Source organism: Jatrophihabitans lederbergiae, from assembly GCF_031845305.1.
Classification (GTDB): Bacteria; Actinomycetota; Actinomycetes; order Mycobacteriales; family Jatrophihabitantaceae; genus Jatrophihabitans_A; species Jatrophihabitans_A lederbergiae.
In genome coordinates this window covers 1-56,210 of the sequence record NZ_JAVREH010000009.1, presented here as the reverse complement: position 1 = coordinate 56,210, position 56,210 = coordinate 1, and the positions used below count along the sequence as shown (strand labels likewise).

Below are 56,210 nucleotides of genomic sequence, written 5' to 3'. Positions count from 1 at the left end.
ACCCTGCTCAGCTCGCACGGCTGGACGGTGACACCCAACGGCACCTCGGTCTGCGCCAGCCCGGGAACGGGAGCCAACCAGTGCGGGGTGGGCATTGCCGCCGGCACCAAGCTGCAGTTCAACCTCGAATACAGCTCCGGCCTGGTCACCGTCGACCAGGAGATGCAGGCCATGAAGTCGGACTTCTCGGCTGCTGGCATCTCGCTGAACCTCAACCAGGCACCGTTCAACACGGTGCTGGCCGACGCCGCGCCGTGCAAGCCCAATGACAGCAAGTGCAAGTGGCAGATCATCAACTGGGGTGGTGGCTGGATCTATGGCATCAACCCCTACCCGTCCGGTGACCAGCTCTTCGCCACCGGCGCCGGCTCCAACTACGGCGGATACTCCAACTCGAACTCCGACGCGCTCATCGCCGCGGCCGTCCACAAGAACGACCCCAACGCGGTGGTCAACGTGGCGAACGACCTCGCCAGCCAGGTGCCCGTGCTGTGGATGCCGTCCGAGCTGTACCGCATCTCAGCCGTGTCCAACCGGCTCGCCGGCGTCGACATCGGCAAGCAGAGTCCCATCCTCTCGGTGACGCCTGAGGATTGGCAGCTGACGAAATGACCTGTGCATGATTCGCTTTCTGGGCCGCCGAGTACTGCAGGCGATCGTCGTGCTGTTCATCGTCACGATCATCGTGTTCGTCCTGATCCACCTGCTGCCCGGCGGACCGGCGAGAGCGGAGCTCGGCGTGCAGGCGACTCCGACCGCGGTCGAGTCCTTCAACAAGCAGCACGGCTTCGACAAGAGCCTGCCGCAGCAGTACCTCACCTGGCTGGGTGAGCTGTTCCGCGGCGATCTGGGTTACTCCTACAAGGAGAACTCGACGGTGCTGGACCTGCTCAAGGACCGCCTGCCCAAGACGGCGCTGCTGGCCGGCGTCTCGGTCGCCATCGCGGTACTGATCGCGATCCCGCTCGGGACGCTGCAGGCCGTCCGGCGCAATCGACTGACGGACTACCTCGCCACCGCGGTGACGTTCGTGCTGTACTCCACGCCCTCGTTCTGGCTGTCGCTCATCCTGGTGCTGTTCTTCTCGGTGAAGCTCGGCTTCCTACCGGCCCAGGCACCCCAGGGGTCGATCGCCGCCGTGCTTGCGCAGCCGTCCGGCCTGGTCCTTCCCATCGCCACGATCGCGCTCATCTCGGTGGCGCTCTACAGCCGTTACATGCGCTCATCGACCATCGACAACCTGACGCAGGACTACGTCCGTACGGCTCGGGCCAAGGGCGCCTCGACGGCACGGGTGCTGTTCGGTCATGTGCTGCGCAACGCCATCTCACCGATCCTCACGCTGCTCGGCCTGTCGTTGCCGTTCATCCTGTCCGGGACGCTGATCACCGAGCGGGTGTTCAACTTTCCCGGCATGGGCCTGCTCTTCTACAACGCGGCCGTGACCCAGGACTACCCCGTTCTGCTCGCCGTGACTCTGGTCGTCGCGATCGCGACCGTCCTGGGCTCGGTGCTGGCCGACATCGGGTATGCGCTGCTCGATCCGCGAATCCGGCACGCGCATGGCTGAACCCACGCGAAGAGACGATGGTGTCCGATGACCGTTGACCTGCCGGAGCAGACACCGGCCGCGGGGCTGCCAGCCGGGGAGCTGCCGGTCGCGGACACCGATGACCCGAGCCCGTCCGCGCGACCCGCCAGGGTAGTGCTGCGCACGTTCGCCGAGAACAAGCTGGCCGTCCTCGGAATGCTGTTGTTCGTAGGCATGGTTCTCTTCTGCTTCGGCGGCCCGCTGGTGTATCACACCGACCAGGTGCACACCAACCTGACGAACCAGACCCTGCCACCCGGCGCCGGGCATCCGCTGGGCACCGACCAGGTCGGCTACGACGAGCTGGGCCGGCTGATGCTCGGTGGTCAGACCTCGCTGGAGATCGCACTCGGCGCGGCGATCGTGGCGATCGTGGTCGGTGTGCTGTGGGGCACCATCGCCGGCTACTGCGGCGGCCTCGTCGACTCGCTGATGATGCGCATCGTCGACAGCGTGATGTCGATTCCCGCGCTGTTCCTGCTGATGTTCCTCGCGACCGTGTTCCGCCCGAGCGTCACCATGCTGATCCTGGTGCTGGGCCTGCTTGCCTGGCTGGCACCGGCCAGGCTGGTCCGGGGCGAGACGCTCTCACTGCGCACCCGCGACTATATCCAGGCCGTCCGGGTGATGGGTGGGCGCGGGCCGCGGGTCATCTTCCGGCACCTGGTACCCAACGTCATCGGCACCATCGTCGTCAACGCGACGTTCCAGGTGGCCGATGCCATCCTCGCCATCGCCGCGATCTCCTTTCTGGGACTAGGCATTCCACCACCGGCCGCTAACTGGGGCGGCATGCTGTCGGACGGCCTGAACTACACCTACTCGGGCTTCTGGTGGCTGATCTATCCGTCCGGCATCGCCATCATCATCACCGTCCTGTCCTTCAACCTCATCGGTGACGGGCTGCGTGACGCCGTCGGGCTGCGCGCGCAGCGCCGTCTCTGATCATCTGGAGCGCGAAGATGACTGCTGTTCTTGAGATTTCGGATCTGGCGATAGACATCCGGTCCCGGCGTTCGACCGTGCGCCCGGTGGACGGCATCTCCCTGGACATCGCCGCCGGCCGCACGCTGGGCCTGGTGGGGGAGTCGGGCTGCGGTAAGTCCACGACCGGTCTGGCCGTGCTGGGTCTGCTGCCCAGTGGCGGCCAAGTCGTGGCCGGCAGTATCAAGATCGCTGGCCAGGACATCGTCGGCCTGAAAGAGGCCGAGGCTCGCGAGGTGCGCGGCAGGAGCGTCGGAGTGGTGTTCCAGGACCCGATGACCGCGCTGAACCCGACCCAGCGGATCGGTGCGCAGGTCGCCGAACCGTTGCTCATCCACGGCATGGCCAAGCGGCAGACCGCTCGCCGCCGCGCCGAAGAGATGCTGGCCCGGGTCGGCCTGCCCCGCCCCGCTCAGCAGCTGGACCGGTACCCGCACGAACTGTCAGGAGGCATGCGGCAACGCGTCATGATCGCCACCGCCCTGATCTGCGAGCCGAAACTGCTGGTAGCCGACGAACCGACGACCGCGCTGGACGTGACCACGCAAGATCAGATCCTGCGGCTGTTCTCCGAACTGCAGCGCGACATGAACATGTCCGTCCTGCTGATCACCCACGACATGGGCGTGGTCGCCGGCCACACCGACGAGGTCGCCGTCATGTACGCCGGCCGGCTCGCCGAGCTCGCGCCGACAGGGCCACTGTTCGCCAACTACCGACACCGTTACACCGAGGCGCTGCTGACCTCGATACCGACGCTGGAAACCCGCCGCGGGGAGCGGCTGGCCACCATCCAGGGCCTGCCTCCCAATCTGTCGAAGCCGTTGCGGGCTTGCAGGTTCGCCCCTCGGTGCGGCTTCGCCGAAGCGGACTGCTTCGCCCTCGACCCGTCGTGGCGCGGCACCGGTCGGCATCACTTCGGTTGCCACCACCCCGCGAAGCCAGCCGGCGGCACGGCGACCGCCGCATCGATCGGAGCGGCGTCATGACCGCCACGGCGATCGACACGCCGCTGGTCGAGGTGCAGAACGCGGTGATGGAGTACCCGGCTTCGTCCGGCTTCGGCGGCGGCCGTCAAGTCGTGCACGCCGTCTCGGATGTGTCGATGAGCCTGGCTCGCGGCCGCACGGTCGGCCTGGTCGGCGAGTCCGGCTGTGGCAAGACCACCCTGGGACGACTGGTCGTCGGGCTGGAGCGTCCCACCAGTGGCGTGATCAAGTTCGACGGTGTGGATGTCCGGGCCGGCACCAGGGAGCAGCGTCGCCGGGCCCGCCGCGAGCTGCAGCTGATGTTCCAGGACCCGTACGCCTCACTCGACCCCCGGATGAAGGTGGGTGCGATCATCGGCGAGCCGCTGGCCGTACAGCGCCGCGGCACGCGCGCCGAACGCAAGGACCGGGTCGCCCAGCTACTGACGGAGGTGGGCCTGCCGACCAGCATGATCAGCAGGCACCCGCACGAGTTCTCCGGCGGCCAACGCCAGCGTATCGGGCTGGCGCGCGCGCTCGCCCTGAGCCCGCAGGTCATCGTTGCCGACGAGCCGGTGTCGGCCCTGGATGTCTCGGTACGGTCGCAGATTCTCAATCTGATGATGGACCTGCAGCAGGCGCACCAGCTGACATACCTGATCATCTCGCACGACCTGACGACGTTGCGCTACATCGCTGACCAGGTCGGCGTCATGTACCTCGGCCAGCTGGTCGAGTGGGGGCCGTCCGACGTCCTCTTCAAAGAAACGGTTCACCCCTACACCCGCGCGCTGATCGACACCATCCCGACTCCTGATCCGGTACGTGAGCGGGCCAAGACCACGATCCAGGTGCGGGGTGAGCTGCCGTCGGCGATCGACCCGCCCTCAGGTTGCCGTTTCCGTACCCGCTGCCCCCGAGCGCAGCAGTTGTGCGCCGATGTCCAACCGCCGCTGGCGTACTTCGGCCCGGGCCATCAGGCCGCCTGCCACTTTCCGCTTCGCGAACCGGTTCCGACCGCGTTGTCGTTGACCCACGCGAAGGAATAGCACCATGGACCTGTTCGATCCAGCGGACCTGCTCGCTGTCTCGTTGAGCTGCGTCGACCGGGAATTCCCGTACGCGCTCGAGCACGGCATGGACGGTCCCGCGCACTTCCGGGTTCCGGCGGACCTGCATCCGGTCTTCTTCGGCTGCTACGACTGGCATTCCGCCGTGCACAACCACTGGCTGCTGATCCGACTGCGCCACCGGTGGCCGGCCCTGGAGCGGGCGGACGAGGCGCGGCGGGTTCTCGACGAGCACCTCACCGAGGAGCGGCTCGGGCGAGAACTGGCCTATTTCGACACCACACTCCAGGGCACCTTCTCCCGGCCGTACGGCTGGGCCTGGGTACTTCGCCTGCATGCCGAGGCCGCGGCCATCCCCGGGTCGGATGAGCAGCGCTGGGCCGCGGCGCTGACACCGTTGCGTGACGGGTTGTGCAGCCGGCTGGTGCGGTACTTCGGCCAGAGCCTGCAGTTCCCGATCCGTACCGGAGTGCACGGCAATACGGCGTTCAGCCTGACGCTCGGCATCGATTCGGCGCGGCTGACCGGCGACCTCGCGACCGAGCAGGCCTTCACCGACGCGGCGATGCGGATGTTCGGTGCGGACCGCGACTACCCGCTCGGTCTCGAACCGTCCGGCGGTGACTTCCTGTCGCCGGCGCTCACCGAGGCCGGTCTGCTGGCGACCGTGCTGCCCTCGGCCGACTTCGCGGGCTGGCTCGGGGACTTCCTGCCCGGCCTCGAAACGGATGCCCTGCTGCAGCCACCGATGTTCGAGCCCGAGGCCGGTGATCCCGCCACCGTGCACCTGAGCGGGCTGCTACTGAGCAAGGCCTGGTCCCTGCGGCGGATGGCGGTGGCGCTCCCGGCCGGCGACCCGCGGATTCCCGTGCTCGGTCAGTCAGCCGATGCACACCTGCTGGCCGCGAAGGACTGCTTGGCCAATCGGCATTACTACGCCACGCACTGGGTTCCCACGTACCTGGTGATGACCGACGCTGCGGCCGCCGACGCGCGGGTAAGCCTGGCGAGCACTGGTAATACTGGCAGCACTGAAGGGATCGACTGATGGCCAATTTCACCGGAACGGCCGAACACCACCAGCTGGCCGTCGCGCTCACCTTCGACTTCGACGCCGAGTCGCTGTGGCTGGGTGCGCTGAACACCAGCACCCCGTCCGCGCTGTCCCGTGGTGCCTACGCGGCCAACGAGGGCGTGCCCCGAATCCTCAGGCTGCTGAAGGAGTTCGAGCTGCCGGCCACCTTCTTCGTTCCCGGCGACACCGCCGAGCGGCATTCCGGGCTCACCCGGACCATCGCCGGCTCCGGTTACGAGATCGGCCATCATGGTTACCTGCACGAGCCGCCGACGACGCTGACCGAGCCGGAGGAACGCCGGATGATCGAGCGGGGCATCGACGCCCTGGTCACGGTGACCGGCACGGCGCCGACCGGTTATCGCTCACCGTCCTGGGAGCTGTCGGAGTCGACGTACAGCCTGCTGCGGGAGTACGGCATCACCTATGACGCCAGCCAGTTGGGAGCCGACCGGCCGTACTGGGTGAGCGACCAGGGCAAGCGGACCGACATCGTCGAGCTGCCGGGCGCGTGGGAGCTCACCGATTCCGCGCACTTCATGTTCTCCTACTTCCCCACGTACCGGGTCGGGTTGTCGGCCCCGTCCAAGGTGGCCGAGATCTGGCGCGGTGATTTCGACGGGGCGTACGAGGAAGGCGGCGACGGCTGCTACATCCTTACCATGCACCCGGAGATCATCGGCCGGAACCACCGGATGCGGATGCTGCGCGAGCTCGTCGAGTACATGCTGGGCCACGACAACGTCTGGTTCACCACGATGGCCGATCTCGCCGCGGAGTTCCGCACGCGCGAGGCTCTCTGACGGTACCGACGCAACGCCGCGCCGCGATCTTCCTGGACGGTAGCGAGCCGGCAGTGGGCTGTCACACTGAGGCGCATGCAGGTCTCGATCCTCGGCCCAGTCGCCCTGATGCGCGACGGCGTCGTGGTCCCGGTCGGCGGGGCCAGAGTCCGCGCGCTGCTGGCCCGGCTGGCGCTGGCGGCCGGAAGCCCGGTGCCCCCGCATGAGCTGATCGACGCGATCTGGCGGGACGCGCCACCGGCGGACGCGACCAACGCCCTGCAGACGCTGGTGTCCCGGCTACGCCGCGCCGCCGGGGACGCCTGCACCGTCGTGCAGGAGCCCGGTGGCTACCGGCTTCCGCTCAGCGCAGCCGACGTGGACGCCTTCCGGTTCTCCGAGCTCGCCCGGACGGGGCGAGCGCGGCTGCGCGAGGGCCGCCCGGATGCCGCCACACAACAGCTGCGCGAGGCACTGCAACTCTGGCGCGGTCCCGCGCTGCCCGAGCTGGACGATCCGGCTCCGGCGGGCCGCCTCGACGAGCAGCGCCTGGATGCCCTGGAGGACCGGATCGAGGCCGCGATCCAGCTCGACGGCGGTGCTGACGTGGTGGCCGAGTGCGAGGCGCTGGCGGCGGACCACCCGCTGCGGGAGCGCTTCACGTGGCTGCTGATGACGGCGCTGGCCGGCGCCGGCCGCACGAACGAGGCATTGGCCGGGTACGAGCGGCTACGCAGGTACCTGGTTGACCAGTTGGGCACCGACCCGTCCGCGGAGCTGCAGCGGCTGCACCTGACCCTGTTCCGGAGCGAGCCCGAGCGGCCATCGCGGACGGTGACCCGGACCAATCTGCGGACCGGCCGCACCACCTTTCTCGGGCGCGCGGACGAGCTGAACCGGATCGCGGAGCTGCTCGAGAGCGGCCGGCTGGTCACCGTGGTCGGCCCCGGCGGAGCGGGCAAGACCCGGCTGGCCGGAGTCGCCGCGTCCGACTGGGTGGGCCGTCTGGACGACGGGGTGTGGCTGGTCGAGCTCGCGCCGGTGACCGATCCGGTCAACCTGGCGCAGGCGATCCTGGGGTCCCTGGGCTTGCGGGCGAACACCACCGTCGACCGCCGCGCCGAGCAGGCCATGTCCACCGAGGACCGGCTGTTCGACGTACTGGCCGATTCCGATTGCCTGCTGGTACTGGACAATTGCGAACATGTGATCACCGATCTCGCCTCGCTCGCGGACCGGCTGCTCGCCTCGTGCCCGCGGTTGCGCATCCTCGCCACCAGCCGGGAAGCGCTCGCCATCGACGGAGAGGCGCTGTGTCAGCTACCGCCGCTGCGGTTGCCGCCGGTGGGCGCCGACGCCGACGAGGCGCTCGGCCTGCCGTCGGTGCAGCTGTTCACCGACCGGGCCGCTGCGGTGTCGGCGGACTTCCGGGTGGACTCGGACACGGTCGGGGCGGTGGTCGAGATCGTCCGGCGCCTGGACGGCCTGCCGTTGGCCATCGAGCTGGCCGCGGCACGGCTGCGGGTGCTGCCGGTGCACGAGATCGCGGCCCGGCTGTCGGACCGGTTCCGGCTGCTCACCGGCGGGAACCGTGCCGCCATGCCGCGGCACCGCACCCTGCGCGCCGTCGTCGAATGGAGCTGGGACCTGCTCACCCCGACCGAGCGGCTGCTGGCCGAGCGGCTCGCGGTGTTCCCGTCCGGTGCCACCATCGAGAGCGCATCCCGGATCTGCGCCGATCCCGCGCTGCCGGCGGCCCTGCCGTCCGGTGAAGACGATGTGGTCGAGCTACTCAGCCAGCTGGTCGACAAGTCGCTGCTGCAGAGTGGGCTCGGCAGCAACCGCTCGCGCAACAGCCAGTCGCCGTCGCGCTACCGGATGCTGGAGACGCTGCGCGAGTACGGAATCGAGCAGCTCGCCGCGCGCCACGAGGCAGACGGCGTGCGGCTCGTCCATGCCCGCTACTTCGCCGACCTGGTCGCCGAGGCGGAACCGTCCCTCACCAGGGGTGACCAGCTGGTGGCCATCGGGCGGCTGGAGGACGAGCGCGACAACATCCTGGCCGCACTGCGCTACTTCGGCGACTGTGGCCATGCCCGCGCCGCTGTCGAGATGACCCGGGCGCTCGGTTGGTACTGGACCTTGCTCGGCGGCCACAGCGAGGCCACCACCTGGCTGCGGTTCGCCCTGAGCGTGCCGGACCCCGCGGGCACCGTTCCGGCGCGGGACCGGGTCGTGGTCGAGGCACTGCACGCGATCAACACGATGGCCACCACCTTCGGGGACAACGCACCCGAAGATGTCGAGGACGGGGTCGCCCGGCTGGAGGAGCTGAACGTCCGTCTCAACGAGGTGGACGCCGCCGGCGATCCGGTCATCCTGATGCTGCGGCCGATGATGCTGTTCTTCAGCCGCTCCCTCGACCGGGCGTTCGAACTGCTCGACGACGCGGTCCAGGCCAGTGATCCGTGGGTGCGGGCCACCTCGTACATGTTCCGCGCGGCCATCAACGAGAACGAGGGGCGCGTGCCGGCGATGCGCGCGGACGTGGACACCGCGCTGGCGCTGTTCACCGACCTCGGCGACCGGTGGGGGATGGCCTCGACGCTGTCGGCCAGGGGGCAGCTGCACGTGCTGGACGGGCAGCTTCCGGAGGCCATCTCCGCCTATCAGCGAGCGGCGGACAGCATGGCCGAGTTCGGTGCGACGGCTGACGAGATGATGTTCCGGCTGCGGCTGAGCGATCTGCACGCCCGCATCGGGGATTTCGACGGCGCCCGCCGGGAGGCCGCTCTGGTCGGCGGGCTCGACCTGCAGGCCGGCTCGCGGACCCGGCGCCTGCTGGCCGACGGCGTGACCGCGACGATGACGATGCTGCTGGGCGAGCGGGACGAGATGCGCCGGCTTGCCGGCCGGCTGCGCGAGGACGTCCAGCACCTCAACCAGGTGCACCCGATGAACGGCCATGTGCGCGCCTCTACCCTGGCCGTGCTGGGCACCCTGGAAAGCGAGCTCGGCGATCCGGCCCTGGCCGGGGCCACCCTCACGGCGGCCTATGACTGCGCGGTCGGCACCCGGGATATGCCGATTCTCGCCGCCATCGGGCTGGCCGTCGCCGGGTGGGCCGAGGCGAGTGAGCGACCCCAGGACGCCGCCGAGATGCTGGGCGCCACCATCTCACTGCGCGGCGCGGATGACCCGACCGATCCGCTCGCGGTCCGGCTGAGGTCCCGGCTGGACACGGCCCTGGGCAGCGAGCCGCTGGCCGCCGCGGTGGCCTCCGGACGCGCGCTCGGCCGGGCCGACGCCATCGAGCGCATCCGCCCCGGCACCATCCGAGAGACCTGAGGGCTGGGCTACCTCGGGCGCCGCGGCGCGTACCAGCCGTCAGGCCCGGCGGCGGTAGTTGCGCAACGCCAGCGGAAAGAAGACCGCCAGGATGCCGGCCATCCAGGCGAGCGTCCACAGCACCGACGACGCGACCGGGCCGCCCAGCATGAGCCCGCGCACCGCGCTGGTCAGGTGGGTCGCCGGGTTCACCTTCACGAAGGCCTGCAACCAGCCGGGCAGCGTCGACGACTGGACGAACACGTTGCTGCCGAAGGTCAGCGGGAACATGGCGAGGAAGAGAATGCCCTGCACCGCGCCCGGCGTGCGGGCGAACATGCCGATCGTCACCGACACCCAGCACAGGCACAGCGCGAAGCCGATCGCGAGCACGCAGGCGGCCACTGCCTCCGCCAGATCGGTGTGCACCCGGAAGCCCATGAGATAGCCGGTCACCAGCAGCACCACTGTCAGGATCACGTAGCGGATCACGTCGGCCAGCACCGCACCGATGAGCGGGGCCGACCGTGCGATCGGCAGCGAGCGGAACCGGTCGAACACGCCCTTGGTGATGTCGGTGTTCAGGTTGACGCCGATAGCCACGGACCCGAACAGGACGGACTGCACCAGCACGCCGGGCAGCACGTACTGCAGGTAGTCGTGGGTCGAGCCGGTGATCGCGCCGCCGAAGAGGTATACGAACAGCAGCAGGAACATGATCGGCTGCAGGGTCACGTCGAGAAGCGCCTCGGGCGTGCGCCAGGTCTTCAGCAGCCCGCGGCGCGCCAGCGCGATGCTGTGCCGGACGGCCCGCAACGGCGAAGCCGGTCGGAGAGCCGACGCGGCGGCGGACGGCACGCTCAGCGCCGGCTCGATGACCACTGCGCGCCCGGCGTCCGAGCTGGTGTCGGTCTTGTTACTCGTGTCGGTACGGGTGTCGGTCATGCCGCGGTCTCCTCTTTCGACTGGCGTTGCCCGGTGAGGGTGAAGAAGACCTCGTCCAGGCTCGGCAGGTGCAGGGACAGTTCAGTCAGCGCGATGCCGGCCGTGGCCAGCTCGGCGACGGCGGCGGTGAGCGCATCGTCGCCGGCCACCGGCACGCTCACCACGCCGGGACGGACGTTCTCGACGGGGGCGCCGGAGATGGCGGCGATGATCCGGGCCGCCTCGTCCAGGCGGCCGGGGTCGGCTGGACGGACGGTGAGCGTCTGGCCGCCGACGACGTGTTTGAGCTCGTCCGGGGTGCCGTTGGCGATCACCCGGCCGTGGTCGATGACGGTGACGTCGTCGGCCAGTGCGTCGGCCTCCTCCAGATACTGGGTTGTCAACAGCACCGTGGAACCGTCGGTGACGAGGCTGCGGACGACGTCCCACATGTCCTCGCGCTTGGCGGGGTCGAGCCCGGTGGTGGGTTCGTCGAGGAAGATCACGGACGGTCGTCCGACCAGACTGGCGGCCAGGTCCAGCCGCCGGCGCATTCCGCCGGAGTACGTCTTGGCCGGCCGGTCGGCGGCACTGGTCAGCTCGAACCAGGCGAGCAGCTCGGCAGCCCGGGAGCGGGCGGCCGGACGGCGCAGGTCCAGGAGTTCGCCGATGAGCATCAGGTTCTCGGTGCCGGTCAGGTCCTCGTCGACGGAGGCGTACTGGCCGGTGAGCCCGATCGTCTGGCGCACGCGCTGGGCGTCCCGGCGGACGTCGTAGCCTCCGATGGTGGCAGTGCCGGAGTCGGGGGCGGTCAGTGTGGCGAGGATGCGCACGGCCGTGGTCTTGCCCGCGCCGTTCGGGCCGAGCACGCCGAGCACGGTGCCCTGCCGGGCGGTGAGATCGATGCCGGCCAGCGCCTGGGTGTCGCCGAAGCGCTTGGTGAGCGCTCTGGCTTGGATCGCGTGGTGGACGGGGTCTTCCCGCCAGTTATCGGTCATGGCGCTCAGCGTGCTCGCCGGCGCTGACAGCTCACGCACGAACGGCTGGCAGTCCCTGGCAGGCGCTGGCAGCGGCCCCGGCTAGGACGCGGACCCCGGCTAGAACTCCATGCCGGCCAGCCGGGGTTCGGGCAGGAGCCCGATCCCGAATCGCGACTCGACACCGTCGCGCACCGTGCGTGCCAGCCGCAGCAGCTCCGTGGTCCGCGCTCCGCCCCGGTTCGTCAGCGCCAGGCAGTGCTCGGTGGACAGCGACACCGTGCCGGGTGGCTGGTCCAGACCGAAGCCACGCCCGAAGCCGGCGTGCTGGATCAGCCAGGCGGCCGACAGCTCGATCCTGCCGTCGACGGCCCATTGCGGGCAGCCGGCGGGCACCGCTGCCGCGTCGGTGACGGGATTGACGAAGAACGAGCCGACACTCCAGGTATCGGGGTCGGCGTCGTCCAGCACCATGCCCTTTCCGCGACGCAGGCTCAGCATCGTCTCGCGCACGCGGTCGATCGGCGCGCGCTCACCCTGCTCGACACCCAGGCGCCGCGCCAGCTCGGCGTAGCGAATGGGAACGGAGTCCCACGAGTGCCGCAGCCGCAGGGTCACATCCAGGATCACGTAGCCCACACCGGCACCGCCCGGGTTCGCCGGTCCAGCACCGTCAAGGCGGTGAGGACGTCGGCCACCTCGCTGCCGTACGCACCCGCGTTCTGCACCGGCGCGGCGCCGACCAGCCCCGGAATGCCGACCATCGTCTCGAGCCCCGACCAGCCGGCGTCGACGATCAGAAGCGGCCTCGTCGACCTCGCAGACCGCGGCGACCAGTTCGGCAGTCGTGGCGGCGGTACGCAGCCGGGCGATCGGGCCGCCGAGCCGCAGCGTGGTCAGGTCGGACAATCGGGCGGGTGCGGACTCGCTCCGGTCGGGAGATGTCTCGGTCATGGCGCCACAAACCCTGACGTGCGCCCGGAGCGGGCTTCGGGCTCAGGCCCGGCGGCGTTCGCAATCTCACCTCCGGCAATGATCGCCGGGTCGGCGCTAGGAATCGAGCAGCCGGCGGTGGGCCTCCGTCGGAGCCGGCAGCACCCGGCGCTGCCGAATGGCCGCGGGCAGCCGAGTCAGCGCCGCGGTGACACCGTTGATGCCGGACCGGCCACGCCGCAGCTCGGTGGACACCACCGTCGCCACGACCCGCCACGGGCGCCGCAGCACCGCCGTGAGCACCCGGTTGCGGACCGCCAGTGCTGCCCGGCCGGATCGGTCGGCACCGGCCGCCGGATGGTGATGCGCCACCACCGAGTCGACGTAGGCCTGCCCCCAACCCGCGGCGGCCAGGTCCAGGGCCACCCGTTCTTCCTCGCCGAAGAAGAACACCACGTCGTCGAAACCACCGACCGCCAGGAAGGCATCGCGACGCAGCACCGCGCCGCAGGCGAGGAAGCCCAGGACGCTGGGCCCGGGAAGGTCCGGCTCGGTTCCGAGTGGCGAGGCGGCCATCTCCAGGCACGTCGGGTCGAGCCGGTCGCTCTCGCCGACCAGGATCCGGGCCGCGAGCAGGGCCATCCGGGGGTGTGCGTCGAATAACCGGGCAGCCTCGTCCAGGGCGCCCGGCGCCCACCAAGAGTCGTCGTCGGCGAAAGCGACGTAGTCGGTCAACGCACGGGCCACGCCGACGTTGCGGGCGCAGGCGCCGCGGTTGCGGCCCAGCTCGACCACCTGTACCTGCGGAAAGTGCTCGCGCACCAGAGCGGGGGAGCCGTCGCTGGACCCGTTGTCGAGCAGGATCACCGGCCCCTCATGGTGGGGCAGTGAGCGCCGCAGCTGCTGCCACCGGTCGCGGGTCGCGATGATCACCGTCACGTCAACAGCCATGACCCGACGTTACCGGTGCCGCCGTACCGCCGAGAACGCGCTGCCCAACGGGTCAGGCCATGATGATCGTGTTCCGGCCGGCACGCTTCGCGGCGTAGAGAGCACGGTCGGCGCGATCCATCAGCGCCTCAGCGGTCTCGTTGCCGTCGAAGACCACGTAGCCAATGCTGCAGGTCTGGCCGGAACCGGCGACGGTGCGGATGCGGTTGAGGACGGTCCCGGCGTTGCCCGCTGAGCACTGCGGCAGTGCGATGGTGAACTCCTCGCCTCCCCACCTGGCGAACAGATCACCCCCGCGCAGCGCGGCGCGGGCGGCACTGGTGAACTGCCTCAGCAACTCATCGCCCGCGTGGTGACCGTGACTGTCGTTGAAGCTCTTGAAGTGGTCGAGGTCGGCCATGGCAACCGTCAACGGCTCGCCGCTACGCCTCGTCATGGCGAGCAGGTGTCCCAGTTGCTCGTCCCAGCCGCGGCGATTCGGCACGCCGGTCAGCTGATCGGTGTCGGCCAGGCGCTGCAGCTCGCCAAGCAGGGTCGCCTGGCGCAGCGCAACCCCGGCGTGGTCGGCCAGCAAGGTCACCGCGTGCGCCCGACGATCGGCGAGGTCGGGAACCTGCGTTCGCCAGCCGACCACCAGCAGACCGCTGACGCCGTGCTCGTTGGCGATGGGGACGAGGTACATCGAGCGGGAGCGGGTGGCGTGCAGCAGGGCCGGTGAGGCAAGCGGATCCTGTTCCGGCACCGGGAAGAAGGCCGGCTTACCGGTACGGAAGGCGGTGACCGACGCGGAGGTGGCCGACAACGGGACGCTCAATCCGACCAGGGACGGATCGCTGCAGGCGGTGATCCGCAGCGCCGGCGGGTCCGACTGCGGCTCGGCCAGTGCCGCATACGATGCGGCGGCGATGTCGCGGCAGGCCTGCACCACGATGTCCCGGGCGTCGGCCCCGCTGTGGACGCGGCGGATGACGCGGGCCACCGCGGCGAGATCGGCATCCGATTCCGCCGCGGCCTGTTCGGCGGCCTTGCGATCGGTGATGTCCTGGGCGTGGGACACCGTCCACACCTGCCCGTTCGGGCCGGTAGTGTGCGACGCCGTCAGCGACACCCACCGCACCTCGCCGTCCGGGCGCAAGACGCGCTTGTCCAGATGCGCGACGCCGCCTTCGGTCGAGGCGATGATCTCGATGGCCCTGCGATGCATATCCAGATCGTCCGGATGGGTGAACTCCGCGCCGCTGTGGCCCAGCATCTCCGCCTCGGTACGGCCGAACAGCCGGCACATCGCGGGGTTGGCCGTTACCCACAGCCCGCGTTCGTTCGAGAGCGCGATGCCGACCGGCGACGCGGCGAAGATCCGCCGGTACAGATCAGGCGGCAGGCCTCCAGGGAGCGCGCCGTGCTCGTCGGCGAACTCGCGCCGCTCGACCGGGATGCTCCCACCGTCGCCCGTCATCCACCCCCCGATCACCACCGCCGACGTTACGGCCTGGGTGGTCGGTTTTTCAATTCATCCACTCCGACGGCTTGTGCGCCAGCACGCAAGCCTGCCGAAATCGCTCCGTGCCGTCGGGCTCACGCACCAACGGTCCCCGCGTTCATCGCAGGCGACGTGCGGCCTGGACGGAGGATGGCTCCGACCCGGCAGGTTCGGCAAGTACGAACCCGGCGCGGCGCAGCACCGCCTGAGCCGCCAGGTTGGTCGCCGTGGTGTCGGCGACCAGCTCGACGGCGCCGAGGTCCCGGGCGCGGGTGACTCCCAGCAGCAACGCGGCGCGGCCGATGCCGGCACCGCGATGCTGGCGGGACAACCACATGCCCACCTCGAGCACACTGTCGTCGTCGGCACCGTCCGGCCGGAACAGCCGCAGCACTCCGAGCGCCTGGTTGCCTGCTCGCACGGCGTACGTCGCCTCGTGGTGCGGACCGGCCAACCCGGGGCGCCGGCTTCGGTGCAGCTGGCGGAACGCGTCCTCGGCGAACGGTCCCCAGCCGGGGGAGCCCGGCAGCGGGGCCATGACGTCGGCCGGGCTGTCCTCCAGCCTGGCGGCAGCGACGAGCTGCTCGAGAACCTCGTCGTCGATATCAACCAGCTCGACCCCGGTGCGCACCATGGGGCGATCATCACGCATGTGCTTCTCGCTCGCTGAAAGAAGTGTTCGGCGATGCAGTGCCGGACAAAGTGAGCGGCACCGTGTCTTCGGGCGGCGCCGCCGAACAGTTGCTTCGCGCCAGCCGCAACGCCCACCTGCTGGTGGTCGGCAGCGGCACCCGGCAGGAGGACCAGCCCGTGACCCGACCACATGCCACACCAGTGCCGAAGTACCCCATCCGCATCGGCGAGCCGTGCACGCTCTGCGTGCCAGGGGCCAGTGGACCGCAGGATTGCGGCCTCGTCCAGCTGGTGTTCAGCGACCCCGGACCTCAGGGGGAACTGCGCCTGCGGCGACTCGCGCAAGGACCTGACCATTCCCACGAGTAAGCCCTCGACTGAAAGGTGTTTCTTCTAGCGTGCCGTCGCTGACCAGTGGACCGGCCACCAGCTCCGCGACCCGTCTTGCGGAGCTGGTGGCTGCGGTCGTGCCGATCCGGTCGGCCGTGACCCGAAGTGGACAGCCCATGGAAGGCACTGGCAAGGTAGGGGCAACCCGAGCCGGGGACGCGCGGAATCGTGTTGTCGAAGCGAGGTATCACCCGACTCGGAAGGCGGACCGTCCCGTGCAACCCTCGGCTCATGGTCGTGCGGTGCTGGGGGCTCTGGCCGGTGCGCTGATCATCGCGACGTCGGCCATCCTGGTACGGCAGTCAGGAGCGTCGGCCGCTCCGGCGTCGTTCTTCCGCTGCCTCTTCGCGTTGCCCGTGCTGGGTGCCCTCTCGGTGCGGGATCGCCGGCGCCGTCCCGCGCTGCCGGCTCGGGGCCGGTGGACCGCCTGGGCAGCCGGCGTTCTGCTGGCCGTCGACCTGGTGTTGTGGTCGCGAGCGATCGGCTATGTCGGCGCCGGACTCGCCACCGTGCTTGCCAACCTGCAGGTGCTCCTCGTGGCGGGGCTGGCCTGGTGGCTGCTCGACGAGCGCCCCAGCCGATCGCTGCTCGCCGCGGTTCCGGCCATGGTTGTCGGCGTGGCGCTCATCTCCGGAGTGGGCAGCCAGCACACCTACGGCGCCAACCCTGGCCTGGGCGCGCTGTTCGGTGCCGTCGCCTCGGTTGCGTACGCGGCGTTCCTCCTCGTGTTCAGGCACGGAATGCCGGCGCCCGGGCCGGGAAACAACGCTGTTCAACCGCTCTTTCACGCCACCGTGGGGGCCACCGCCGGCTGTGCCGTTCTCGCGCTCGCCACCCGCGACTTCGCCCTCGGGCCGGCCTGGCCGGCGCTCGGCTGGCTCGCCCTTCTCGCCATGTCATCGCAAGTCGTGGCGTGGCTGCTGATCACCAACTCCCTTCCCCGGCTGCCGGCCGCTCTCACCAGCGCCGTGCTCCTGGTACAACCCGTCGGTGCCGTGGCACTCGGTGCGCTGCTGTTCGCCGAACATCCCTCGCCGGGGCAACTGGCGGGGGTGGCGCTGGTACTCGTCGGCGTACTGGTGGCGACGGCTGCTGAACCTCTGCTGGCCAGGTTCCGCCTGCTCAGCCGGTCACGCGCAATGGGCCGTGCGGGCTGACCCGGATCTCCGGTACCACACCACCACTCCACTCGGCGTCCCGGATCGCGGCCTCGGCTGCCGCCCGGTTCTCCGGGTCCAGCCGGTCCACGAAGAGGATGCCGTCCAGGTGGTCCGTCTCGTGCTCGATGATCATGGACAGCCGGCCGGAGCCCTGCAGCCGCAACGGCTCGCCGTGCATGTCGAAGCCGGTGGTGACGACGTACATGTGCCGACGGCAGTCCATGGGTACACCAGGAATGGACAGGCAGCCCTCACGGCCGAACTGCTCCTCATCGCCCACGACCTCCACCACCGGGTTCACCACGTGCCCGATCTGGTCCTCGAAGATGTAGGTGAACACGCGCAGGCCGACGCCGATCTGCGGTGCGGCGATGCCGCCGCCGTTGGCGTCCAGCATGGTGTCGGTCAGGTCGGCTACGAGGCCGCGCAGCTCGGCGTCGAAGTCGACGACGGGCGCGGCCTTCTGGCGCAGCACCGGGTCGCCGAACAGTCGGATCGGGCGGATGGTCATGGTTCTCCTCGATGATGGAAGGTGAGGTTGGAGGTCAGCAGGTCAGGCGACGGGACGGGCAGGATTTGCCTTGGTCGGCAGGTGTTCTGCCCACCAGCCCAGCACGTGGTCGAAGCGCTGGCGGCGGTGCCGCGGCTGGCCGGTGCGGGTCAGCCCGTGGCTCTCGCCGGGAAAGACGAGAAACTGGGACGGCACGCCACGGCGTTGCAGGCCGGCGAAGTAGCGCTGGCTCTGCTCCAGCGGGCAGCGGTAGTCCTGCTCGGAGTGGATGACCAGCGTGGGCGTGCGCACCTGGTCGATCACCGCCATCGGCGACTGGGACCGCACCTGCTCGGCGTCGGTGCCGACCAGCGCATCGCCGAAGAACCAGCCGATGTCCGACGTTCCGGCGAAGGATGCCGGGTCCAGGAAGCCGCGCTCGACGATCGCCGCCGCGAAGCGGTCCGCCGAGCGCGGGTGGGCGATCAGCCACGCGGTCATGTACCCGCCGTAGGAGCCGCCCATCACCCCGAGCTGGGTGGGGTCCAGCTCGAGCGCCGGATCGGCCAGCACGCCGTCGAGGTAGTCGAGCAGGTCGGCCGCGTCGCGCTGCCCCAGGGCGCCGGCGACGCAGCTGCCGTGCCGCTGGCCGTAGCCGGCCGACCCTCGTGGATTGGCGAGCACCACGGCGTACCCGGCCTCGGCCAGTACCTGAGCCTCGTCGTAGATGTGCCAGCCGTACTGGGTGAACGGGCCGCCGTGGATGTCCAGCAGCACCGGGTGCGGACCGGGGCCGTCGGGCAGGACGACCCAGCCGTGCACCGGGTAGCCGTCGTCCGCGGCAACCGTGACCTCTCGCGGCGGCCGCAGCCCTGGGCCGGACCGGACGGCGGCGGCGAAGTCGGTGAGCCGGCGCTCGGGTCCGGGGGCGATCAGGACGAGCTCGCCGGGGGAGTCCGGCGCCGTGACGGTGGCGATCACAACCGCGTCGGCGCCGCTGCCGAGAGCATCGTGTCCCGTCACCCAGCGCTCACCGGACAGCAGCACCGCCGGCTCCGCATCGGGCCGGATCCGCAGCAGCTCCACCGCGCCCCGGGTGCGGTTGTGCACCAGCACGCCGTCGCCGGTCACCGTCAGCTGCGAGCCGACCTCGCCGAGGTCGACGGTCTCCGCCGGGGTGTGCCGGACGGGCGCCGTGGACCCGTCCGCGGGCACCGAGAACAGGCCGGTGTGCCGGGCGATGAACTCCACGCCGCTCGGGCCCGGGTCGCTGGCAAGGAACCACAGCGTGGCGCCGTCGGGTGACCACGCGACCTGCTCCGCGGCCAGGCTGGTCGGCGTCACCCGTACGAGGTCGCTCCCGTCCGGCGCGCACGTCCACACGTCTGACCGCAGGTCCCGCTCGCGGTCGGAGTGGCGCGCGCTCACGAATGCCAACTGGCTGCCGTCGGGGCTCCAGGCAACGCCGGTGGACTCGTACGGCCCGTCGGTTACCTGCCATGGTCGCGCCGCGGGCTCGTCCGACGGTTCGTCGCGCGGGTCCGGCACCTCGACGACGAAGAGCTGGTTTCGCCGGTCGGCCACATATCCGACGCCGTCCTCGAGATAGCGCAGGTCGGTGATCAGTCGCGGCGGCTCGGCGTCCGCGCTCACCTCGTCGTCGGTGCCGTACCGGCCGGGCTCGGGACAGCGGGCGGTATAGGCCAGCTGGCGGCTGTCGGGCGACCAGACCGACGCCGCCACTCCGAGCGGGGCGTCGGTGAGCCGCACCGGCTCGCCGCCGTCGGCTGCCACGACGTACAGCTGGGCCTTCGCGTCCTTGGTGTCGGCGCGTAGAAACGTGAGCAGTCGCCCGTCCGGGGAGTACCGCGGGGACGTGTCACGGTAGCCACGGGTGAGCCTGGTCGGTGCCCCGCCGGCCAGTGGGACGATCCAGAGCTGGCCGATGTAGGAGTTCGTGGCGACGTCCGGGCGGACCACGGAGACGACGGCACGGTCACCGTCGGGATGCAGCGAGGGAGCGGACAGGGTGGGCAGTAGGTCGATCTGCTCAGGGCGCAAGAGAGAACCAGCCGATCCGGAAGCGGACAGATTGTATACAGCAGACTGCCTAGTCCGTCCGCTGTCTGTCAAGGCCGTCGGGGAGCTGTCTCGGACGCTAGCTCGCGGTGCAGGTGGCCGTCGGAGTCGTGGAATTTCCCGTGGCCTGAAACCCGAAGGTCGTGGTTGCCGCCGCGGCTAGCGCACCGTTGTAGCCGGCGTCCGTCGCGAGCTGGGTGCTGCCGCTGGTCGTGCCGTTGGCGTTCCAGATGTTGATGGCCGCTTGCCCGCTCGGCCACGTCCAGGACACTCGCCAGGCGCGGGTGGCGACGGTCCCGGTGTTGCGCACCGTCATGTCAGCGGTGAATCCGCCGTTCCAGGCCTGGGTCACCCGCAGACGGGCTGTACACGAAGCCGCGCGGATAGGCCGTGCGATCGTAGGCGGTGCAGTCGTGGGCGATGCGGTCTTCGGCGGTGGTGTGCGACCGGTGGTGACCGCAAAGTTGGTCACCGCCAGGCCGGTTCCGCCTGACCACGGTTCAAACCCGGCCTGGATGCTGGTGAGGTACCACGAGTTCGAGGCGTAACCCCTGCCTATCGCGTCCTTGTAGAAGGTGCTCACCGGAAAGCTCATCGATCCGGTTCCAGCCGTGCGGACATAGGAGACGACGTTCCAGCCGATGTTGCCCTCCCACACGTCCCAGGTGCCGCCCGCGAGGGAGACCGTGCCGACCCGCGACCCGACCGGCTGTGGCAGTCCGGAGTGGTTGAGCCAGACCATGATCTCCGCACCGGTGTTCTGCCCGTTCGTGCGTGCCGTGGGGTCGAACCAGATGTCGTAGGAGGCATCCCAGTTGCCGCCCGCCGGGTACCTCATCGACACGCTGGTGCCGATGCCTGCGAACTTGGCGGAGTTGGCGGCGACCGGGCTGAACCCGGCAGTGCAGTTGCCGTAGTGGCAGCCCCGGTAGACCGATGGGTACCCGGTCGGGGCACCGTTCGTCGCGGCTACGCCGTCCTCCTGGACGATGCGAAAACCCGTCGACGACACGCCGATGCACTGCGTCGCACTCGTACCCCAGCGGTTGTTCTGCACGATGTACGCGCCGCTCTGAATGGCCGTCGATCCGTACTGATCGCAGAGGGTCGTGTCGGCCGCGGCAGGTATTGCCGTCACCGCTCCGATCTCGACCGCGCCCAGGATGAGTGCCAGCCCGGCGGCTAGCAGCGACAAGCGCCTCATGATGCTCCTCGATGTCATTGCTAATCACCAGGGACGCTCTCTGGTGAGGGTGATCCCAGCAACAACATCGACCGTTTCCCCCATTGTCCAAGAGAAAACGCTTCACCGACGTGAGGCCCACAGGCTTGCCGCACGCGGCTGTCAGCGTTCCAGCAGCCTCCGCGGTCACGGTCTTTTGGTGAACCACAGCGCTTCTTGGTGAACCACAGCGCCCAATGCGCTGGCCGCGACGACGGCACCGGCCGCAGACGCCGGCTGGCTGCCGCGTAACACGACGTAGACCGCCACCGCCAAAGCCACCCCGGACTCGAGCCGGAAGAGGTTTCCTCTGAATTCACTAGCCGAGGCCAAGGAATCTAGAATCTGGGCCCCAACCTGACAACAATGATCAGTCGCCGATGTGAACACGGGCGAGTTTTTAAGTGTCGGCCTTCCTCTCCTGCTGTCTTATGGATTCTGTCTTATGGATTGCGCTGGCGGTGCAAACACGGTGGCTCGCCGATTGGGCGGAGACTGCCAACTGTAACTACGTGGCTTATCCACGATGCCGGAGTCGCGGACTTGCTTACTCGGTGGCACGGTCTCAGACAAATCCAGTCGAGGCCACGTGCTTGGTCGAGGACGTCATCCATGCGGCGCATGTCGTCATACGTCGCCCCGAGGCCGCGATCCACGACGGGCATGCTCAGGTTGCGCTCGAAGGAAGCGGCGTCGTATCGCGGGACTGGTCTGCGCCGGCGGTCGCCGCGGGGCCGTTATTGGTGCGCGGGACGCAGCCCGGTAGTGACCCGCGGCGACCGGTGAGGCCGAGCTCTGTGGCGAGGACGCCCGCCTGGAACCGGGACGTCGCACCGAGGCTGCGCATGATGACGGCGACGTAGCGGCGGTAGGTGCGTACCGAGATCGCCATCTCGCGCGCAGCCATCTCGTCGATGCGCCCTTCCACGAGATGGCTGATGATCTCGAGCACCGCGTCGTGCGCGACCGGGGAGTCCACCACGGCGACGTCGTTGAGCAGCGGCACTCCGTGGTGCCACCCACCGACGAACATCATGTGGACGGCGTTGATGATCGCGTTGTCGCGAACCATGGACGCCTGCCACGCGCCGTCGGGTCGCGCGACGCGCACCATGGCACACCTGAGATCCACGACGACCGTGCTGGGGAAGCGCGACTCGGTCAGACGCACGTCAAGCCAGTGTTTGCCTGCCGCGTAGGCCAGCATCCGTTCCCGGGAGCCTGACCCGCTTCCGGCGAGCATGCGGACCCGGATGCCGGACGACCAGTTCACGGCACTCCGCTCCAGGCCCTCCATGACGACCTCCGCGGGGCGAGGAGCGTCCGGCAGGATGACCGAGACTGCCGACGTGGCCTGCTTGAGTGCGGTGGCCAGGGTGTTGCGCGCGCACGTCGGGTCGGTGGTCGTCACGAGCGCGTGGTCGTCCGCCCGCAGAGCGCTGTGCCGCAGGACGGCATCCTGTAGTAGCGATTGCATCGCTACTACAGGGTGCCCCTGAGCTCCTCGTCGGCCCTGCCCGGGCGCGCCGACCCGGACAGTGTGACGACCTCGGTCGACCACGGGTCATCCGCGGCCGGAACCCTGGAGGGGTTGACGACATCCCCCGTATGCTTGGTTTCCACTACCTGCCCGCCTCCTGACTGCACCGTCGCGCCACGGCGACGTACTGGATGGCGTCACTCACAAGTATCAAAACGTCGACTCCGGTCCGTCGGTCCGGCTACGCGGATCGAATGGGTCATCGCTTGTCATCGACCGGTCGGCCATCTCACGTCGCAACATCGCCTCGGCGCACCCGGGCGCGGATTCCGTTACCGGTGCCCGCGTGCCGAAGATTCGGCCCCGCAGGTCTGGACGGGCCGAGACAGGATCGAAGCAGTTAACCCGAAATTTAATTGCAAGCAGTAATAATGAGCGCTCAACATTCACGCTGCCACATCTTCGGAGCCCCACTCCCGTTAGTCACAGTGCGAAAGCATAGTGCGCGGAACGTTAGTCGGGGCCGAACGCGTATTTATGGGCCGGGCGTTACGAAGCGCCCAGCGCGGTTGGTCCACGTTCACCGGATGGCAATACGCTGGTCAGCCGATGGTCACGGCGTGGTCCCCGGACGCCGACTCGCCCACGCTGGCGCCGCCGTGAAGGGCGCGGAGAAGTTGGCGACATCGCTGGTCGACACGGCGTGCTGCCCGTCGCTGCTGGGGTTGCCTGTAGGGCCCTCGGGTCAGCGCACCGACGCCAGCAACTCACGGGCGGCGGGCAGGTCATCAGGACTCTTGATCGCGAGCAGGTCGACCCCTGGCAGCGCCCGCCGAGCGATCCCGGTGAGGATGCCACCCGGCGCGAGTTCGATCGCCACCCGCACGCCGAGGTCACGGCAGGTGTCCAGGCACAGATCCCAGCGCACCGGCGAGGTCACCTGCCGCACGATCCGTTGCACGACCTCGGCCCCGGTCGGAACGGCCGTACCGTCGGCGTTGGACAGCAGCGTCGATTTCGGCGCCGAGGGTGTCAACTCGTGGGCGTAGGAACGTAGCTGCCACTCCGCCGGTGCCATGTGCTCGGTATGGAACGCGCCGGCGACGCCGAGCGGGACGATCCGGAGGCCGCGCGGCGGTGCCGCGGCCAGCGTCTTGAGGTCGGCCGAGGAGCCCGCCGCGACGATCTGCCCGGCACCGTTGTAATTGGCCGCGGTCAGGCCGGCGGTGGCCAGGCACGCCAACGCGTCGTCGATCGAGCCGCCGACCACGGCGGCCATGCCCGTCGGGGTCCGCGCGCAGGCAGCCGCCATCGCGGCTCCACGGTGCGCGGCGAGTTCGACGGCTGCGTCCGGCGTCAGGACCCCGGCGACGGCCGCCGCGGTCAGCTCCCCGACGCTGTGCCCAGTTACGACGTGCGCAGCAGCGCCGATGAGACCGAGGTGAGCGGCGACCGTCACGCCGAGCGCGACGATCAGCGGCTGCGCGACCGCAGTGTCCTTGATCTGCTCCGCGCTCGCGGTGGTGCCGAGGCCGACGAGATCCATCCCGCTGACCTCACAGAGCCGCGCGAACTCGTCGGCGATTCCGGGGACGTCGAGCCACGGCAGCAACATGCCCGGCTTCTGCGCCCCCTGCCCGGGGGCGAATATCGCTATCACGGCGTCTGCGCGGACGGGCATCTTGTCATCATCCGAATCCCGGTATCGACTCGGCGCTCGCGCGGGCGGAGAACGGGGCCGAGATGAGCGCGGGGATGACCAGCTTGTGAAAGGGCTTCACCAGCGTGAAGTACGCACGGCCGACCGCGTCGACGAACTGCACCTCGGTGGTGAAGCTGCCCCGCTGCCCCACCGAGTCGATCTCGAACGTCGCCCGGAACGCCAGGTGCTTGTCGGCGTCACCGCAGACAACCCGCTCCGGCGACACCGACTGGACGACCAGCGGCCCGAACTTGCCGCCGGGCGCCAGGTCGACCAGCTTGCCGTAGTTGCGCTCCTGAGTGTTGAAACCGACTCTGCCGGCAACTGAGTCCCGCATCGACAGCACCAGGTCGAGCCATCGGGGCGCGGCCTCCAGGATCAGCGAGCAGAAGCGGGGCGCGTCCATCCGCTCTGGAAGGTCGACGGCGTACTTGTCGGCGTAGTCGACGCGTCTGAGGTTCTTCGTCATGGTCGAGTGATCCTCCGTGCTGCGGTCAGCGTGCGGCCGCGATGATGGATTCGACGACCGCGATCACCCTACCGTTGCAAAGCGTCCGACTCGACATGAATGCCGTCGGGCCGACATTGCGCTCGAGCCGGACCTCATGTACGAGACAGTCGTCGGGGAAGACATCGCCAAGGAACGTGACACCCTCCGCCTTGGCGAAGTAGAGCACCCCGACGGAATCCGCGTCCTCGCCCGACGCCGCCGCACGTTGCAGCCACAGCGCGGCCGCCGCCTGACCGAGCGACTCGACGACGAGCGCCCGCGGGTACGCCGACGAACCGGTCAGCTCGGTCTGGAGGTAACACGGCTCGTCCGGCCTGATCACCTTGAACCCGATGGCGCTGCGCCGATCGCCGGCGACGTCGAGCCGGTCGACCATCAGGATCGGCGGTCGATGCGGCAGCACGGTCATCAGCGCGGCTGTGTCGAGTGACATCGTGGTCATGCGTAGGACATCCTCACCGTGAACAACTTCTGCTGGTCCTCGACGGTGGAGCGGCCCAGGAATGCGGCGCCGATGACCGTCCCCGCTGCCGAGCGGCGCAGCGTCAACTCGATGCGGACGCGGTCCCCGGGCAACGCCGGCGCGAAGAACCGCAGCGAATCCAACCGGTCGAACGGCCGCGGGATCGCCGGGCATGAGCTGGCGAGCTTCTCGCACAGGTCGAACAGGAACACGCCCGGGTAGATGGGGTTGCCCGGGTAGTGCCCGGACAGGTAAGGCTCCTCCCGACCGATGGTCTTGAGCGCCGTCCCACCGTCGTCGGTGACGTCGACGGCCTCCAGCTCGGTGGTGCTGGAGGCCCGTGGGTGGCTCACAGCTGTGTCCCGCCGTCGACCACGATCGTCTGACCGGTGAGGTAGGAGGCGTCGTCACTGTGCAGGAAGCCGACGAGACCCGCGACGTCCTCGGGGCGCTCGATCCGGCGGAGCGAGACCTTGCGAACCATCGCCTTGATCTGGTCCTGGGTGAAGCTGGCCGTCATGTCGGACTCGATGAATCCCGGTGCCACGGAGTTGACGCGGATGCCGGAGCGCCCGAGTTCCTTGGCCAGCGTCCGTGTCATCGCGTCGATGCCTCCTTTGGTCGCGGAGTAGTTCGCCTGCCCGGCGTTTCCGTACACCCCCGCGACGCTGGAGATGTTGGTGACCACACCGAACCCCGCGCGCATCGCAGGCATGACGAAGGCCCGGGTGACATTGAATGTGCCGGTCAGGTTGGTCTCGAGAACCCGATCCCACGCGTCGTCGGACATCAGCGCGATCGCGCGGTCGTCGGTGATCCCTGCACAGTTGACCAGGTCGGTGATGACGCACTTGTCCGCCGCGAATCCCGCGAACAACTCGGCCACCGCGGACCGGTCTGCGGTGTCACAGATCCGCATCAGGCTGCCGGGGGAGACGGTGTCGATGCTCTTGTGGATCTGGTCGGCGCGCTCGCTCGGCGCGCGGTGGATGCCGATGACGCGCATCCCGGCCGCAGCCAGGCGCAGGGCGATGGCGGCGCCGATGCCGCGCGATGCGCCGGATACGAGTGCCGTCCGCGGGAGGTTCTTCGCCGTCATGCGGTTCGCGCCTCCCTCTCCTCGGCGGCGGGGGCAACCGAGTTGGCAATCGAGTTCAGGTACTGGTGAGCCGGGTGCCGCTCGTCGGGCCGGTCGGAGCCGGTGAACCGAGCGCGCAGGGTGCTCGGGTCCGCGTTCTCGGTATCGCGTGCGAGGCCGCGGCGCCGCAGCTCCGGCATGACGGAGTCGGCGAAAGACAGGTACGAACCGGGGATCGTGTAGTTGATGACGTTGATCCCGTCGATCCCGGCGTCGGCCCACTGCTGGATGCCGTCCGCGATCTCCTCCGCCGTGCCGACGAGGCGACCGGCGCTGCGGTGGATCCGTGCGATGTCGCGGACGGTCGGCTCGCGGTCGGGAATCGCCTGCCGGAGCCAGGCGACGACGGATTCGGTGCCGCGCTGCCGCAAATCCCCGATGGGCTGGTCGAGGTCTGCGAAGCCGAGGTCGACGCCCATCACGCCGCCGGCGAACGCCACGTAGGCAGCGTCGTCGAGCGTCGCGTCGATGCGGGCCGCCTCCGCCTCGGCGGCGGCGTGGGTGTCCCCGACCACGAAGGTCATACCTTGCATGATCTTGATGTCGCGGGGGTCGCGGCCGAACTCGGCGCAGCGCCGCCGAATGTCCGCGGCATCGCGGCCCGCGCTGGCGGGCGTCGGCGAGAGCAGGAATACCACCTCGGCGTGCTTGGCCGCGAAATCCCGCCCGCGGGAGGACGCACCCGCCTGAAACAGGAACGGAACGCGCTGAGGGCTCGGTGAGACCAGATGCGGGCCCTGTACGGAGTACCGCTGCCCCTTGTGGTCGATGCGGTGGACGTGCCGCGGATCGGCGACGATGCCGGCATTCTTGTCGAGCACCAGCGCCTCGTCGTCCCAGGACGCCTGCCACAGCTTGTAGACGACCTCCATGTACTCCTCGGCCCATTCGTAGCGCTCGTCATGGTCGACGAGTTCCTCGAGGCCGAAGTTGCGGGCGGCGTTGTCAGACATCCCGGTGACGACGTTCCACCCGATCCGGCCGCGCGTGGCGTGGTCGAGCGTCGACATCTTGCGGGCGAACTCGAACGGGTGCAGCTGGAGCACCGAGCTCGTGAACGCGACACCGAGCCGGCGGGTGGCGGCGCAGATGGCCGAGACGATCACCATCGGGTCGTTGCAGGGAATGTGCAGGCCGCTGGCGACGAACTTCTCGATGCCGCCGGAGAACTCGTGCACCAGGCCGGTCATGTCGGCGAAGAACATCATGTCGAAGCCGCCGTCTTCCAGAGACCGCGCGAGGTTCACCCAAAGGTCGAGATCGTTCATCCGGTCCTGCTCGGCCTCGGGCAGCTGCCAGGCCCCGTGCTGCAGGTGGGAGACGGTGTTCTGGAGGAACGCCGAGTAGAACAACGGGGCCGCGGCCCTGCCGTCGAGGTCTGTCATCGGGATTGCCCTTCTGAAGAGGAGGCCACCGGGCGGCGCTTACCGGTGAGCAGGTTGAATACGCCGGCGAGTGCGGCCAGCGCTGCGCTGGCCAGGCCGATCCAGCGCAGACCCTCACGCACGCCGCCTGGGTTGAGACCGTGGCCGGCGTAGTGCGTCATGATCAGTCCGAGGACGCCGATGCCGATCGAGTTGCCGAGCTGCCGCGTCATCGTCAGCACGCTGGCAGCGGTGCCGTAATCACTGCCGGACGAGTGCGCGAAGGCCTGGGCCGAGGTCGCCGGAAACGACAGGCCCACGCCGACGCCGATCACCATCGTCGGCAGCACCGTGCTCAACGTCGAGGGGTGCTGGTGGTTCAGAGTCACCCACAGCAGGGCCAGCCCGGCACTGCAGATGAGCATGCCGACGCCGATCGTGTTCGACAGGCCGAGGCGGGCCGATACCTTCCGCCCGGCGCCTGCGAAGAGCACGAGCATTGCGCTCATCGGCAGGAACCGCAGACCGGTAGCCGTGGGGCCGAGGCCCGCGCCGTACTGCAGGTAGTAGGACAGGAAGAAGAAGAGCGAGAATGCGGAGAGGCCGGTGGCGAAGCCGGTGAGCAGGCTGGAGCGGAACTCCCGTTCCCGTCGCAGGGACGTCGGCACCAGCGGTCGCGACGAGCGGCTCTCCAGAACGACGAAGGTCGCGCCGAGCACGACCGAGAGGACGAACATCGCGATCACGGTCGTGCTGCCCCAGCCCCAGCTCGGACCCTGGATGACGGCGAGCGTGAGGGCGAACGTGGCGGCCGCGAAGGCGCCCGTCGAAGCCAGGTGCGGTATCCGGTCACGCCGTTGCACTGCGGGCGCCGGCGTGCGCACGAGCAGGACCACCTCGACCGCGACGATCGGCAGATTGAGCAGGAAGATCCACTTCCAGCCGAGGTGTTGCACGACGAGGCCACCCACCAGCGGTCCCACCGCGGTCGACAGGCCGCTGATGGCGCTCCAGAGCGCGATCAACTTGACCGTGGCGCCTGGCACCGCGTAGACGAAGATCATCGCCAGCGACAGGGGGAGCGTCAGGGCGGCGCCGACGCCTTGCACGACGCGCCCGACGAAGATCACCCCCACCGCGTTGCTCCAGCCGTTGCCGGCCAGGGCGCAGACGAGGGAGCCGGCACCGAACACCAGCGCCCCGGCGCCGAACAGCAGCCGGATATCGTGCAGATCGCCGAGGATTCCGGCGGGCACGATCAGCGCGGCCAGCGCGAGCACGTACAGGCTGACGATCCACTGCGAGTCGCTGAGCCCGCCGCCCAGGGAGCGCTGGATGTCGGGCAGTGCGACGTTGACGATGTTGGTGTCGAGCAGGCAGATGAACACGCCCAGCATCGAGGCCGCGATCGCCGGCTTGGACGTCTGGCCGCGGCCGGTCGCGGACGCCGACGCGGTGACCGACATGGCGCTCATCCGCATCCCCCCGCTTGGTCGGCGTCGTAGGGCTCGGTCAGCTCATCGAGCATCGGCACGGCTACCGCAGCGTCCGGCTGGGTGAACTTGCCGGTGTCGCGCCACTGGTCGTGGCAGGCGAGGAACCAGCCGACCCGATCGAGACCCCAGAAGCGCTGGTTGCCGCACTTGAAGTACGGGATGCCGAAAACGTCGTCACGGTAGGCGCGCAGCAGCACCTCGGCACCCCGGGCGACAACGGACTCGTCCTTGTGCGCCTGAGCCAGCGCCGCGTCCAATCCGGCGCTGGAGAGGAGGCCCGCGAGGACGTCCTCGTCACAGATGTTGTCGCCGCGTCCCCACCTGGCGTCCATGAAGGCGCGGTAGGCAGTAGGGCGGTCCTCGGGGCGCGCGGCCAGCCAGGCCAGATGTGGGATCTCCCAGCGCGGTGCCCGGTCGATCGGCCACGTCATGGTGAGGCCGAGCCGCCGGGTGATCCGCTTGGTGTCCTGGAGGATGTACAGGTGCTTCGCCTTGCTCATCTGGGTGTAGTGGTAGTCCCCGCCGAGCGCGTGCAGCGCGTCGAGGGTTTCCGGTGCCGGGTCCCAGAACGGCAGCAGCTCGCTGGTCTCGAGAACGTCGGGCCGGGTGGCCTCGATCGCCTTCAGGCTTATCCAGCTGAAGGGACTGCGCATCGAGAAGTAGATCCGCGCGGTGGCGGGCGCCCTGGTCACTGGTCATTACCCCCGGTCAGTGCCTTGATGGTCGGTCCGTCCAGCTGAGCGAGCGATCCGGCCGTGTCGCCGCGGCTGATGGCGTAACCGTGCTGGATCTCGCCGCGGGCGGTGCACACCCAGCCGTCGGGCTCCTCGGTGAACGTCGCCATGCTGCCGTTGAACACGACATCGCCCACGATGTCATCGACGGTGAAGTACGTGCGGACGCGCGAACCCATTCGCGCCGGTGCCAGCACCTCGATCGAGTATTTGGACACGACCGGGATCCAGGCCCGATCAGCGAGCAATTCCGGAATGGCGAGGCCCACGCTGCGCAGGTACTCGTCGACGACCGTCTCGACCGCCCGCACGTAGCCGCGGTAGGACAGCACCTCCGAGCGCTCGCAGTAGTAGTACGGAACGACCCACTCGTCCGCGAACGCGGCGGGCAGGTCGCCCTCGGCCAGGTGGCCATCGCGCGACAGCGAGCCGCCGCGCGGCCTGGCCGCTGTCGGGAGCGGTCCCTCGGGCACGCTGTCCAGGACGGCGGCGAGCCGCTGCTGGTCCTCGGCCGGCGGACGGAGAACGATCTGGTACCGGCCCTTGAGCGAGGTCTGGTCGCTGCGCATGTTCTGGATCTCGATGGTTGCGCAGAGCCGGTCGACCGCCACTCGTGTCACGTCGAGGATGCGCACGGCGAGGCGGTCACCGAGTTCGATGACGCTGGTGAGCGAGACTCGGGACGCGACGATCTCGAACCGGCCGCCGTCGATGATCAGCTGACGGACGTCCACGCCCGAGGCGACTAGATACTCGAGTACGGCGTCGCCGACGACGTACTCGAAGTGCTTGAAGCCGATCCAGGTGCGGATGTTCGCACCCTCTCCGGAGACTGTCGTTTCGTGCTCGAAGATCATTCGTGATTGCCCTTTACAAGTAGGGACTGGATGGTCTCGGTGATGGTCTCGGCGACGATCTTCGGCGCCGTGTAGTGCAGGAAGTGGTCGCGGCCCGGCAGCAGCGTCAGCTCGAGACCGAGCCGGGCGCCGAACTCCCGGGCGCGGCTACCGGCGAAGCCGGGATCGCCTTCGGAGCCGATCAGCCGACCGGGGATCGCCAGATCCTCGAGCGGCCGGCGGCGCATCAGCGAGAAGTGTCCGAACAGCTCGGTGAAGGCCAGCGGGTTGATCCCGCTCAGAACCTTCGTGACCATGATCTCGATGATGTCTTCCGAGATCTTCCGACCGGCGCGCTGCGTGCGCGTCACGATCGAGTCGCGCATGAGACGGGTGAACTCGGTGCGGGTGCGGTCGAGCAGCAGCCAGTCGAGCCGTTCGTTCTCGCTCAGGTAGAACGGCGCGATCAGCACCAGGGCGCGCGGTCGCACGGCGTCCGGGGCGTGGAGCAACGCTTCGATGAGCGCCAGCGCCCCGAAGGAGTGGGCCACGCAGAGGTCGGGACGCACGCGCTCCAGCTCGGCCGCCACCGCCGCGTCCGGCGCCTGCTCGCGCAACCAGCTGAAGTCGGTGAACATCCGCCACGGAAAGTCGGGGGTCACGCACTCGATGCCGTCCAGTGCCGCGCAGGTGTCCTCCCACGACGAGCCTTGGTCCTCGATGCCGTGGATGAACAACGCCTTCATGCCCCGACCCGACCCATCTCGGCGGCCGCATCGGCTGTCGGCCAGAGGGCCGCGAGCATCGACGCCGTGCCGGACCGGAAGTCGGCGGCGACGTCCGCCAGGTCGTCCGGCACCGCGTACGGCGTTGCCGGTGAGACCGCGGCGGACACGACCGCGGCGACCGCTGCCGGGAGCGGCCCGTCGAGCGTCGGGTCCTCGATGATCTCGACCAGAAATACGCTGGGACAACGGGTCGCCGCGAGCATGACCGTCGTCAGCCGCCACGCGCCGCGCAGTCCACCCGTGCGGCTGTCGACCGTGAACGCGGGGCCTTGGGCACCGAGCCGGAGGCTCGACGCGGCGGACACCACGTTGGGCGACACGTTCGGGGCGTCCAGAATCGACACGCTGCGGTAGCGACCCTCCACCGCGAGCGCGTTGACCTCGCGCACTGCGTCGCGGGAGGCCTGCGGCGCCAGCGCAACGATCCCGCACGCCGCTGAGGCACCGGCGTCCCCGGCGAAAATGTGGGTACGGGCCAGGTCAGCAGCCGCGACGGCGACGAGCGACTGACCGCGGTGGCCGAGCAGGCCCTTGCGGCCGATCGCCCCGATGATGTCCTGCTTGGTGTTGGCCACCCAGAGCGCCCCCGGCACCAGGGATGGCCCTATCACGATCGGCTTCGACACGTACGTCATGCGGCGATCACCCCCACCGCGTTGGCGCCGCCGAATCCGTACGCGCACACCAGCCCGTGCTCGGCGACCCAGGACAGGTCCGGCTGCCACCGCAGCGCCGCGGCACCGCCGATCGGCCGGTCGGGGACGTACGCCGGCGGCGGCGTCCCCCGACACACCGCCATCGCGGTGAGGAGCGACATCAGGAACGATGCTCCCGACGTGTGCCCGATGCCCCCCTTGAGCGGCAGGAAGCAGGCGCTGCTCGTGAGCTCGGGCATAGCGGCGTACACCGACACCTCGCACTCGTCGTTGAGCGTCGTGCCGGTGCCATGCGGAACGACGAAGTCGAGGTCGCCGGCCGTCAGGCCGGCCCGGGAGATCGCGCGGCGCACCGTTTCCCCGATGGTCTGCGGGTGGGGCGCCGTGGGGTGGCTGGCGTCGCTGGAGCACTCGACGGAAAGGACGGTGCCGAATCGCTCCCGACCGCACCACGAGTCCTCGCGCGACAGCAGGCAGGCGGCGGCACCCTCACCGAGTACGGCGCCCGTGTGCTTCTCGTCGAACGGCGAGCAGTGGGTGGCCGGCTCCGACGCCACCTTGCCGATCATCGTCAGCATCGCCCGGGTCATGCTGTCGGCCGCGGCCAGCAGCACCTGGTCGTACGTCCCCGTCAGCAGCAGGTCCGACGCCAGCGCCAGCCCGGTGCCGCTGGCCGAGCACGCGTTGGTGATCGAGTAGACGTCGACGGCCGGGTCGACCTCGTCCCGCGCGACGTCCTCGGCCGAGTACCAACCGCCACCTGGCACCTTCACCTCGTCACCTGGCGTCGAGCCCAGGCCGGTGCACAGCACCAGGGCGGTGCGGTGCTGGTCGGGTGAGGGCAGGTCGCGCAGCGTCTGGCGCAGCGCTCGTCTCAGGTGTGCCGCGGCCCGCCGCTCGTAGGATTCCTCGATTGCCGGGTCGGCGTAGACGACCGCCACCCCCGGGATCTCGAAACCGGCGACGTCGACGAGCTTCTGGGTGCCACGCTGCGCTTCGTGCAGGGCGCGCAGTGTTTCGTCCAGATCGCCGAAGCAGCTGCTCATTCCTGGCGCGTAGGCGTAGATCACAGCGTCACCTCGACCCAGGTCCGCTTGCGGTCCTCGGGGAACGGGATGATCGCGCGCGAGTACCCCCGCGAGCGCAGCATGTGCAACGCCAGGAGCACCTGGCAGCCGAAGGTTGCCGCGTCGACGACACCGAACACCCGTTCCACGTCGATGACGTTCTCGGCCGGGTACGCCGAACTCGCCGTCCGGTCCCCGGCGACGATCACGGCCGCGTCCGGATCGGCCGTCGGCTCCCCCTGCTGCAGGCGCATGCGGAACTCGCGATCGGCAGCGTCATCGGCCGTCAGCAGGAACGCCACGGCGGCCTCGCCGATCGCGCCGGCGCCGTACCCGGCCGCCCAGGCCGAGCGTGGCGCCGTGAGCTCCTCGGCGCACACGAGCAGGCACGTGGACAACAGAGCCGTCTCGGTCATCATGTCGATGTAGGACACCGCTTTCATTCCGCCCGCCTTGCCGCCGGCGATGGTGGTGTTCGGGCCGGTCAGCGCGTGGCGGATCGCGACGAGTCCGGCGGCCGCATTCATCACGGTGTTCGGGAACAGCGACGGCGGCACGTTCCACGGCTTCGATCCGGTAATCGTGATGCCGGCGAAATCCAGCGTGGAGCGCATGCTGCCGACCGTCGTCGCCACCGTCACCCCGGTGCCGTCGGGAACCGACGACACGCTCGCGAGGCAGTCGCGCGCGACGAGCAACGCCAGCGCGCCGAGCCGGTCCAGCGTGCTCGACCCCTTGCGGCCCAGTTCGGCGCTCACGTCGAAGTGGGGCACCGCGATCTCGTCGGACGGACCGTAAGGACTCGGTTCCAGCTGCGCGGCGTAGCCGATTCCGAGTCGCGTGACAGCACCGATCGCCGAACACGAGAGCCACATGGTCTAGGCCCTTCCGAACAGGACGATGGCGTTGTTGCCACCGAAGGCGAAGCCGTGGTTTTCGACGACGTCCAACCGGGCCGGCTGGGCGGAGTTCGCAACCACGTTCGTCAGGGGTATTTCGGAGCCCAGCTCCCGGAAGTTCACCGTCGGCGGGCACAGTTGCCGCAGCAGCCCGAGTACGCACGCGACTGCTCCGAAGCCGCTGGCCGCGCCCATCGTGTGGCCGAGCATCGACTTGATCGAGCTCACCGGCGGCGCAGCGGGACCGAAGACATCGGCGATCGCTGAGCTTTCGGTGACGTCGTTGGCCTTGGTGCCGGTGCCGTGCGCGCAGATGTAGTCGACCTGCGCTGGCGTCACGCCCGCCCGCTCCTGCGCCAGCCGAATGCAGCGGGCGACCGACTCGCGATTCGGCGCCACCATGTGGTCGGCGTCGCAGTTGATGCCAGCTCCGAGGACCGTTGCCAGGGCGTCGCGACCCCGCGCGCGTGCATGCTCCTCGGACTCCAGTACCAGCGCGACCCCGCCCTCGGCCGTCAGCATGCCCTCGCGGTGCGCGTCGAACGGCCGGCACACGTCAGGGGACATGGCGCCGAGCCGGTAGAAGCCCGCATGCGCCCATCGGCAGACCGAGTCCGCCCCGCCGACTATGGCGATGTCGGCCTTGCCGGACTCGATCAACAGCGAGCCGAACGCGATGCTGTAGTTGCTTGCCGAGCAAGCCGTCGAAAACGTGTAGTCCTCCGCATGCGGAGCGTCCAACTCGTCCACGACCGCTTCGCCGATACGCTGTGCCGGCAGCTTGCTCGCCACCTCCGCCGAGATCCGGCCGGGTGTGGTGATGAGGTACTCGGCGGTGGCCTTCTCCATTTCTTGCGACTCGCCGCTGGTCGTGCCCATACAGACCGCGATGCGCGATCCGTCGAGGTCGCCCTGCCCGAGCCCCGCGTCCTCCACCGCCAGCCGGGCAGCCGCCGCAGCCAGCAGGCTGCTGCGTCCGTACCGCTCGGCGGTGACGTTCTTGCAGATCTGCTCGGCCGCGAAGTCGTGCACCTCGCCGGCCTGGTCGGTCCGGAATCCGTCCGTGTCGAAGGACCGGATCGTGGACGTACCCACCCGCCCCGCGAACAGCGCGTCGGCGAATGCGTCCCGACCGATTCCTATGCTGGAAACGGGCCCGAGACCCGTCACGAACACCGTGTGCTTCACTCCCATTTCGCGTATTCCTTCACGACCTCGTAGACGTGCACGAGGTTGTCCATCCGCGGCAGTTCCTCCTGCGGCACCTCGACGTCGAACTCCTTGTCGATGCGGGAGAGGATTTCGATCGCGCGCAGCGAGTCGGCGTCGTATTCCTCGGCGAACAGGCCCTCGTCGGTGAGTTCGGAGGGGTCGATCTCGAGGATGTCGGCGACGAGGTCGCGCAGCGTCTCGAGGTTCGTGCCCTGGACTTTGGCATTGGTCATCGGTCGCTCCTTGGTGTGGGTCATGGTGATTACCGGGGTGGATTGCCGTGCTTCTTGATGCGGGCGCCGCCCCTCTTCTTGCCGCGCGGCATCTCGAGGGCGTCGGCGAGCTTGACACGGGTTCCCCCGGGGTCGATGACGTCGTCGATCAGCCCCGGCTCAGCGGCGTGGAAGGGGTGCGTGAACTCGGCCTTGTACTCGGCCGGGAGGCGCTCGCAAAGCGCTCGCACCGCTGTCCCAGCAAGGTCATGAGGCTCCCAAGTACGTCTACGTCCGGGTCTTCGGCGGTGCCCGCGTCGGCCAGTCGTCGCGGTCCTTCAAAGGGTGCACGCCGGGCGAGCGCGCTCACCAGTCGCTGACCTGTTTCTGCGAGCGCCTGACAGGAAAGGGACAGTGCGGCGCTTTCCCGCACACACCGTTGCTCCTGTGCGAGCATCCGGTGCCGGGCACCCGGCGGGTGAAGGGACCGGCGGGTGATCCGAGCCATTACGTGCGATCGTCCGCTCTGGGAACTCCGGCTCAGCCTGACTAGCGTGGTGGCGTGAAGAAAAACCGTGCGAGGTCATTCCTGATGACGGTCCGCGGCAAGCGCGTGGACGTGGTCGCTCACGTCATCGGATCGGCACCGTGATCGGGCGCCTGCACCACGTGGTGATCGATACTCGCGATCCTGCCTCGCTTGCCGCGTTCTACTCCGAGTTGCTCGGTCTGCCGGTCATATACGCCAGCGACGACTGGGTGGTGATCGCGACGGGCGATACGGCATCGGGGATCGCGTTTCAGCTGGCGCCCGATCATCGGCCACCTACCTGGCCGGACCCGGCGACACCGCAGCAGATCCATCTCGACGTCATGGTGGACGACGTCGCCGCAGCGGGACGGCAGGCGATAACGCTCGGCGCCCGGTGGGTGCGTGATCAGGTGTTCACCGATCCCGTCGGTCATCCGTTCTGCCTCATCGCCCGCCCGGCTTGGGCACCGCCCGTCCACGACACCAAATCCTGACCCGAGCCGCGCTGGCAAACGACGGGATGCGGGCCTCCGACAGCCGTCAGGAATGCCGCACGACGCATCGACCGCCGCCACTCGATCGAGCAGCAGTACACCGGCGATGACGCCGTGGTCGTCGGCAGCCTGATGATAAGTTTTGCTTGAGATAGCTGATAGTCGCGGCCTGCCCCAGTCGGGTAGTGCCGAGCTCGGCGTGCCGACGAGGCATTCATCTCGAGCGCGAAGCGCGTCAAGGCGCCCACCAGCGCACACGGTGTGTCCCGATCCGGAGAGCGCTCGAGCACTCATTGCTGCTGGTGCCACGCCATGGTGCTCGACGACGTGCCGGCGCGGTGGCGGGTCTGGTCAGCACGTGGACCGGCGTTGCATCATAGGACTCGGCCGGGTGACGGATCTGCACAGCGACCCGCGGTGGCTCGGCTGGCTGGGCGAGCGGAGTGCTCCGCACTGTTCTCGCGGGAAGGAACTCCGTGGTGGGTCGATTCACAGTACGGAAGTACGGAACCTCGAAGATGGTGACGGGGGTACCGGCCGTTCGCCCGCAGCTGAGGTCTGAACGTGGCGGACGTGGCATTCTGCTCACCGCGGCGGGACCGCAGATGAACGCGGTTCTGCACCGGTTCGCGCTGCCGTCGTTCCTCCGCTATGCGGAACGGTGGGGTTACGCAGTACGTGCGGTCGATCTGCCGGAGGACGGCACCGGTGCCGATGACGGCGCTCAACAGGCGAAATGGGTGAAGGTGTCGTTGCTTCGGGATGCCTTGCGGGAGTTCGACCTTGCGCTCTGGATGGATGCTGACACGCTCATCGTCCGGACCGACGAAGACGTCGCGAGTCACCTCGGGGCACACGCCTTCCAGGCGCTCACCCTTGAACAAGTCCCCTTTGATCACAGGATGAACCCGAACACCGGCGTCTGGTTGATGCGCTCATGCGCGATCTCGTTCCGCTTTCTGGATGCGGTTGAGTCAGCGGGCCACCAACCGGGCCCGTGGGCCGACCAGGGAGCGGTTCTGAAAGTCCTAGGTTGGAATCGTGGTGACGAGAGCTACCGATGGGCGTCCCCTGGTCGAGGGAGCAGATTTCTCCAGGGCACGAGTTGGCTACCGCCTGGATGGAACCAGCCCTATCCGAGCAGGAGAGCTGACGCTGATGTCTACAACAGCACGTCCGCGTCCTACGTCGGGAGGCCGGCGGTGGAAGATCCATGTGTCTTGCATTTTATGGGCATGAAGCCCGACGCTCGCTACCGGCAGATGAAAGAAGTAGCCGACAAACCGCACCACGTCATGGGCCTCGCACCCGGCGGTCACCAAGAGAGCTGAGGGACGGCTTGACTCCGTCCACGCGGCCAAGATGCAACGGCGATGCTCAACCCGATTCAGTGGCCGGAGCCGTTTCGGCCTGGTCATGATCGAAGCACTTGCCACCGGAACCCCCGTCGTGGCCACCGCCTGTGGCTCCGCACCGGAGATCATCGAGCATCTTCGGCTCTACACCGAACTGACCGGACAATCAGTACGGTCATCGGTGCGGCCGACCAGGGCCGTCGCCTCAACCGCCTTGGGCGGTGCGGCATAAGCGTCGACATCTTCTGAGGCGGCGATATGAGTAGCGACAGCGCGGAACCACCGGTACCAGCGGGTACCCGTGGTGCACCCACGCTGACCGTGACGACCCCGGGAGCGCGCACCGTCACCCTCGTCGAGGGCTCGTCCTTCTGCGTGTCCGGGCTGACCGGTGCCATGCGAGCAGACCAACCCGAGGGCGTGTTCTTTCACGACATGCGCGTGCTGTCCCGGTGGGATCTCTCGCTCAACGATGCCCCGGTGGAGCCCATCACGGCCTACGCCGCCGAACCATTTCGAGGAATCTTCATCGGTCGGGGGACCGACGGCGTTGGTGGTGGCGCGGACAGCGATCTCCTGGTGGAGCGCCAGCGACTGGTCGGCGGCGGATTGCGCGAGGACATCGTGGTCCGCAACGTCGGCCGGGAGGCAGCGGAATGCACGCTGATCCTCGAGATCGCGGCAGACTTCGCTGACCTGTTCGAGGTGAAGAATGGACGGGTCGAGCGACACTGGCGGCACACGACGAGGATTCAGGACCAGGAATTGATCATCGACGCCCGCTGGCACAACCACCGCCGTGGCGTCGTCGTGCGTACCGAACCGGGTTGCACCATCACGCCGGGGCAATTGACCTATCGCACCGTCGTGCCGCCGCGTGGGCAGTGGTCTACCACCGTGCTGGTACAGCCTGTCATCGACGGCGTCAGAGAACCGACCGAGTTTCCCTTGGGCACCTCGCTGCACGACACCGAACCGATGCGTCGCCTCCGGCGATGGCGCACCGATAGCCCCGTCGCGCGCAGCGACAACAGCGCGCTCGAGCAAGCCCTCCAGCGCAGCCAACAAGACCTCGGCGCCTTGCGGATGATCGACCCGCAGATTCCGGCCCGTGCGGTCGTGGCCGCTGGTGCGCCCTGGTACATGGCGCTGTTCGGGCGGGATTCCCTGATCACCGCGTTCATGGCTCTGCCCATCGACCAAGACCTCGCCCGGGACACGTTGAAGACCTTGGCCCGCTACCAGGGTGAGCGGATCGATCAGGTCACCGAGGAGGAACCAGGGCGGTCCTGCACGAGGTGCGACTGGGCGTGGATGCCGGCGTTGCCCTCGGCGGCGGCGGCAGGTACTACGGCACCGCGGACGCGACACCGCTGTTCGTCATCCTCCTCGGAGAACTGCGACGGTGGGTCGGGACGGACGAGGACATCGATGCCCTGATCCCGAACGCCGATCGCGCACTGAGCTGGGTGCGCGACTACGGTGACCGTGACCATGACGGCTTCGTCGAATACGCCCGCGCCACCGACCATGGGTTGGTCAACCAGGGTTGGAAAGACTCCTGGAACGGCATCAACTTCGCCGATGGTCGTCTCGCGGAGCCACCGATCGCGTTGTGCGAAGTCCAGGGCTACGTCTACGCCGCTTACCTGGCACGGGCGATGCTGGCGCTGGACGCCGGTGACCGAGCAGGCTTCGAGTCATGGTCGAGTGCGGCCGCCGAGCTGAAAGAACGCTTCAACGAGAGCTTCTGGCTACCCGATCGGGGTTACTACGCGATCGCGTTGGACCGGGACAAGAACCCGGTGGACGCCTGCGCGTCGAACATGGGGCACTGCCTATGGAGCGGAATCGTGGACGACCGGCACGCGGGGCAGGTCGCCCGGCGGCTCATGTCGGAGGAGATGTTCAGCGGCTGGGGTGTCCGCACCCTCGGTAGTGACATGGCGCTCTACAACCCGGTCAGCTATCACAACGGGTCGGTCTGGCCGCATGACAACGCGCTGATCGCCGCCGGGCTCATGCGGTACGGCTTCGTGGAGGAGGCCCAACGCATCGTGGCCGCCCTCCTCGACGCGGCCACGAGGTTCGAGGGCCGCTTACCGGAACTGTTCTGTGGCTTCTCCCGCGACGAATATGCCACGCCGGTGCCCTACCCGACTTCGTGTTCGCCGCAGGCCTGGGCGGCGGCGACGCCGGTGCACCTCGTCCGCACGCTGCTGCGCTTCGATCCGTGGATCTCGCAGGGCTCGGTGTGGCTGGCGCCCACACTCCCGTCCGGGTTCGGCCGTCTGCACATCGACAATATTCTGCTCGCGGGTTCCCGAATCAGCATCGACGTGAACGCGACCGGCGCGAAGGTGTCCGGACTGCCTGCCGGACTACGGCTCGTACGGGAGCCACGAATGCCACTGGCGGACGCTCTCGCCCAACTGCTCGGGTGAGGACATCTGGTTGGTGTGCAAGGACGTCAACCACAACGGCAACCCGGGATTCCATCGGCCGGATACTTTCCGGTCACCGCCTGACCTCACCGCGTGCCATCCGTGCCACCAAACGCTCTGCCGAGCGGGTCCTCAGCCGGCGCCCGTCGCGCGGACCGCGAGCACCGGGCACACCGCATCCCTCAGGACGCGTTGCGCGTTGCTCCCGAGAAGAGCCTTTCCCACCGGTGAGCGCCGGTGCAGACCTATCACCAGCAGTTCGGCACTGACCTCGGCCGCGACCGCAAGGATCGCATCCGAGGGATGACCGCCCGCGGCGAGATCGACGTGCCGAACCGCATGCGGTACGCCGTCGGCACTCAAACGTGCCATCAACGCGTCGAGATCCAACGTGTCGGCCGCGGTAGGTCGGAGGTAACCCGCCTGGTCGACAGCGTTGACGACAACTACGTCGGTCTGACGCCACGTGGCTTGGCGCGCCGCTTCGGTGATTGCAAGATAACCGGTTGCGTCGGGCACGTATCCGACGACCACGCTCACGAGGACACCGTGTCATTCTGCGCGGTAGGTGCTGGCAGAGCTCCGGTCATGATGCCGACCACTTCGTTCATGCTGTGGTCCTGCGGCCGGACCACCGCGGCGCGGCGGCCGAGCCGGTGAATATGAATGCGGTCGGCAACCTCGAATACGGCAGGGATGTCATGGCTTATCAGCACGACCGGGATGCCGGTCGCGCTGATGCGCTTGATCAGATCGAGCACGCCCTTGGACTCGCGTACGCCGAGTGCGGCGGTCGGCTCGTCCATGATCACGACTTTCCGTCCGAACGCCGCCGCCCGCGCCACCGCCACCGTCTGTCGCTGGCCACCGGACAGACTGTCGACCGGTTGGGTGATGGACTGCAGCGTCGTGATGCCCAGCTCGTCCATCTGCTTACGGGATCGAGAACGCATCTCTTTCACGTCGAGCATCCGGAGCACCGATCCCAGCGGTCCTTTGCGCCGGACCTCTCGTCCGAGAAAGAGGTTGGTGGCGATGTCGAGGGCGGGTGCCATGGCCAGATCTTGATAGACGGTTTCTATGCCGGCCTTCTGGGCGTCGTGCGGGCTGCGGAACTGGACCGGCTGGCCTTCCAGCAGGACCTCTCCCGCGTCGGGAATGACGTCACCCGACAACACCTTGATGAGGCTCGATTTGCCCGCACCGTTGTCACCGATGACAGCCAGGACCTCGCCGGCCCGCAGGTCGAAATCGGCGCCGGCGACCGCGGTGACGTGGCCGTAGCGTTTGACGATGTTGCGCGCCTCGAGCACGGTCTCGTTCATCGGGCCTTCTTCCTGGTGATGGAATCCAATGCGACGGCGGCGATGACGAGCACACCGGTGACGATGTTCTGATAGAGCGGGTCGATACCCGCCTGGGTCAGCCCGGACTGCAGCACCAGCACGATGAGCGCGCCGAGGTAGCTCCCGAGTACGGTTCCGCGGCCACCGAAAAGGCTCGTGCCACCGATGACGACGGCCGTGATGGTATCCAGATTGGCCGTCGGATAAGCGTTCGGCGAGGTCGCGGGACTCCGTCCGAATGCCTGCCAGGCGGCCAGGGCGTACAGCACCCCAGCCAGCACGTACACCGAAAGCAGCACCCGGCGCACGTTGATCCCGGTGCGCTTGGCGGCGAGGTCGTTGTTTCCCACGGCGTAGACGTGGCGTCCCCACGCGGTTCTGGTGAGTGCGAAGTGCAGTACGGCCACACTCACCAGAACCAGTAGGACGCCAAAGGTGATCTGGAACTTGCCGAACAGGTATCCACCTTTGGACAGCACCGTCAGCGGACCATTGTCGACCAGCACCGTCTCCTTGGTATAGAGGCGCGACACCGACGTCAGAATGGTGAGCAGGCCGAGCGTGACGATGAAAGGCGGCAGTCCGAGCCGCGACACGATGAGCCCGGAGATGAGACCGAGCGCCGCGCAGACGACGAAGCCGATGAGCAGCGCGGGGATCTGCAAACCCGCGTGCCCGGATGCCAGCTTGGCGACGACCAGAGTTCCCAGCACCATGATCGCGCCGTTGGCCAAGTCGATGCCGCCGGTGAGGATGATGACGGTCTGGCCCAGCGCGAGCGTGCCGACAACGACTGACTGCTGCAGGATCAGCGAGGTGTTGTCGACGCTCAGGAAATTCTGAGTGAAGATCGAGAATCCCACGACTGCCAGGATCAAGGCTGACAGCGGTCCGAGGACGGGGTTGCGAAAGAACCGGTCAGCCACGGTCGCGGCACGTGTGCCGGAGGTGTCCGGGACTGCGGCGGCTTTCTCGCCGGCTAGCTGGAGCGAGTCGGTCATTCTTCAGCCTTTCGATTCGGAATGCTGCGATAGCGCGGTCCCCCGCCGAGAGGTCTGCGCCGGTTTCGGTTGCCCGGCCGGGCTTCGCGGCGCAGCGGCGAGCTGACGCCGGCACTCCCGGTCAAGAAGCGCCGCCCCAGCAGTTCTGCAGGCCCCAGGTGGTGTCCTTGGCGGCGAGGCCACCGAGCGGCTTGTCGGTGATCAGCTGGACGCCGGTGTCGATGTAGCCCGACGCCGGCACCGACGGCTTGGCTCCGTTCTTGGCGAATGCGACGGCCGCGTCCACGCCCGCGGTGGCCATCTTGGAAGGAAACCGCATGACGGTCGCGGCGATCTTGCCGTCCTTGACCGCCTGCACTCCGGTGCAGCCGCCGTCGATGGAGCCCAGCACCACGGAATTGGCCTTGCCAGCGTTCTTCAGTGCCGTGTACGCGCCGATCGCGGCAGGCTCATTGATGGTGTACACCGAGTTGATGTTGCCGTTCTTCTGCAGCAGGTTCTCCATCGCGGTCTGGCCCTTGGCCTGGTCGCCATTCGTGTCCTGCTTACCGGCGATCTCCTTGCTGCCGTCGGGGACGCCGAGGCCGGTGAGAAAGCCGTTGTGGCGTTGATCGCCGACGGAGACGCCCGGCTGCAGGTCAAGCATCGCCAGCACCGGTGTCTTGCCTGCCAGGGCGGCCTTGACGTAGGCACCCTGTTCCACGCCGGCCTTGGTGTTGTCGGTGGCCCAGGTGGCGTCAACGCCCTTGTTGCCCTCTGTCTGCGTGTCCAGGGCGGCGACGAAGATGCCCTTCTGCTGCGCGGCGAGCAACGTCGGAACGATGGCCTTGGAGTCGTTGGGCGTGACCAGAATGGCCTTGACGCCGGAGGCCATCATGTTCTCGATCGCCGTGACCTGGCTGGCGTTGTCGCCGTCCGCGGTTCCGGCTGCCGCCACGAGTTGAGCGCCCATCTTCGACGCTTCCTTCTGCGCGGCGGAGCGCATGGAGACGAAGTACGGATTCGAGTCGGTCTTGGTCACCAGGCCGATCTTGACGGAGGTGCCGCCGCTCCCGCCGCTCGATGTGGCGGACCCGGACTTGGTGCTGGTGCAGCCGGCCAAGGCCACGGGGACCATGAGTGCAGTGGCTGTGAGCGCGGCGATACGCGCGGTCGGGGTGCTGAGTCGCATGCTGATTCCTCCTGGTGGGACCCGGGGCCGATGGGAGGCCGCAGCGGGTTGACAGGAGGGTAACCCTCCCCGCGGACGCGGCGCAAGCGCTTGCGCAAGCGCTTCGCTGTTACGCTGATTCCGGTCTGATAACGCTGGGCAGAATAACGCTGGCAGAACAGGGGTTGGCCGTGAACGCACGGATGAGCGATGTGGCGAGAACTGCTGGCGTCTCGATGTCGACCGTCTCGCATGTCATCAACGGCACGCGGGTGGTGGAACCCACGACGCTGCAGCGGGTGAACGACGCGATCAAGACGACGGGGTACCGCCACAACCGATTGGCCCGGGCGCTGGCCCGGGGCGCCGGAACGCAGTCGGTCGGCGTAGCTCTGTCCGCACAATCGAACCCGTATCTCGCCGACCTGGTGATGCCGATAGAGGCCTCGCTCACCGACCACGGCTCCTTGATGCTGCTCGGCGAGACTCATGAGGATGCGGCGAAGGAATACCGGCTGGTCAACGCCCTGCTGGACCGACGGGTCGACGGCATCATCCTGGCTCCGACTCCTGGGGCGGGCGAGCAGACGCTACCCATGCTCGCCAAGTCCGGACTTCCCGTGGTGCTGCTCGATCGGCTGGTGGACGCGGCTAACTTCGACCAGGTCGGCTCGGACAACACCGAGCCGATGGCGGGTATCGTCGATCACCTTGCCGGGCACGGGCACACCCGTATCGCGCTGATCGCGGGCATCCCTGGTCTGTCCACCTCGGGCGAGCGGCGCGAGGGCTATCTGCGAGGACTGGAGCGCAACGGGATCACACCGATTCCGGGGTTGGTGGCCGAGGGCGGCTCGTCAGCGGGGGAGGCCGGTCGAGCGATGGAGCAGCTCTGGCGACGGCACCCGCGGCCGACGGCGATCATCCCGGCGAACAACTACATGACCGTCGGAGTGTTGAAGTGGCTTCGCCAGGCGCGGATCAGCGTCCCGGACGATGTGGCGCTGGCCGGCTTCGATGACTTCGAGTGGTCCGATCTGATCGACCCACCGCTCACGGCGGTGGCCCAGAACTGGATCACCATCGGCCAGCGAGCGATCGAGATGCTCACCGATCGAATGGCTGCCCCCGACCGACCCCCTCGTACGGAACGAATCGTCGCCAGCCTCATGGTGCGGCAGTCCTGCGGATGCGGCAGCGACGACGTGCCCGCGCGAGGTATCTGACGGTGGGCACGCCGTGTCCAGGTAGGGCGGCTACTCCATAATCAGCCTGCTGAGCCGGTGTTCGGAGAAGATCTCTTCGGACAGCAGCGCAGACAGCCCGACCAAGCCCGCGCGCGGATCCAGCCGGCTTCGGACTATCTGGAGATTGCGGGTGGCCAGCGGCAGGGATCGTTGGTAGACCACCTCTCGTATCCCGGCCAGGAGCTGTTCGTCGGTGTGTGCGAGCTGACCCGAAACGGCGATGATTCGGGGGTTGAAGAGGTTCACCGCATCGGCCACCGCGCGACCGAGAATCCGACCGGCCCGGCGCAACAGGCGCTGCGCGGACACGTCGCCGGCCTGAAGGAGCCGGAGGACGTCATCAACGCTCCGGACGTCGACGTTGCCGTTGGCCCGCAGGTCGCGTGCCATCGCCCAGCCGCCGGCGTATGCCTCGACACAGCCGGTGTTGCCGCAGCGGCACAGTGGCTCGCCGTCGGCGTCGTCCGGCAGCGCGAGTTGGATGTGGCCGATGTCGCCGGCCGCGCCGTCCGCGCCTCGGTGGACCTTGCCGCTGGCGATCAACCCGCTGCCGACGCCGGTGCCGACCTTCAGCATCATCAGATGCGAGATCTCCGGGTAGCTGAACTGATGCTCGCCGACCGCCATCGCATTGACGTCCTTGTCCACTACCACCGGACAGTCGTAACCGGCGACGAACCAGCCGGGAATGTCGAAGCGATCCCACCCGGTCATGATCGGTGGACTCACGACGCGCCCTGACGAGAAGTCAACGGGTCCGGGCACGTCCAAGCCGATCCCCAAGACGTCCGACGGGACGTGACCGGTGTCAGACAGCAGCTTGTCGAAATGGTCGCCAACACAGCTGAGCACCGGGACGGGCCCATCCGAGACGTCCATCCGCTGCTCTACCTCGGTGAGGACGGTGCCTCCGAGGTCGCACAGTGCCACTCGCATGGCGGTCGCCCCGATATCGGCGACGAGTAACACCCCTCGGTTGCGGTTGAAAGTGAACAAGCTGGCGGGACGGCCGCCGGTGGACGTGCCCGACTCCGCCGTCACGACCAAGCGGGCAGCCATCAGCGCATCCAAGCGCTGATTCGCCGTCGAGCGCGACAACCCGGTCCGGCGGATCACATCGGCGCGGGTCAACGGGGACCCCGGACGGAACATCGTCAGCATCTCGAACAGGTCCGCTGTCGGCGCGCCTCGCCCGCTCGGGCCGGTGGGGTGGGACGTCATGGAAACCTGCCTAGCTCGGTGATTCGACGCTGCGGTTGCGGTTATGTTACAGCGGCTGTTGCTTTTGTATAATCCTAGTCTAAAGTCATGCTGACGCTAGTCGAAACCATTGAGCTCATGCAGCTGCTGACCCGTAGGAGAGCCGCCATGCCATCGCCCACCACGTTCTGGACCCTTCCGGCCGCGACCGCGCTCGCTGCGGGGCTCGTGCTCACCGGCTGCTCATCGAGCGGCTCCAGCGCTGATTCCAGCAAGGGCGCCTCAAGCGGCTCGGGCAAAGTCGCCGTCGTCATCAAGGGCTTGGACAACCCGTTCTTCCAGTCCATGGAGAGCGGTGTCAAAGACAAGGCAGCCGCTGACGGGGTTTCGGTCGAGGTGCAAGCGGCAAACTCGATCACCGACACCACCGGCCAGGCAGACAAGCTTGCGGCGCTGGCGACCCAGAACTACTCCTGCTTCGTGGTGAACCCGATCAGCGGCACCAACCTGGTCCAGGGCATCGCGCAGCTCGGCGCGAAGAAGAAGACGATCGTGAATATCGACTCGCCGGTGGACGCATCGGCGGCCAAGAGCGCGAACGCGACGTTGGCTACCTACATCGGGACGGACAACATCGCGGCCGGCAAATTGGCGGGCAGCGAAATGACGAAGTTGCTGCCCAACGGGGGAGATGTGGTCGCAATCGGCGGCACGGCGGGCGATGTCACCAGCGCGGCCCGGATTACCGGGTTCCAGCAGGGCATCGCAAGCAGCTCGGCCATCAAGTTCGGCCAGACCGTCGCCGCCAACTGGGACCGGCAGGAGGCGCTCACCCAGGCGCAGACCATCCTGCGGTCCAAGCCTGAGCTAGGCGGCTTCTTCGTCGCCAACGACGACATGGCGCTGGGTGTAGCTCGGGCAATCGCGACGGCCGGCAAGACCGGCAAGGTGCACGTCATCAGCGTCGACGGGATCAAGGACGCGCTCACGGCGGTGCGCGACGGACAGTTGGACGCGGTCGTCGCCCAGTACCCCTACGTCATCGGGGCGATGGGCGTCGAGGCCTGCAAGGCGGCGAACGCCGGAAAGGCGTTGCCCGCCAATGTCGCCGCGCCGGTCGAGCTGGTCACCAAGGCGGACGCTGCCAAGGCACTGGCCGTGACGCCCAAGCCGTTCGGAAGTTACACCGATCCCTTTGCCGAGCTCACCAAGTGAGCCGGTGCGAGCGGAAGAACAGGTGGTCACGATGACCGGCCTGAAGGCGCCGAGCGGCAGCGCCACCGCCGAGCATGCTGACGTTGATGGCGGGCCACGGCGCTCGGGAGCGCTGGCCCAGCTCAAAGACGTGGGCTTCTGGGCGGAGTGGGCGGCGCTGGCCGGCCTCGTCGTGCTGGTCGTCGTCTTCCAGGCCTCGAACTCGACCTTCCTCTCCAGCGGCAACATCGAGGCGATGCTTACCTCGTCGGCCATTCTGATCGTCCTCGGTGTCGGCCAGACCTTCGTCATCTCGACGGGCGGCATCGACCTGTCCGTTGCGTCGGTGATGACCTTCGCCGCGGTGGTTTTCGGCTTGGTCTACAAGCAGAACAGCAATCTGATACTGGCCTGCATCGCCGCGCTGCTCGCCGGCCTGGTGTTCGGTGCTATCAATGGTGTGCTCGTTGCACGCGGCAAGATCACCGACTTCATCGCGACGCTGGGCACGCTCTCGGCCGCCTCGGGCGTGGCCCTGATCATGTCGAACGGCAAGCCGACCACCGTCATCAACTCGACCTTGCTGACACTCTCCAGTGGCGGAGTGGGTTTGTTCGGCTGGTCGTTCATCATCGCTGCCGTGATCGCCGTCATCGCCGACGTGGTCTACTTCCGGACACGCTTCGGCACCCACGTGCTGGCCACGGGCGGTTCCGCCGAAGCCGCAGGGGCGGCGGGGGTCCGCACCGACCGGATCAAGCTCGGCGTGTACACGATCGCGGGCCTGCTCGCCGGCGTGGCGGCGATTCTGCTGGTCTCCCGAGTGGGAGCCGCCGAGCCGGCCGCCAACACCGCCTACCTGCTGAACTCGGTCGCGGCCGTCGTGCTCGGTGGGGTCAGCCTGGTCGGTGGCCGCGGCAGCATCTTCGGCCCTGTCGTGGGCGGCCTCTTGCTGACAGCGCTGACCAACGGTCTGACGCTGCTCGGTGTCTCGCAGTTCTACCAACCGCTGTCCGTCGGCATTGTCGTGGTATTGGCCGCTCTGTTCTCGAGGTTCCAGAAATGACTGCTTCCACAGAACGACCACCAGCCGTGGCTGCCGACCTGCTTACCGTCGATGCCGTGTCGCTGTCCTTCGGTCCGGTTCGAGCGCTGCGCGACGTCGCCCTGAACATGCGCCGGGGTGAGATCACCGCGCTCGTCGGTGACAACGGCGCCGGCAAATCAACGCTGGTTCGCTGCATCAGCGGCATTCACCGACCCGACTCTGGCGAGATCACGTTCGATGGGCAGGTCATCGCCTTTCACTCACCCGATGATGCCCGCAACGCAGGGATCGAGACGGTTCACCAGAATCTCGCGCTGGTCGAGGATCTCACCGTCTGGCAGAACCTCTTCCTCAACCGGGAGAAGGTCTACGGCAGGCCACCGTTCGCGCTGCTGAACCGGCGCGCCATGAAGAACGAAGCCCAGCAGATGGTGTCGACGCTGGCCGTCAATGTGCCGGCCGTGACGTCACGGGTACGCCGGCTCTCCGGCGGCCAACGGCAAGCCGTCGCGATCTGCCGCGCGGCCAGCTTCAGCTCCAAATTAGTGATCATGGACGAGCCGACCGCCGCGCTCGGCGTGCAAGAGACGAGCAAGGTGGAGCAGTTGATCGCCACGTTGCGCGACGACGGCCACGCGGTACTGCTCATCAGTCACAACTTCGAGCAGGTCCTGCGATTATCCGATCAGGTATGGGTAATGCGAGCCGGGCGGTGCGTCGGCGGCCGCCGCACCGCGGAGACCACCGGCGAAGAAATCGTCGGCCTCATCACCGGCGCTCTTGCCTCCTGAACCCTGCCCCTGACTGGAAGAAGAACAGAACTATGACCACGAATATGAGTAACCCCATCGGGATCCACGCCCTGGTCTGGGCCGGCGACACCTCTGCTGAGTCGGTCACCACCGCCATCGACCAGACCAGGAGGACGGGATACGACCTGCTCGAATTCTCACTGCATGACTCCATCAACCTCGACGTGAACGCGACCCGGCAACAACTCGCCGACGCCGGACTGCAGGTCACCTGCTCACGGGGGCTCGCCTTCGATGCCGACGTTTCCAGCGAAGACCCCGACATCGTCAAACGGGGTGCGGCCCTGCTGTCGGACTCACTGGAGCTGACTCGCCGCATCGGCGGAACCCATTTCACCGGAGCCCTGTACAGCGCCCTGGGTAAGTATGGTCAGCCGCTGACGCCAGCCGGCCGCGACAACGTCGTGTCTGTGCTGCGCGATCTGGCAAACCAGGCGGCGGAACACCAGATGACATTGGGTCTCGAGATCTGCAACAGGTATGAGACGAACGTGATCAACACCGCCCGGGACGCCTTGCGCCTGGCCGACGACATCGGCGCGGACAACGTGCTGATCCATCTGGACACCTACCACATGAACATCGAAGAGGACGACTTCGTCCGCCCGGTGCACGAGGTGGGCGCTCGGCTCGGTTACGTCCACGTGGGGGAGAACCACCGCGGGTATCTGGGCTCCGGGCACATCGACTTCACGTCGTTCTTCCGGGCGCTCAGCGACATCGGGTACGCGGGACCGATTACGTTCGAGAGCTTCTCTTCGGCCGTGGTGGCCCGGGGCCTGTCCAACGACCTGGCGATCTGGCGAAACCTGTGGGCCGACGGTGCGGACCTGGCGCGCCACGCTCACCAGTTCATCACGGAGCACATCCTCCTCGGCACCGCGGTTGCGTGAGCCGGGTGGAATCCGACGCCGTTGATCTGGCAGCGCTGACCAGCCGGGTGGACCGGCTGATCAGCGAACGTTCCGGACGGCGCGTGCTGATCGGCATCGTCGGCGCACCGGCCTCGGGAAAGACGACGCTCGCCCACGCGCTGCTGGCGGCACTGGTCGAACACGAGGCGCCGTGGGCGCCGGCATTCCGGGTTGAGCTCGCTGGGGACCCTTCGAGGCCCTGGATCGGTTCACACGTGGCGCACGTTCCGATGGACGGCTACCACCTGGCTGACATCGAATTACGCCGCCTGGGTCGGGATCAGCGCAAGGGAGCGCCAGACACCTTTGACGCCCGCGGCTACGCTGCCCTCCTCCGACGACTGCGAGAGTGCCAGGAAGATGTCTGGGCACCGGCATTCGACCGCGACGTCGAACAACCGGTGTCCGGAAGCATCCCCGTGCCGCGATCGAGCCGAGTGGTCATCACCGAAGGAAACTACCTGCTTATCGACGCGCCGGAGTGGCGTGACGTTCGCGAACTCCTGGACGAGGTCTGGTTCTGCGAGGTCGACACCCAACTCCGGCAGCAGCGGTTGATCGCCCGGCATATCCGCTTCGGCAAGACGCCGCAGGCAGCCGCCGCCTGGACGCACGGACCCGACCAGCGCAACGCCGAGCTGATCGAGCGCACGCGCTCCCGGGCCGATCTAGTGCTTACCTGCGAATGACGGTGACAGGAAGTGGAGAGTGGATCAGCGGGTCAGCGTGAGACCGGACTTACCGCTGCGGCTGGTGGGCGCTGGACACGAAACTTCCTCCGGAAGGACCAAGGAAGCGAGGCAGCTGCGACTTGAGCCGGAGACTTGCGCCGGGCGCCGTTCCGAGGCAGTGTAGGCGTGTCAGGTTAGGTAAGGCTTACCTCTGGGGATGTTGTGGAACTGTCAAAGACGCTGCTGCTGGGCTTTATCGCCGGGATTACCATCCTGGTCGGTATGCCGATCGGCCGGCTGCGCAAGCCTCGTCCTGGCATGCGGGTTTTCTTGAACGCCACTGCGGTGGGTGTGCTGCTCTTCCTGGTGTGGGACGTGTTCTCAGCGGCGTGGGAACCGATCGACGCCGCGTTGGTCGAGCATCACGATCACAACAGCGGGTTGGCGCCGGCCTTCGGTTATGGGGCGCTGTTCGTGGGTGGGCTCGCTGCCGGTCTGCTGGCTTTGGTGGGTTACGAGCGCTACCTCTCGCATGCTTCGAGTCGGCGCCCTGTTGGACCTGGGGCGATGTCCGTTCATGAACGGCCTCAGCGGACGGCTCGCGGCGTCGCCACCTGGACGGCCTCGCGACGTCTTGCCCTTCTGATCGCGGTGGGGATCGGATTGCACAACTTCGCCGAAGGCCTGGCCATCGGCCAATCGGCAGCGCGCAATGACATCGGTATCGCCACCATGCTCGTCATCGGATTCGCGCTTCACAACGCAACCGAAGGCTTCGGCATCGTGGCACCGCTAGCAGCCGACAGCGAGGTCGACGGCACCGGGGCGCGCCCCTCATGGACCTTCCTGCTCGCTATGGCTGCGATCGGCGGGGGTCCCACCTTCATCGGCACCTGGGTCGGACATGGCTTCACCAGCGAAGCCATGTCGGTGTTGTTCCTGACCCTTGCCGCCGGCTCGATCATCTACGTCGTGTCACAGCTCTTAGGCATCGCCTCCCGGGCCAAGCGATCGGATCTGCTCGCGTACGGCATGCTGCTCGGGCTGGTTGCCGGCTTTGCCACCGACGCCATCGTGACCGCAGCCGGCGTCTGACATCCCACGCTGTTGGACGCATAGGGGTCTGGCTGCTGACGGTAACTCGTGTCAGCGGTGCTGCTCGTGTCAACGGTGCTGCTCGTGTCAACGGTGCTGAGCGCGGTAGGCGTACTGGGCGAATTCAAACAGCCGCTCCGTGTCATGGGCGGCTTCGGCGACGGCGGCGACCGTCGCGCCGAGGAGGCCTACCAGCAGGGCGAGACGCCATAGCGCCAGGCGTAGCGGAGCCGCGCGTAGGGCGGCCACGCGGATGGTGATCTCTGTGGCGGCAGCCGCGAGCACCACCGCTGAGGCGGCCGCGGCAGGTTTGCTGGTGGCGGCGCGGGTCAATGCCTCGGCCACGACGTCCCGGTTGCTTGCCTTAGCGGCATCCTCGTCGGCCCATCGTTCACAGGCCGATCCCGCCGCGGCGGGCAGCCGGGACAGCAGCGGATTCGTGGCCGCTGCCAGCTGAGCCAGGCTCTGGTGGACATGGTGGTGATGGCGGAGGTGGGACCGTTCGTGGGCCAATACCGCGCGTCGCTCTCCGGCGCTCAACTGACGCAGCAAGCTGGTTGAGACGACGATACGGCCCGGACGGCCGGGTACGGCGTAGGCCTGCGGAACTGGGCTCGGAATGACCGCGAGCTCGCCGCCGTGCGCCGGCAGCAGCGCCGCCAGCCGGCAGGCATCGCGCACCGCGAGAACTCGCCGCCAGCCGACAAGACCCGCCTCGAGCGCCAGTATCGCCAGAGCCGCCAGCGCCGCGGCCGCGACCGGAGTAGCGACCGGATCGACATGGCGCAGCGAGTCGACCGACCAGTGGCCACGCGATGACAGCAGTGAACTCTGACCGGCGAGGGTGAATGCCAGCAGGGCGAGGGACGTGCTCGATCCCGCGGCGGCCACGAGTCCGCCGACGCTGAGCAACCAGGTACCGGCGGCTGGTGGAAGCCGGCGTGCCAACGGTGGGGCGAGAACGCCGAAAACTCCCGAGAACAACAGGGGAAGATAAACCGACAGGTGCATCAGCCGTCCCGCTTCTCGGAATGTTCGTCGTGCAGCAGGCCAGCCAGCGTCGCCTGCTCCTCAGCGGTGAGTGTGCCGAGAAAACGGGTCAGAACCGCGGCGTGGTCGCCTCCACGGTCGAGCATGGCCCGCATCCTGTTGGCCGCGAGCCCCGCGTCATCGAGCACCGGCGTGTAGGCGTGCGACCGACCGTTCAACTGCCGGCGCACCGCGCCCTTGGCGTGCAGGCGGGCGAGGATGGTCTGCACGGTGTTGTACGCGAGGTCGAGATCGAGCGCGTCGAGTAGGTCGCCAGCCGTCATCGGCGCGTCCGCGGCCCAGAGGGCAGCCAGTACCTCTGACTCCAGGTCGCCTGACCCACGCCGCTTGGCCACTGCGGTGCCTCCGTTTCAATTCGTCCGGCACCTGGTGCTCGTCGCGGCGCCCGGCCCGGATCATAGCTCCTACGCTATTGTAGGGATCGAACTCCTACATTCATGTAGGTGAGCTGATGTAGCGACGGGACACCCAGTGACTCATTCATTCACCGAGAACTACCTAGGCGACGCAGGCGACTTTCTCCTCGTCAACCGCTTTGCCCGGCGCACTCCGTGGTTGCACGGCATCCTCGCGGAATACGCGGGCGCCGGCCTGGCACTGTTCGTGGTGCTGATCGCCGTGGGGTGGTGGCTCGCGCGTCGACAGAGCAGCCTCGATCGGATGGCTGCGGTCATCTGGTCCGGGATCGGAACACTGGTCGCGGTCGCGGTGAACCAGCCGATCGTGCACGCCGTGGCCGAACAGCGACCGTATACCTCGATCCCGAACGCCCTTTTATTAGTGGGAAGATCGGCGGACTATGGATTTCCTTCCGACCACGCGACCATGGCTGGAGCGGTCGCGACCGGCTTGCTGTATGTCAACCGCCGCCTCGGCGTCCTGACGTGGTGCGTCGCGGTGCTCATGGCATTCAGCCGGGTCTACGTCGGTGCGCACTACCCCCACGATGTCGCTGCCGGCTTGGCCCTCGGAGCGACCGTTATTGTCCTCGGTCGAATCGTCGTACATCCACTCCTGCGGACGCTTCTCCACAGACTCGCCCGCACGCGCCTGCGCCCAGCGCTCATTTCGACCGCGCCCGCACAGGCCCGCGTGTGACGGGCCTGTGGACCGCCTTCTGATATCAGCGGTGTGCTCGTCTTCGCGGAGTCGTCACCGCGGTGGCGGTCGGGACGGGTGCGCGGGTGTTTCGGATCGTACGGTGGATGGTAGCGAAGCCGGCCACGGCGGTGAGGGTGCCAGCGGCCTCGGCGAGAGCGGTGATGGTTTTCTTGGTGAACCAGAGGGGTTCATACATGGATGGGATAGGGCCGATTGCCGGTACATCGACGTAGCGGTAGAGCAGGACGGCGGCGAGTGCGCTGGCCGCGACCACGGCGGCTGCGGCGAACGCCGCCCGGCTGCCGCGGAGGATGAGGTAACCGGCGGTAGCGAGAGCGAGTACGGCTTCGAGTCGGAAGAGATTGCCCTGGCCGATGCCACCCGGGGCGGCGAGCTGGTAGTCCGAGGCGAGTTGGAGGTGGATGACGGCGTCGATGATCAGAGCGGCGGCCGTGGCCAGTCGCAGCACGGCGTGTGCTGAATTTGCCGGCTTGACCCAGCCGGCGCGGTTCACGTCCTGACCTTGGTGGCGGAGGGAAGCGGGAAGCGAATGGTTGGTGTCACGGGAACCTCCGGATGAACTGGGCGCCACGTCGGCGACGCCGTCATATCTGATTCGTCACCATGCCTGCGGCGGATGGTGTGCGATCTTTGCGGCCCGGTGGTGTCCAATGAGCGGGAGAGAGAGCAAACCGCGACTTTCGACCTCACTCGACAGCCGCGACGGCGGGTTGAGCATTCGCCGTCCCTGGGACCTGCTGGGTCCCCTGCACTCGAAGGCAGACCTGATGATGACACCTGATCCCATGGCCCCCGGTCCGCGCGGTCTGCCGACCGTCGCTGTGCATACCTCCGCTACCGGGATCGGCTCTGCGGGGATCGGCTCAGCCGCGCTGGACTCGGTGGTTGAGGCGATCAGTCAGCTGCCACCCTCCACCGATGCCGGCGAGGTGTTCACGGCCATCGCGCACGCGGCGGTGCCGCTGGTGTGTGACACGTGCACGGTGCGGCTCATCCGTGAGCGTGAGGACGCCGTGCACCTCGAGCATCCCGCAAGGCCCGAGCCCGCCGATACCAGCATGGTCATTTCGATCCAGCCTATGGCGGCTGAGGCTGGCAGGGGATACAGCGGCTCGCTGACGCTGGGCTTCCGCGGTCCTGACCCGGGAGATGAGCGTCGTCTGCTCGGCCAGCTCCTCGTGGAGCTGGGCGTCTCGATCATCGAGCGGGAGCGGCTCAGATCCAAGGCGGCCAATCTGGAACTCGCGCTGACAAGTAACCGCGAGATCGGTGCCGCAATCGGCATCCTGATGATGACCCACAAGTGCACCTCTGACCAAGCCTTCGACATGCTCCGGCGAGCAAGCCAACACACTCACCGCAAACTCGCCGCCCTCGCCCGAGACGTCACCACCACCGGCGTCCTGGAAACCCAGCTCCACCCCGAACCACCCACACCTCAACCACAGCCGACAAACGCCTGAGCCCGGCCCCAACTTCCCTGCCGGTAGGGCGCTCGCGTCAGCGGCTAGAAGGATTCACCGGGTCTATCTCGTAAACGGTGTTTCTGGCGTTTTCCATCAGTAGGTTTCGGCGGCCGGGAATCGGTCGGCGAAGGTGATCGCGAACGCGTTGAGCGCTGGCTTCCACCGCACTGCCCATCGTGCCCGACCGTGGCCGGTGGGGTCCAGTGATCGGGTCACGAGGTAGAGGCATTTCAACGCGGCCTGCTCGTTCGGGAAGTGACCGCGGGCCTTGATCGCCCGCCGGTAGCGGGCGTTGAGCGACTCGATCGCGTTCGTCGAGCAGATGACCCGGCGGATCTCTACGTCGTAGAGGCTGTCGCGGAATCGGTGCAGTCCGGTGACGCCGGATGGCGCCGGTCGACCAAACGTGTGGGATGGCTAGCTGAAAGTGTCAGACTCGGCCGTGCAGCTTGCTCAGATCGCTGCGGCGCGGTGG

General features: G+C 68.1%; 57 protein-coding genes and 3 pseudogenes (1 of these 60 running past the window's edge). 23 read left to right on the top strand and 37 right to left on the bottom strand.

Features of this window, described 5'->3' with window-relative positions:
• The 7 genes and pseudogenes from RM423_RS09570 to RM423_RS09535 form a co-directional block, all read left to right on the top strand.
• Window positions 1–612: the 3' portion of a peptide ABC transporter substrate-binding protein gene (locus RM423_RS09570; RefSeq protein WP_311422795.1), read on the top strand. The gene continues 1,209 nt to the left of window position 1, outside the view; 612 of the gene's 1,821 nt are visible here — the last part of the coding sequence; its start codon lies beyond the left edge, outside the window; it ends in the stop codon at window positions 610–612.
• A 7-nt stretch (window positions 613–619) separates the two neighbouring features.
• Window positions 620–1,570 (top strand): ABC transporter permease, encoded by a 951-nt coding sequence (locus RM423_RS09565; protein WP_311422794.1) that lies wholly within the window; start codon window positions 620–622, stop codon window positions 1,568–1,570.
• Between the two features lie 27 nt (window positions 1,571–1,597).
• The gene (locus tag RM423_RS09560) at window positions 1,598–2,536 is read left to right on the top strand and encodes an ABC transporter permease (protein WP_311422793.1); all 939 of its coding nucleotides are present in this window, start codon (window positions 1,598–1,600) and stop codon (window positions 2,534–2,536) included.
• Window positions 2,537–2,553: 17 nt separating this feature from the next.
• Window positions 2,554–4,592 (top strand): annotated as a pseudogene (locus RM423_RS25560) (dipeptide ABC transporter ATP-binding protein).
• Between the two features lie 4 nt (window positions 4,593–4,596).
• Window positions 4,597–5,661 (top strand): DUF2891 domain-containing protein, encoded by a 1,065-nt coding sequence (locus RM423_RS09545; protein WP_311422790.1) that lies wholly within the window; start codon window positions 4,597–4,599, stop codon window positions 5,659–5,661.
• A complete protein-coding gene (locus tag RM423_RS09540; protein WP_311422789.1) occupies window positions 5,661–6,491 on the top strand; it encodes a polysaccharide deacetylase family protein in 831 nt (276 codons plus the stop codon). The genes RM423_RS09545 and RM423_RS09540 overlap by 1 nt, the downstream gene beginning before the upstream one ends.
• Before the next feature lie 75 nt (window positions 6,492–6,566).
• A complete protein-coding gene (locus RM423_RS09535) occupies window positions 6,567–9,818 on the top strand; it encodes a BTAD domain-containing putative transcriptional regulator (protein WP_311422788.1) in 3,252 nt (1,083 codons plus the stop codon).
• A 39-nt stretch (window positions 9,819–9,857) separates the two neighbouring features.
• Here RM423_RS09535 and RM423_RS09530 read toward each other — a convergent pair whose 3' ends face one another.
• The 7 genes from RM423_RS09530 to RM423_RS09500 all read right to left on the bottom strand — a co-directional run bounded on the left by RM423_RS09530 (window position 9,858) and on the right by RM423_RS09500 (window position 15,696).
• A complete protein-coding gene (locus tag RM423_RS09530; protein WP_311422787.1) occupies window positions 9,858–10,742 on the bottom strand; it encodes an ABC transporter permease in 885 nt (294 codons plus the stop codon).
• Window positions 10,739–11,719 (bottom strand): ATP-binding cassette domain-containing protein, encoded by a 981-nt coding sequence (locus RM423_RS09525; protein WP_311422786.1) that lies wholly within the window; start codon window positions 11,717–11,719, stop codon window positions 10,739–10,741. The genes RM423_RS09530 and RM423_RS09525 overlap by 4 nt, the downstream gene beginning before the upstream one ends.
• A gap of 99 nt (window positions 11,720–11,818) precedes the next feature.
• Entirely contained in the window at window positions 11,819–12,337 is a 519-nt protein-coding gene (locus tag RM423_RS09520) for a hypothetical protein (protein WP_311422785.1), read from the bottom strand.
• On the bottom strand, window positions 12,325–12,462 hold the full coding sequence (locus RM423_RS09515) for a hypothetical protein (protein ID WP_396327664.1): 138 nt from the start codon (window positions 12,460–12,462) through the stop codon (window positions 12,325–12,327). The genes RM423_RS09520 and RM423_RS09515 overlap by 13 nt, the downstream gene beginning before the upstream one ends.
• 286 nt (window positions 12,463–12,748) lie before the next feature.
• The gene (locus tag RM423_RS09510; protein ID WP_311422784.1) at window positions 12,749–13,582 is read right to left on the bottom strand and encodes a glycosyltransferase family 2 protein; all 834 of its coding nucleotides are present in this window, start codon (window positions 13,580–13,582) and stop codon (window positions 12,749–12,751) included.
• A gap of 52 nt (window positions 13,583–13,634) precedes the next feature.
• A complete protein-coding gene (locus RM423_RS09505; protein ID WP_311422783.1) occupies window positions 13,635–15,038 on the bottom strand; it encodes a sensor domain-containing diguanylate cyclase in 1,404 nt (467 codons plus the stop codon).
• Window positions 15,039–15,180: 142 nt separating this feature from the next.
• On the bottom strand, window positions 15,181–15,696 hold the full coding sequence (locus tag RM423_RS09500; protein WP_311422782.1) for a GNAT family N-acetyltransferase: 516 nt from the start codon (window positions 15,694–15,696) through the stop codon (window positions 15,181–15,183).
• Between the two features lie 68 nt (window positions 15,697–15,764).
• Here RM423_RS09500 and RM423_RS09495 point away from each other — a divergent pair, with 68 nt between their 5' ends.
• Both RM423_RS09495 and RM423_RS09490 read left to right on the top strand, forming a co-directional pair.
• On the top strand, window positions 15,765–16,064 hold the full coding sequence (locus tag RM423_RS09495; RefSeq protein WP_311422781.1) for a DUF6767 domain-containing protein: 300 nt from the start codon (window positions 15,765–15,767) through the stop codon (window positions 16,062–16,064).
• Window positions 16,065–16,327: 263 nt separating this feature from the next.
• Window positions 16,328–17,242: a DMT family transporter gene (locus RM423_RS09490; RefSeq protein WP_311422780.1), complete on the top strand. Its 915-nt coding sequence runs from the start codon at window positions 16,328–16,330 to the stop codon at window positions 17,240–17,242.
• Here RM423_RS09490 and def read toward each other — a convergent pair.
• The 21 genes from def to RM423_RS09385 form a co-directional block, all read right to left on the bottom strand.
• A complete protein-coding gene (gene def, locus RM423_RS09485) occupies window positions 17,208–17,756 on the bottom strand; it encodes a peptide deformylase (protein ID WP_311422779.1) in 549 nt (182 codons plus the stop codon). The genes RM423_RS09490 and def overlap by 35 nt on opposite strands.
• Window positions 17,757–17,798: 42 nt before the next feature.
• Entirely contained in the window at window positions 17,799–19,796 is a 1,998-nt protein-coding gene (locus RM423_RS09480) for a S9 family peptidase (protein ID WP_311422778.1), read from the bottom strand.
• A gap of 97 nt (window positions 19,797–19,893) precedes the next feature.
• Window positions 19,894–21,018, bottom strand: a complete 1,125-nt coding sequence (locus RM423_RS09475) for a GH12 family glycosyl hydrolase domain-containing protein (RefSeq protein ID WP_311422777.1) — start codon at window positions 21,016–21,018, stop codon at window positions 19,894–19,896.
• A gap of 685 nt (window positions 21,019–21,703) precedes the next feature.
• Complete coding sequence (locus RM423_RS09470; protein ID WP_311422776.1) at window positions 21,704–22,513, bottom strand: helix-turn-helix domain-containing protein; 810 nt, start codon at window positions 22,511–22,513, stop codon at window positions 21,704–21,706.
• 5 nt (window positions 22,514–22,518) lie between these two features.
• Entirely contained in the window at window positions 22,519–22,659 is a 141-nt protein-coding gene (locus RM423_RS09465) for a hypothetical protein (protein WP_311422775.1), read from the bottom strand.
• 602 nt (window positions 22,660–23,261) lie between these two features.
• A complete protein-coding gene (locus tag RM423_RS09460; protein ID WP_396327669.1) occupies window positions 23,262–24,176 on the bottom strand; it encodes an ACP S-malonyltransferase in 915 nt (304 codons plus the stop codon).
• 28 nt (window positions 24,177–24,204) lie between these two features.
• On the bottom strand, window positions 24,205–24,687 hold the full coding sequence (locus RM423_RS09455) for a DUF2867 domain-containing protein (protein WP_311422773.1): 483 nt from the start codon (window positions 24,685–24,687) through the stop codon (window positions 24,205–24,207).
• A 25-nt stretch (window positions 24,688–24,712) separates the two neighbouring features.
• Complete coding sequence (locus RM423_RS09450) at window positions 24,713–25,171, bottom strand: 3-hydroxyacyl-ACP dehydratase FabZ family protein (protein WP_311422772.1); 459 nt, start codon at window positions 25,169–25,171, stop codon at window positions 24,713–24,715.
• Window positions 25,168–25,545 (bottom strand): 3-hydroxyacyl-ACP dehydratase FabZ family protein, encoded by a 378-nt coding sequence (locus tag RM423_RS09445; protein ID WP_311422771.1) that lies wholly within the window; start codon window positions 25,543–25,545, stop codon window positions 25,168–25,170. The genes RM423_RS09450 and RM423_RS09445 overlap by 4 nt, the downstream gene beginning before the upstream one ends.
• On the bottom strand, window positions 25,542–26,291 hold the full coding sequence (gene fabG / locus RM423_RS09440; protein ID WP_311422770.1) for a 3-oxoacyl-ACP reductase FabG: 750 nt from the start codon (window positions 26,289–26,291) through the stop codon (window positions 25,542–25,544). Before fabG ends, RM423_RS09445 begins: the two co-directional genes overlap by 4 nt.
• Window positions 26,288–27,715 carry an NtaA/DmoA family FMN-dependent monooxygenase gene (locus tag RM423_RS09435; protein ID WP_311422769.1) on the bottom strand — a complete coding sequence of 476 codons (1,428 nt, stop codon included), beginning with the start codon at window positions 27,713–27,715 and terminating at the stop codon, window positions 26,288–26,290. The genes fabG and RM423_RS09435 overlap by 4 nt, the downstream gene beginning before the upstream one ends.
• On the bottom strand, window positions 27,712–29,169 hold the full coding sequence (locus tag RM423_RS09430) for an MFS transporter (protein ID WP_311422768.1): 1,458 nt from the start codon (window positions 29,167–29,169) through the stop codon (window positions 27,712–27,714). The genes RM423_RS09435 and RM423_RS09430 overlap by 4 nt, the downstream gene beginning before the upstream one ends.
• Complete coding sequence (locus RM423_RS09425) at window positions 29,166–29,882, bottom strand: 2-hydroxychromene-2-carboxylate isomerase (RefSeq protein ID WP_311422767.1); 717 nt, start codon at window positions 29,880–29,882, stop codon at window positions 29,166–29,168. The genes RM423_RS09430 and RM423_RS09425 overlap by 4 nt, the downstream gene beginning before the upstream one ends.
• The gene (locus RM423_RS09420; protein WP_311422766.1) at window positions 29,879–30,781 is read right to left on the bottom strand and encodes an acyl-CoA thioesterase family protein; all 903 of its coding nucleotides are present in this window, start codon (window positions 30,779–30,781) and stop codon (window positions 29,879–29,881) included. The genes RM423_RS09425 and RM423_RS09420 overlap by 4 nt, the downstream gene beginning before the upstream one ends.
• A complete protein-coding gene (locus tag RM423_RS09415) occupies window positions 30,778–31,506 on the bottom strand; it encodes an alpha/beta fold hydrolase (RefSeq protein ID WP_311422765.1) in 729 nt (242 codons plus the stop codon). The genes RM423_RS09420 and RM423_RS09415 overlap by 4 nt, the downstream gene beginning before the upstream one ends.
• Window positions 31,503–32,183 carry a hypothetical protein gene (locus RM423_RS09410; RefSeq protein WP_311422764.1) on the bottom strand — a complete coding sequence of 227 codons (681 nt, stop codon included), beginning with the start codon at window positions 32,181–32,183 and terminating at the stop codon, window positions 31,503–31,505. The genes RM423_RS09415 and RM423_RS09410 overlap by 4 nt, the downstream gene beginning before the upstream one ends.
• Window positions 32,180–33,274: a beta-ketoacyl synthase N-terminal-like domain-containing protein gene (locus RM423_RS09405; RefSeq protein ID WP_311422763.1), complete on the bottom strand. Its 1,095-nt coding sequence runs from the start codon at window positions 33,272–33,274 to the stop codon at window positions 32,180–32,182. Before RM423_RS09405 ends, RM423_RS09410 begins: the two co-directional genes overlap by 4 nt.
• Window positions 33,271–34,146: a beta-ketoacyl synthase N-terminal-like domain-containing protein gene (locus RM423_RS09400; RefSeq protein WP_311422762.1), complete on the bottom strand. Its 876-nt coding sequence runs from the start codon at window positions 34,144–34,146 to the stop codon at window positions 33,271–33,273. Before RM423_RS09400 ends, RM423_RS09405 begins: the two co-directional genes overlap by 4 nt.
• Window positions 34,147–34,149: 3 nt before the next feature.
• Complete coding sequence (locus tag RM423_RS09395; RefSeq protein ID WP_311422761.1) at window positions 34,150–35,364, bottom strand: beta-ketoacyl-[acyl-carrier-protein] synthase family protein; 1,215 nt, start codon at window positions 35,362–35,364, stop codon at window positions 34,150–34,152.
• Entirely contained in the window at window positions 35,355–35,615 is a 261-nt protein-coding gene (locus RM423_RS09390; RefSeq protein ID WP_311422760.1) for an acyl carrier protein, read from the bottom strand. Before RM423_RS09390 ends, RM423_RS09395 begins: the two co-directional genes overlap by 10 nt.
• A 29-nt stretch (window positions 35,616–35,644) precedes the next feature.
• Window positions 35,645–35,845, bottom strand: a complete 201-nt coding sequence (locus tag RM423_RS09385) for a carboxyl transferase domain-containing protein (protein ID WP_311422759.1) — start codon at window positions 35,843–35,845, stop codon at window positions 35,645–35,647.
• A 397-nt stretch (window positions 35,846–36,242) separates the two neighbouring features.
• Between RM423_RS09385 and RM423_RS09380 the strand changes: the two genes are divergently transcribed.
• The 5 genes and pseudogenes from RM423_RS09380 (at window position 36,243) to RM423_RS25550 (ending at window position 40,419) form a co-directional block, all read left to right on the top strand.
• Window positions 36,243–36,620: a VOC family protein gene (locus tag RM423_RS09380; protein ID WP_311422758.1), complete on the top strand. Its 378-nt coding sequence runs from the start codon at window positions 36,243–36,245 to the stop codon at window positions 36,618–36,620.
• A gap of 605 nt (window positions 36,621–37,225) precedes the next feature.
• Window positions 37,226–37,951: a hypothetical protein gene (locus tag RM423_RS09375; RefSeq protein WP_311422757.1), complete on the top strand. Its 726-nt coding sequence runs from the start codon at window positions 37,226–37,228 to the stop codon at window positions 37,949–37,951.
• 33 nt (window positions 37,952–37,984) lie between these two features.
• Window positions 37,985–38,111: pseudogene (locus tag RM423_RS25555) on the top strand (glycosyltransferase); the annotation flags it as partial.
• A gap of 185 nt (window positions 38,112–38,296) precedes the next feature.
• Window positions 38,297–39,415 carry a glycogen debranching N-terminal domain-containing protein gene (locus tag RM423_RS09365; protein WP_311422755.1) on the top strand — a complete coding sequence of 373 codons (1,119 nt, stop codon included), beginning with the start codon at window positions 38,297–38,299 and terminating at the stop codon, window positions 39,413–39,415.
• Window positions 39,416–39,444: 29 nt separating this feature from the next.
• Window positions 39,445–40,419, top strand: a complete 975-nt coding sequence (locus RM423_RS25550) for an amylo-alpha-1,6-glucosidase (protein ID WP_396327668.1) — start codon at window positions 39,445–39,447, stop codon at window positions 40,417–40,419.
• Between the two features lie 132 nt (window positions 40,420–40,551).
• On the opposite strand, the gene RM423_RS09360 is transcribed toward RM423_RS25550, so the two are convergent.
• The 4 genes from RM423_RS09360 to RM423_RS09345 all read right to left on the bottom strand — a co-directional run bounded on the left by RM423_RS09360 (window position 40,552) and on the right by RM423_RS09345 (window position 43,937).
• On the bottom strand, window positions 40,552–40,959 hold the full coding sequence (locus tag RM423_RS09360) for a universal stress protein (protein ID WP_311422754.1): 408 nt from the start codon (window positions 40,957–40,959) through the stop codon (window positions 40,552–40,554).
• Complete coding sequence (locus RM423_RS09355; protein WP_311422753.1) at window positions 40,956–41,744, bottom strand: ATP-binding cassette domain-containing protein; 789 nt, start codon at window positions 41,742–41,744, stop codon at window positions 40,956–40,958. The genes RM423_RS09360 and RM423_RS09355 overlap by 4 nt, the downstream gene beginning before the upstream one ends.
• The gene (locus RM423_RS09350) at window positions 41,741–42,766 is read right to left on the bottom strand and encodes an ABC transporter permease (RefSeq protein WP_311422752.1); all 1,026 of its coding nucleotides are present in this window, start codon (window positions 42,764–42,766) and stop codon (window positions 41,741–41,743) included. Before RM423_RS09350 ends, RM423_RS09355 begins: the two co-directional genes overlap by 4 nt.
• Before the next feature lie 121 nt (window positions 42,767–42,887).
• Window positions 42,888–43,937, bottom strand: coding sequence for a substrate-binding domain-containing protein (locus RM423_RS09345; RefSeq protein WP_311422751.1), 1,050 nt, complete (start codon window positions 43,935–43,937; stop codon window positions 42,888–42,890).
• Window positions 43,938–44,119: 182 nt separating this feature from the next.
• Here RM423_RS09345 and RM423_RS09340 point away from each other — a divergent pair, with 182 nt between their 5' ends.
• Complete coding sequence (locus tag RM423_RS09340) at window positions 44,120–45,142, top strand: LacI family DNA-binding transcriptional regulator (protein WP_396327667.1); 1,023 nt, start codon at window positions 44,120–44,122, stop codon at window positions 45,140–45,142.
• A gap of 30 nt (window positions 45,143–45,172) precedes the next feature.
• Here RM423_RS09340 and RM423_RS09335 read toward each other — a convergent pair whose 3' ends face one another.
• On the bottom strand, window positions 45,173–46,384 hold the full coding sequence (locus tag RM423_RS09335; RefSeq protein ID WP_311422749.1) for an ROK family transcriptional regulator: 1,212 nt from the start codon (window positions 46,382–46,384) through the stop codon (window positions 45,173–45,175).
• A 147-nt stretch (window positions 46,385–46,531) separates the two neighbouring features.
• On the opposite strand from RM423_RS09335, the gene RM423_RS09330 reads away from it, so the two are divergent.
• The 6 genes from RM423_RS09330 (at window position 46,532) to RM423_RS09305 (ending at window position 52,097) form a co-directional block, all read left to right on the top strand.
• Window positions 46,532–47,578, top strand: coding sequence for a substrate-binding domain-containing protein (locus RM423_RS09330; RefSeq protein ID WP_311422748.1), 1,047 nt, complete (start codon window positions 46,532–46,534; stop codon window positions 47,576–47,578).
• A 31-nt stretch (window positions 47,579–47,609) separates the two neighbouring features.
• Window positions 47,610–48,623, top strand: a complete 1,014-nt coding sequence (locus tag RM423_RS09325; RefSeq protein ID WP_311422747.1) for an ABC transporter permease — start codon at window positions 47,610–47,612, stop codon at window positions 48,621–48,623.
• Complete coding sequence (locus RM423_RS09320; RefSeq protein ID WP_311422746.1) at window positions 48,620–49,396, top strand: ATP-binding cassette domain-containing protein; 777 nt, start codon at window positions 48,620–48,622, stop codon at window positions 49,394–49,396. Before RM423_RS09325 ends, RM423_RS09320 begins: the two co-directional genes overlap by 4 nt.
• A gap of 44 nt (window positions 49,397–49,440) precedes the next feature.
• Complete coding sequence (locus RM423_RS09315) at window positions 49,441–50,310, top strand: sugar phosphate isomerase/epimerase family protein (protein ID WP_311422745.1); 870 nt, start codon at window positions 49,441–49,443, stop codon at window positions 50,308–50,310.
• A complete protein-coding gene (locus RM423_RS09310; protein ID WP_311422744.1) occupies window positions 50,307–51,020 on the top strand; it encodes a nucleoside/nucleotide kinase family protein in 714 nt (237 codons plus the stop codon). The genes RM423_RS09315 and RM423_RS09310 overlap by 4 nt, the downstream gene beginning before the upstream one ends.
• Window positions 51,021–51,224: 204 nt before the next feature.
• Window positions 51,225–52,097, top strand: a complete 873-nt coding sequence (locus tag RM423_RS09305; RefSeq protein ID WP_311422743.1) for a ZIP family metal transporter — start codon at window positions 51,225–51,227, stop codon at window positions 52,095–52,097.
• Window positions 52,098–52,184: 87 nt separating this feature from the next.
• Here the strand turns inward: RM423_RS09305 and RM423_RS09300 are convergent, their stop codons facing one another.
• On the bottom strand, window positions 52,185–53,081 hold the full coding sequence (locus RM423_RS09300) for a M48 family metalloprotease (protein WP_311422742.1): 897 nt from the start codon (window positions 53,079–53,081) through the stop codon (window positions 52,185–52,187).
• 26 nt (window positions 53,082–53,107) lie between these two features.
• Window positions 53,108–53,482, bottom strand: a complete 375-nt coding sequence (locus RM423_RS09295; RefSeq protein WP_311422741.1) for a BlaI/MecI/CopY family transcriptional regulator — start codon at window positions 53,480–53,482, stop codon at window positions 53,108–53,110.
• Between the two features lie 136 nt (window positions 53,483–53,618).
• Between RM423_RS09295 and RM423_RS09290 the strand changes: the two genes are divergently transcribed.
• Window positions 53,619–54,245, top strand: a complete 627-nt coding sequence (locus RM423_RS09290) for a phosphatase PAP2 family protein (RefSeq protein WP_311422740.1) — start codon at window positions 53,619–53,621, stop codon at window positions 54,243–54,245.
• Window positions 54,246–54,270: 25 nt separating this feature from the next.
• On the opposite strand, the gene RM423_RS09285 is transcribed toward RM423_RS09290, so the two are convergent.
• Window positions 54,271–54,762 (bottom strand): hypothetical protein, encoded by a 492-nt coding sequence (locus RM423_RS09285; RefSeq protein WP_311422739.1) that lies wholly within the window; start codon window positions 54,760–54,762, stop codon window positions 54,271–54,273.
• Between the two features lie 157 nt (window positions 54,763–54,919).
• On the opposite strand from RM423_RS09285, the gene RM423_RS09280 reads away from it, so the two are divergent.
• Window positions 54,920–55,732 carry an ANTAR domain-containing protein gene (locus RM423_RS09280; RefSeq protein ID WP_311422738.1) on the top strand — a complete coding sequence of 271 codons (813 nt, stop codon included), beginning with the start codon at window positions 54,920–54,922 and terminating at the stop codon, window positions 55,730–55,732.
• Between the two features lie 96 nt (window positions 55,733–55,828).
• Here RM423_RS09280 and RM423_RS09275 read toward each other — a convergent pair.
• Window positions 55,829–56,083, bottom strand: a pseudogene (locus RM423_RS09275) (transposase); the annotation flags it as partial.
• Window positions 56,084–56,210: the final 127 nt, after the last annotated feature.

Bases quoted from the DNA above. Each gene is read 5' to 3' on its own strand.
- RM423_RS09565 (WP_311422794.1), top strand. From the start codon at position 620: ATGATTCGCTTTCTGGGCCGCCGAGTACTGCAGGCGATCGTCGTGCTG.
- RM423_RS09560 (WP_311422793.1), top strand. From the start codon at position 1,598: ATGACCGTTGACCTGCCGGAGCAGACACCGGCCGCGGGGCTGCCAGCC.
- RM423_RS09545 (WP_311422790.1), top strand. From the start codon at position 4,597: ATGGACCTGTTCGATCCAGCGGACCTGCTCGCTGTCTCGTTGAGCTGC.
- RM423_RS09540 (WP_311422789.1), top strand. From the start codon at position 5,661: ATGGCCAATTTCACCGGAACGGCCGAACACCACCAGCTGGCCGTCGCG.
- RM423_RS09535 (WP_311422788.1), top strand. From the start codon at position 6,567: ATGCAGGTCTCGATCCTCGGCCCAGTCGCCCTGATGCGCGACGGCGTC.
- RM423_RS09530 (WP_311422787.1), bottom strand. From the start codon at position 10,742: ATGACCGACACCCGTACCGACACGAGTAACAAGACCGACACCAGCTCG.
- RM423_RS09525 (WP_311422786.1), bottom strand. From the start codon at position 11,719: ATGACCGATAACTGGCGGGAAGACCCCGTCCACCACGCGATCCAAGCC.
- RM423_RS09515 (WP_396327664.1), bottom strand. From the start codon at position 12,462: ATGGTCGGCATTCCGGGGCTGGTCGGCGCCGCGCCGGTGCAGAACGCG.
- RM423_RS09510 (WP_311422784.1), bottom strand. From the start codon at position 13,582: ATGGCTGTTGACGTGACGGTGATCATCGCGACCCGCGACCGGTGGCAG.
- RM423_RS09505 (WP_311422783.1), bottom strand. From the start codon at position 15,038: ATGACGGGCGACGGTGGGAGCATCCCGGTCGAGCGGCGCGAGTTCGCC.
- RM423_RS09500 (WP_311422782.1), bottom strand. From the start codon at position 15,696: ATGGTGCGCACCGGGGTCGAGCTGGTTGATATCGACGACGAGGTTCTC.
- def (WP_311422779.1), bottom strand. From the start codon at position 17,756: ATGACCATCCGCCCGATCCGACTGTTCGGCGACCCGGTGCTGCGCCAG.
- RM423_RS09475 (WP_311422777.1), bottom strand. From the start codon at position 21,018: ATGAGGCGCTTGTCGCTGCTAGCCGCCGGGCTGGCACTCATCCTGGGC.
- RM423_RS09470 (WP_311422776.1), bottom strand. From the start codon at position 22,513: ATGCAATCGCTACTACAGGATGCCGTCCTGCGGCACAGCGCTCTGCGG.
- RM423_RS09455 (WP_311422773.1), bottom strand. From the start codon at position 24,687: ATGACGAAGAACCTCAGACGCGTCGACTACGCCGACAAGTACGCCGTC.
- RM423_RS09450 (WP_311422772.1), bottom strand. From the start codon at position 25,171: ATGACCACGATGTCACTCGACACAGCCGCGCTGATGACCGTGCTGCCG.
- fabG (WP_311422770.1), bottom strand. From the start codon at position 26,291: ATGACGGCGAAGAACCTCCCGCGGACGGCACTCGTATCCGGCGCATCG.
- RM423_RS09435 (WP_311422769.1), bottom strand. From the start codon at position 27,715: ATGACAGACCTCGACGGCAGGGCCGCGGCCCCGTTGTTCTACTCGGCG.
- RM423_RS09430 (WP_311422768.1), bottom strand. From the start codon at position 29,169: ATGAGCGCCATGTCGGTCACCGCGTCGGCGTCCGCGACCGGCCGCGGC.
- RM423_RS09420 (WP_311422766.1), bottom strand. From the start codon at position 30,781: ATGATCTTCGAGCACGAAACGACAGTCTCCGGAGAGGGTGCGAACATC.
- RM423_RS09415 (WP_311422765.1), bottom strand. From the start codon at position 31,506: ATGAAGGCGTTGTTCATCCACGGCATCGAGGACCAAGGCTCGTCGTGG.
- RM423_RS09410 (WP_311422764.1), bottom strand. From the start codon at position 32,183: ATGACGTACGTGTCGAAGCCGATCGTGATAGGGCCATCCCTGGTGCCG.
- RM423_RS09400 (WP_311422762.1), bottom strand. From the start codon at position 34,146: ATGTGGCTCTCGTGTTCGGCGATCGGTGCTGTCACGCGACTCGGAATC.
- RM423_RS09395 (WP_311422761.1), bottom strand. From the start codon at position 35,364: ATGGGAGTGAAGCACACGGTGTTCGTGACGGGTCTCGGGCCCGTTTCC.
- RM423_RS09390 (WP_311422760.1), bottom strand. From the start codon at position 35,615: ATGACCAATGCCAAAGTCCAGGGCACGAACCTCGAGACGCTGCGCGAC.
- RM423_RS09375 (WP_311422757.1), top strand. From the start codon at position 37,226: ATGAACGCGGTTCTGCACCGGTTCGCGCTGCCGTCGTTCCTCCGCTAT.
- RM423_RS09355 (WP_311422753.1), bottom strand. From the start codon at position 41,744: ATGAACGAGACCGTGCTCGAGGCGCGCAACATCGTCAAACGCTACGGC.
- RM423_RS09350 (WP_311422752.1), bottom strand. From the start codon at position 42,766: ATGACCGACTCGCTCCAGCTAGCCGGCGAGAAAGCCGCCGCAGTCCCG.
- RM423_RS09345 (WP_311422751.1), bottom strand. From the start codon at position 43,937: ATGCGACTCAGCACCCCGACCGCGCGTATCGCCGCGCTCACAGCCACT.
- RM423_RS09340 (WP_396327667.1), top strand. From the start codon at position 44,120: ATGAGCGATGTGGCGAGAACTGCTGGCGTCTCGATGTCGACCGTCTCG.
- RM423_RS09335 (WP_311422749.1), bottom strand. From the start codon at position 46,384: ATGACGTCCCACCCCACCGGCCCGAGCGGGCGAGGCGCGCCGACAGCG.
- RM423_RS09330 (WP_311422748.1), top strand. From the start codon at position 46,532: ATGCCATCGCCCACCACGTTCTGGACCCTTCCGGCCGCGACCGCGCTC.
- RM423_RS09325 (WP_311422747.1), top strand. From the start codon at position 47,610: ATGACCGGCCTGAAGGCGCCGAGCGGCAGCGCCACCGCCGAGCATGCT.
- RM423_RS09320 (WP_311422746.1), top strand. From the start codon at position 48,620: ATGACTGCTTCCACAGAACGACCACCAGCCGTGGCTGCCGACCTGCTT.
- RM423_RS09315 (WP_311422745.1), top strand. From the start codon at position 49,441: ATGAGTAACCCCATCGGGATCCACGCCCTGGTCTGGGCCGGCGACACC.
- RM423_RS09280 (WP_311422738.1), top strand. From the start codon at position 54,920: ATGAGCGGGAGAGAGAGCAAACCGCGACTTTCGACCTCACTCGACAGC.